57 protein-coding genes, 1 tRNA gene and 1 pseudogene are annotated in these 56,380 nt (G+C 64.4%); 35 read left to right on the forward strand and 24 right to left on the reverse strand.

The features are described 5' to 3' along the window. Positions 1–307: 307 nt before the first annotated feature. A pseudogene (locus ACOQFP_RS10350) lies at positions 308–454 on the reverse strand (CGNR zinc finger domain-containing protein); the annotation flags it as partial. 212 nt (positions 455–666) lie between these two features. Here ACOQFP_RS10350 and ACOQFP_RS10355 point away from each other — a divergent pair. The 19 genes from ACOQFP_RS10355 to ACOQFP_RS10445 all read left to right on the forward strand — a co-directional run bounded on the left by ACOQFP_RS10355 (position 667) and on the right by ACOQFP_RS10445 (position 17,342). Beyond that, positions 667–1,245: a TetR/AcrR family transcriptional regulator gene (locus ACOQFP_RS10355; RefSeq protein WP_206491408.1), complete on the forward strand. Its 579-nt coding sequence runs from the start codon at positions 667–669 to the stop codon at positions 1,243–1,245. Beyond that, positions 1,242–2,759, forward strand: a complete 1,518-nt coding sequence (locus tag ACOQFP_RS10360; RefSeq protein WP_421584266.1) for a flavin-containing monooxygenase — start codon at positions 1,242–1,244, stop codon at positions 2,757–2,759. Before ACOQFP_RS10355 ends, ACOQFP_RS10360 begins: the two co-directional genes overlap by 4 nt. Further along, the gene (locus ACOQFP_RS10365; RefSeq protein WP_421584267.1) at positions 2,756–4,447 is read left to right on the forward strand and encodes a GMC oxidoreductase; all 1,692 of its coding nucleotides are present in this window, start codon (positions 2,756–2,758) and stop codon (positions 4,445–4,447) included. The genes ACOQFP_RS10360 and ACOQFP_RS10365 overlap by 4 nt, the downstream gene beginning before the upstream one ends. Next, complete coding sequence (locus ACOQFP_RS10370; RefSeq protein WP_421584268.1) at positions 4,447–5,082, forward strand: hypothetical protein; 636 nt, start codon at positions 4,447–4,449, stop codon at positions 5,080–5,082. The genes ACOQFP_RS10365 and ACOQFP_RS10370 overlap by 1 nt, the downstream gene beginning before the upstream one ends. Positions 5,083–5,250: 168 nt before the next feature. Then, entirely contained in the window at positions 5,251–6,768 is a 1,518-nt protein-coding gene (locus ACOQFP_RS10375; protein WP_206490921.1) for a catalase, read from the forward strand. A 146-nt stretch (positions 6,769–6,914) separates the two neighbouring features. Then, complete coding sequence (locus ACOQFP_RS10380; RefSeq protein ID WP_206490920.1) at positions 6,915–7,388, forward strand: Dps family protein; 474 nt, start codon at positions 6,915–6,917, stop codon at positions 7,386–7,388. 131 nt (positions 7,389–7,519) lie between these two features. Next, a complete protein-coding gene (locus ACOQFP_RS10385; RefSeq protein WP_421584269.1) occupies positions 7,520–8,209 on the forward strand; it encodes an HAD family hydrolase in 690 nt (229 codons plus the stop codon). Further along, a complete protein-coding gene (locus ACOQFP_RS10390; RefSeq protein WP_421584270.1) occupies positions 8,206–10,005 on the forward strand; it encodes a glycoside hydrolase family 15 protein in 1,800 nt (599 codons plus the stop codon). Before ACOQFP_RS10385 ends, ACOQFP_RS10390 begins: the two co-directional genes overlap by 4 nt. A gap of 29 nt (positions 10,006–10,034) precedes the next feature. Next, positions 10,035–10,835 (forward strand): SDR family NAD(P)-dependent oxidoreductase, encoded by an 801-nt coding sequence (locus tag ACOQFP_RS10395; RefSeq protein WP_421584271.1) that lies wholly within the window; start codon positions 10,035–10,037, stop codon positions 10,833–10,835. Positions 10,836–10,844: 9 nt separating this feature from the next. Then, the gene (locus tag ACOQFP_RS10400) at positions 10,845–11,816 is read left to right on the forward strand and encodes an LLM class F420-dependent oxidoreductase (protein WP_421584272.1); all 972 of its coding nucleotides are present in this window, start codon (positions 10,845–10,847) and stop codon (positions 11,814–11,816) included. 197 nt (positions 11,817–12,013) lie between these two features. After that, the gene (locus tag ACOQFP_RS10405) at positions 12,014–13,858 is read left to right on the forward strand and encodes an asparagine synthase-related protein (RefSeq protein WP_421584273.1); all 1,845 of its coding nucleotides are present in this window, start codon (positions 12,014–12,016) and stop codon (positions 13,856–13,858) included. A 37-nt stretch (positions 13,859–13,895) separates the two neighbouring features. After that, a complete protein-coding gene (locus ACOQFP_RS10410) occupies positions 13,896–14,189 on the forward strand; it encodes a lasso peptide biosynthesis PqqD family chaperone (RefSeq protein ID WP_080730710.1) in 294 nt (97 codons plus the stop codon). Further along, a complete protein-coding gene (locus tag ACOQFP_RS10415; RefSeq protein ID WP_421584274.1) occupies positions 14,186–14,623 on the forward strand; it encodes a lasso peptide biosynthesis B2 protein in 438 nt (145 codons plus the stop codon). The genes ACOQFP_RS10410 and ACOQFP_RS10415 overlap by 4 nt, the downstream gene beginning before the upstream one ends. Before the next feature lie 146 nt (positions 14,624–14,769). Next, positions 14,770–14,889, forward strand: a complete 120-nt coding sequence (locus ACOQFP_RS10420; protein ID WP_141216059.1) for a keywimysin-related RiPP — start codon at positions 14,770–14,772, stop codon at positions 14,887–14,889. Between the two features lie 49 nt (positions 14,890–14,938). Next, entirely contained in the window at positions 14,939–15,058 is a 120-nt protein-coding gene (locus ACOQFP_RS10425) for a lasso RiPP family leader peptide-containing protein (protein ID WP_121872028.1), read from the forward strand. A gap of 57 nt (positions 15,059–15,115) precedes the next feature. Further along, on the forward strand, positions 15,116–15,238 hold the full coding sequence (locus ACOQFP_RS10430) for a hypothetical protein (RefSeq protein ID WP_254925626.1): 123 nt from the start codon (positions 15,116–15,118) through the stop codon (positions 15,236–15,238). Positions 15,239–15,297: 59 nt separating this feature from the next. After that, positions 15,298–15,420 (forward strand): hypothetical protein, encoded by a 123-nt coding sequence (locus ACOQFP_RS10435; protein WP_274610978.1) that lies wholly within the window; start codon positions 15,298–15,300, stop codon positions 15,418–15,420. Positions 15,421–15,529: 109 nt separating this feature from the next. Beyond that, positions 15,530–16,525 carry an ABC transporter ATP-binding protein gene (locus ACOQFP_RS10440; RefSeq protein ID WP_421584275.1) on the forward strand — a complete coding sequence of 332 codons (996 nt, stop codon included), beginning with the start codon at positions 15,530–15,532 and terminating at the stop codon, positions 16,523–16,525. Then, a complete protein-coding gene (locus ACOQFP_RS10445; protein WP_032380017.1) occupies positions 16,515–17,342 on the forward strand; it encodes an ABC transporter permease in 828 nt (275 codons plus the stop codon). Before ACOQFP_RS10440 ends, ACOQFP_RS10445 begins: the two co-directional genes overlap by 11 nt. 10 nt (positions 17,343–17,352) lie before the next feature. Here ACOQFP_RS10445 and ACOQFP_RS10450 read toward each other — a convergent pair whose 3' ends face one another. The 11 genes from ACOQFP_RS10450 to ACOQFP_RS10500 all read right to left on the reverse strand — a co-directional run bounded on the left by ACOQFP_RS10450 (position 17,353) and on the right by ACOQFP_RS10500 (position 25,760). Then, positions 17,353–18,018, reverse strand: coding sequence for a response regulator (locus tag ACOQFP_RS10450; protein WP_421584276.1), 666 nt, complete (start codon positions 18,016–18,018; stop codon positions 17,353–17,355). A 34-nt stretch (positions 18,019–18,052) separates the two neighbouring features. Continuing rightward, a complete protein-coding gene (locus ACOQFP_RS10455) occupies positions 18,053–19,273 on the reverse strand; it encodes a sensor histidine kinase (protein WP_421584277.1) in 1,221 nt (406 codons plus the stop codon). 75 nt (positions 19,274–19,348) lie between these two features. Beyond that, complete coding sequence (locus ACOQFP_RS10460) at positions 19,349–19,717, reverse strand: hypothetical protein (RefSeq protein WP_421584278.1); 369 nt, start codon at positions 19,715–19,717, stop codon at positions 19,349–19,351. A 25-nt stretch (positions 19,718–19,742) separates the two neighbouring features. After that, positions 19,743–20,498, reverse strand: a complete 756-nt coding sequence (locus tag ACOQFP_RS10465; protein WP_206490904.1) for an ABC transporter permease — start codon at positions 20,496–20,498, stop codon at positions 19,743–19,745. Then, complete coding sequence (locus ACOQFP_RS10470) at positions 20,495–21,241, reverse strand: ABC transporter permease (RefSeq protein WP_206490902.1); 747 nt, start codon at positions 21,239–21,241, stop codon at positions 20,495–20,497. The genes ACOQFP_RS10465 and ACOQFP_RS10470 overlap by 4 nt, the downstream gene beginning before the upstream one ends. Then, positions 21,238–22,140 (reverse strand): ABC transporter ATP-binding protein, encoded by a 903-nt coding sequence (locus ACOQFP_RS10475; RefSeq protein WP_421584279.1) that lies wholly within the window; start codon positions 22,138–22,140, stop codon positions 21,238–21,240. Before ACOQFP_RS10475 ends, ACOQFP_RS10470 begins: the two co-directional genes overlap by 4 nt. An 82-nt stretch (positions 22,141–22,222) precedes the next feature. Beyond that, positions 22,223–22,897: a response regulator gene (locus tag ACOQFP_RS10480; protein ID WP_421584280.1), complete on the reverse strand. Its 675-nt coding sequence runs from the start codon at positions 22,895–22,897 to the stop codon at positions 22,223–22,225. Beyond that, positions 22,894–24,036 carry a sensor histidine kinase gene (locus tag ACOQFP_RS10485; RefSeq protein ID WP_206490897.1) on the reverse strand — a complete coding sequence of 381 codons (1,143 nt, stop codon included), beginning with the start codon at positions 24,034–24,036 and terminating at the stop codon, positions 22,894–22,896. Before ACOQFP_RS10485 ends, ACOQFP_RS10480 begins: the two co-directional genes overlap by 4 nt. A 150-nt stretch (positions 24,037–24,186) precedes the next feature. After that, the gene (locus tag ACOQFP_RS10490; protein ID WP_421584281.1) at positions 24,187–24,612 is read right to left on the reverse strand and encodes an SRPBCC family protein; all 426 of its coding nucleotides are present in this window, start codon (positions 24,610–24,612) and stop codon (positions 24,187–24,189) included. A gap of 118 nt (positions 24,613–24,730) precedes the next feature. Further along, positions 24,731–24,804: transfer RNA gene (locus ACOQFP_RS10495), tRNA-Pro, on the reverse strand. A 17-nt stretch (positions 24,805–24,821) separates the two neighbouring features. Further along, positions 24,822–25,760 carry a metallophosphoesterase gene (locus ACOQFP_RS10500; RefSeq protein WP_421584347.1) on the reverse strand — a complete coding sequence of 313 codons (939 nt, stop codon included), beginning with the start codon at positions 25,758–25,760 and terminating at the stop codon, positions 24,822–24,824. 185 nt (positions 25,761–25,945) lie between these two features. On the opposite strand from ACOQFP_RS10500, the gene ACOQFP_RS10505 reads away from it, so the two are divergent. Beyond that, the gene (locus tag ACOQFP_RS10505) at positions 25,946–26,410 is read left to right on the forward strand and encodes a GatB/YqeY domain-containing protein (protein WP_206490894.1); all 465 of its coding nucleotides are present in this window, start codon (positions 25,946–25,948) and stop codon (positions 26,408–26,410) included. Positions 26,411–26,474: 64 nt separating this feature from the next. Here ACOQFP_RS10505 and ACOQFP_RS10510 read toward each other — a convergent pair whose 3' ends face one another. Beyond that, positions 26,475–28,823: a penicillin-binding protein gene (locus tag ACOQFP_RS10510; RefSeq protein WP_206491404.1), complete on the reverse strand. Its 2,349-nt coding sequence runs from the start codon at positions 28,821–28,823 to the stop codon at positions 26,475–26,477. A gap of 295 nt (positions 28,824–29,118) precedes the next feature. Between ACOQFP_RS10510 and ACOQFP_RS10515 the strand changes: the two genes are divergently transcribed. Next, positions 29,119–29,442, forward strand: coding sequence for a WhiB family transcriptional regulator (locus ACOQFP_RS10515; protein ID WP_206490893.1), 324 nt, complete (start codon positions 29,119–29,121; stop codon positions 29,440–29,442). Between the two features lie 25 nt (positions 29,443–29,467). Here ACOQFP_RS10515 and ACOQFP_RS10520 read toward each other — a convergent pair whose 3' ends face one another. The 3 genes from ACOQFP_RS10520 to ACOQFP_RS10530 are packed head-to-tail and all read right to left on the reverse strand — an operon-like array spanning position 29,468 to position 33,003. Next, positions 29,468–30,598 carry an ArsA family ATPase gene (locus ACOQFP_RS10520; RefSeq protein WP_421584282.1) on the reverse strand — a complete coding sequence of 377 codons (1,131 nt, stop codon included), beginning with the start codon at positions 30,596–30,598 and terminating at the stop codon, positions 29,468–29,470. After that, entirely contained in the window at positions 30,595–31,602 is a 1,008-nt protein-coding gene (locus ACOQFP_RS10525) for an ArsA family ATPase (RefSeq protein ID WP_421584283.1), read from the reverse strand. The genes ACOQFP_RS10520 and ACOQFP_RS10525 overlap by 4 nt, the downstream gene beginning before the upstream one ends. Positions 31,603–31,647: 45 nt before the next feature. Next, complete coding sequence (locus ACOQFP_RS10530) at positions 31,648–33,003, reverse strand: wax ester/triacylglycerol synthase domain-containing protein (RefSeq protein WP_421584284.1); 1,356 nt, start codon at positions 33,001–33,003, stop codon at positions 31,648–31,650. A gap of 75 nt (positions 33,004–33,078) precedes the next feature. On the opposite strand from ACOQFP_RS10530, the gene ACOQFP_RS10535 reads away from it, so the two are divergent. Beyond that, a complete protein-coding gene (locus tag ACOQFP_RS10535; RefSeq protein WP_094609297.1) occupies positions 33,079–33,246 on the forward strand; it encodes a DUF4177 domain-containing protein in 168 nt (55 codons plus the stop codon). 4 nt (positions 33,247–33,250) lie between these two features. Then, complete coding sequence (locus ACOQFP_RS10540; protein WP_206490887.1) at positions 33,251–33,709, forward strand: RidA family protein; 459 nt, start codon at positions 33,251–33,253, stop codon at positions 33,707–33,709. Here the strand turns inward: ACOQFP_RS10540 and ACOQFP_RS10545 are convergent. Further along, a complete protein-coding gene (locus ACOQFP_RS10545; RefSeq protein ID WP_421584285.1) occupies positions 33,690–35,078 on the reverse strand; it encodes a wax ester/triacylglycerol synthase domain-containing protein in 1,389 nt (462 codons plus the stop codon). The two genes, ACOQFP_RS10540 and ACOQFP_RS10545, sit on opposite strands and share 20 nt — an antisense overlap. A gap of 12 nt (positions 35,079–35,090) precedes the next feature. Then, positions 35,091–35,951, reverse strand: coding sequence for a Gfo/Idh/MocA family protein (locus ACOQFP_RS10550; protein WP_421584286.1), 861 nt, complete (start codon positions 35,949–35,951; stop codon positions 35,091–35,093). Between the two features lie 30 nt (positions 35,952–35,981). Between ACOQFP_RS10550 and ACOQFP_RS10555 the strand changes: the two genes are divergently transcribed. Next, entirely contained in the window at positions 35,982–36,776 is a 795-nt protein-coding gene (locus tag ACOQFP_RS10555; protein ID WP_421584287.1) for an MBL fold metallo-hydrolase, read from the forward strand. Here ACOQFP_RS10555 and ACOQFP_RS10560 read toward each other — a convergent pair. Together ACOQFP_RS10560 and ACOQFP_RS10565 are read right to left on the reverse strand one after the other, a co-directional pair. After that, entirely contained in the window at positions 36,773–37,447 is a 675-nt protein-coding gene (locus ACOQFP_RS10560; protein WP_027494494.1) for a Crp/Fnr family transcriptional regulator, read from the reverse strand. The two genes, ACOQFP_RS10555 and ACOQFP_RS10560, sit on opposite strands and share 4 nt — an antisense overlap. A 270-nt stretch (positions 37,448–37,717) precedes the next feature. Continuing rightward, positions 37,718–37,987, reverse strand: coding sequence for a hypothetical protein (locus ACOQFP_RS10565; protein WP_206490879.1), 270 nt, complete (start codon positions 37,985–37,987; stop codon positions 37,718–37,720). Between the two features lie 173 nt (positions 37,988–38,160). On the opposite strand from ACOQFP_RS10565, the gene nth reads away from it, so the two are divergent. Genes nth through marP form a run of 4 tightly spaced genes read left to right on the forward strand, consistent with a single transcriptional unit; the run spans position 38,161 to position 41,403 of the window. Then, complete coding sequence (gene nth / locus ACOQFP_RS10570; RefSeq protein WP_241257196.1) at positions 38,161–38,847, forward strand: endonuclease III; 687 nt, start codon at positions 38,161–38,163, stop codon at positions 38,845–38,847. Between the two features lie 50 nt (positions 38,848–38,897). Continuing rightward, positions 38,898–39,506 carry a TlpA family protein disulfide reductase gene (locus tag ACOQFP_RS10575; protein ID WP_206491403.1) on the forward strand — a complete coding sequence of 203 codons (609 nt, stop codon included), beginning with the start codon at positions 38,898–38,900 and terminating at the stop codon, positions 39,504–39,506. 23 nt (positions 39,507–39,529) lie between these two features. After that, positions 39,530–40,216, forward strand: a complete 687-nt coding sequence (locus ACOQFP_RS10580; RefSeq protein WP_206491402.1) for an NUDIX hydrolase — start codon at positions 39,530–39,532, stop codon at positions 40,214–40,216. Beyond that, entirely contained in the window at positions 40,213–41,403 is a 1,191-nt protein-coding gene (gene marP / locus ACOQFP_RS10585; protein ID WP_206490876.1) for an acid resistance serine protease MarP, read from the forward strand. Before ACOQFP_RS10580 ends, marP begins: the two co-directional genes overlap by 4 nt. Here marP and ACOQFP_RS10590 read toward each other — a convergent pair whose 3' ends face one another. Together ACOQFP_RS10590 and ACOQFP_RS10595 are read right to left on the reverse strand one after the other, a co-directional pair. Beyond that, the gene (locus tag ACOQFP_RS10590; protein ID WP_206490875.1) at positions 41,404–42,336 is read right to left on the reverse strand and encodes an alpha/beta fold hydrolase; all 933 of its coding nucleotides are present in this window, start codon (positions 42,334–42,336) and stop codon (positions 41,404–41,406) included. 21 nt (positions 42,337–42,357) lie between these two features. Then, the gene (locus tag ACOQFP_RS10595) at positions 42,358–42,852 is read right to left on the reverse strand and encodes a phage holin family protein (protein ID WP_206490874.1); all 495 of its coding nucleotides are present in this window, start codon (positions 42,850–42,852) and stop codon (positions 42,358–42,360) included. 243 nt (positions 42,853–43,095) lie between these two features. Between ACOQFP_RS10595 and ACOQFP_RS10600 the strand changes: the two genes are divergently transcribed. Together ACOQFP_RS10600 and ACOQFP_RS10605 are read left to right on the forward strand one after the other, a co-directional pair. Then, entirely contained in the window at positions 43,096–44,466 is a 1,371-nt protein-coding gene (locus ACOQFP_RS10600) for an MFS transporter (protein WP_206490873.1), read from the forward strand. An 81-nt stretch (positions 44,467–44,547) separates the two neighbouring features. Then, complete coding sequence (locus ACOQFP_RS10605) at positions 44,548–46,398, forward strand: glycosyltransferase family 39 protein (protein WP_421584288.1); 1,851 nt, start codon at positions 44,548–44,550, stop codon at positions 46,396–46,398. 43 nt (positions 46,399–46,441) lie between these two features. Here the strand turns inward: ACOQFP_RS10605 and acs are convergent, their stop codons facing one another. Beyond that, positions 46,442–48,385 (reverse strand): acetate--CoA ligase, encoded by a 1,944-nt coding sequence (acs, locus tag ACOQFP_RS10610; RefSeq protein ID WP_421584289.1) that lies wholly within the window; start codon positions 48,383–48,385, stop codon positions 46,442–46,444. Between the two features lie 447 nt (positions 48,386–48,832). Here acs and ACOQFP_RS10615 point away from each other — a divergent pair, with 447 nt between their 5' ends. The 5 genes from ACOQFP_RS10615 (at position 48,833) to ACOQFP_RS10635 (ending at position 54,920) form a co-directional block, all read left to right on the forward strand. Continuing rightward, on the forward strand, positions 48,833–50,455 hold the full coding sequence (locus ACOQFP_RS10615) for a peptide ABC transporter substrate-binding protein (RefSeq protein ID WP_421584290.1): 1,623 nt from the start codon (positions 48,833–48,835) through the stop codon (positions 50,453–50,455). 145 nt (positions 50,456–50,600) lie between these two features. Beyond that, positions 50,601–51,524: an ABC transporter permease gene (locus ACOQFP_RS10620; protein WP_206490870.1), complete on the forward strand. Its 924-nt coding sequence runs from the start codon at positions 50,601–50,603 to the stop codon at positions 51,522–51,524. Further along, positions 51,517–52,455: an ABC transporter permease gene (locus tag ACOQFP_RS10625; protein WP_241257122.1), complete on the forward strand. Its 939-nt coding sequence runs from the start codon at positions 51,517–51,519 to the stop codon at positions 52,453–52,455. The genes ACOQFP_RS10620 and ACOQFP_RS10625 overlap by 8 nt, the downstream gene beginning before the upstream one ends. A 1-nt stretch (position 52,456) precedes the next feature. After that, positions 52,457–54,130 (forward strand): ABC transporter ATP-binding protein, encoded by a 1,674-nt coding sequence (locus ACOQFP_RS10630; RefSeq protein WP_421584291.1) that lies wholly within the window; start codon positions 52,457–52,459, stop codon positions 54,128–54,130. A gap of 40 nt (positions 54,131–54,170) precedes the next feature. Further along, positions 54,171–54,920, forward strand: coding sequence for an oxidoreductase (locus ACOQFP_RS10635; protein WP_421584292.1), 750 nt, complete (start codon positions 54,171–54,173; stop codon positions 54,918–54,920). Between the two features lie 356 nt (positions 54,921–55,276). Here ACOQFP_RS10635 and ACOQFP_RS10640 read toward each other — a convergent pair whose 3' ends face one another. Beyond that, positions 55,277–56,122, reverse strand: a complete 846-nt coding sequence (locus ACOQFP_RS10640; RefSeq protein WP_241257120.1) for an HAD family hydrolase — start codon at positions 56,120–56,122, stop codon at positions 55,277–55,279. Positions 56,123–56,380 lie beyond the last annotated feature (258 nt).

Below are 56,380 nucleotides of genomic sequence, written 5' to 3' on the forward strand. Positions count from 1 at the left end.
TGCCACCGCCTCGTCCACCACGGTCACTGGCAACTGGCCATGGGCACCGACGGCCACCCCTACGCCATCCCACCCGACACCGTCGACCCCACACGACAACCCATCCCCAGCTACCACCGCCGAAAACAACGAGCCGCCTGATACCCCGACCGGCACGGGTCGAGCGGTAAGCCGGCGACCCTCGATACCGGGTTCGGTGTCGTCGAGCGCTCGGCCTTCGGTGTCAATGCTGCGAGCGGTTCCATCGCCACGTGAATTGCGGGAGGCGGAGCTCGAGGCGTCCTGAGCTTCCGGTCTGAGGCCTGGTTCAGGAGGGCTCTGTTGTTCGACGGCCGGCGGCCATGCGTGCCTTCTTCTGGCGGTTTCCACAGGTGTTCATATCGCACCACTTGCGGCTGCGACTCTGGCTGACATCGAAGAATGCGGCGCGGCAGGTCGATGATGCGCACAGAGTGGTAGGGCGGCCTCGCTGAGGTCCTCGCGAAGGCGAGCGAACGCTGAATGCCGGGTTCGGGGCGCAGTGGCCGCGTTGTCGCCGGGTGAGTTGCCTGCACACGGGACGCAGTGTCAGCGCCTGAGTCTTCCTCGGGCGCCGCGAACTTAAAGTCAGGCTGGACTGTTTGTAAATTCAGCGCTACGGTGCTTGGTGTGACTACCGACACAGGGATGACGGATTCGGGCTCGACCGAGCGTCGAACGCAGGCCGAGCGCACCGCGGGGACCAGGGCGAAGCTGCTCGATGCCGCGATCGACTGCCTCGTCGAGCTCGGTTTCGCGAAGACCAGCACGCAGGAGATCGCGCGCCGCGCCGGCGTGTCCAGGGGCGCGCAGCTGCATCACTTCCCGACCAAGGAGTCACTGGTGATCGCGGCAGTCGAGCACTTGGTCGACCGTCGGCTCTCGGAAATTCTCGAGGCCGAACCCGACGCCGAGCGAGGTCCCGAGATTCTCCTCGACGCGTTCTCCGGACCCCTGTTCTACGCCGCACTCGAGCTGTGGGTGGCCGCCCGCACCGACCCCGCTCTGTACGAAGCGATGATCCCCCTGGAACGGCGCGTCGCCGAAGCAATCGAGAGCGGTGCCCAGATCGTCATGGGTAGCCGGATGACGCCAGAATCCATCGAGCTCAGTGTCGAACTCGCCCGCGGCCTGGCCGTCTCGGCGTTGTTTCGTACCCCCGAGGCCGACGCGCGACTTCGCGAACGGCTCCTTCCCGTCTGGTCCGACAAGGTGATGACTTCATGAAACTTCAAGAGCGCGTAGATGTCCTGGTGGTCGGGGCTGGTTTCGCCGGCCTGGCTGCGGTTGCGAAAATCCTCGCCGACGACCCAAGAGCCGATGTGGTGGTCATCGAGCGTGCAAGCGATGTCGGCGGAACCTGGCGCGACAACACCTACCCCGGATGCGCGTGCGACGTTCCGACCTCGCTGTACTCGTTCTCGTTCGCACCGAGCCCCGAGTGGAGTCACACTTTTGCGCGCCAACCGGAGTTGTTCGCCTATCTGCGTTCGGTCGTCGAGCGCCTCCACCTGAAGGACCGCATCGTCACGAACTGCGAACTGCAGTCCGCCATCTGGGACGAGTCGACGAAGCGGTGGACGGTGCAGACGACGAACGGCGCGACGAGCGCCCGGGTGTTGATCGCAGCTACCGGCGCGCTCTCGACGCCGAAGATCCCGGACGTCCCTGGCATCGATACCTTCGAGGGCACGGTGTTCCATTCCGCCACTTGGGACCACGAGCACGACCTCACCGATGAGCGGGTCGCCGTCATCGGGACCGGGGCCTCTGCGGTGCAGTTCGTCCCCGAGATCGTCGACAGAGCCCAGCGGCTCACCGTCTTCCAACGCACCCCGGCGTGGGTCATCCCGCGCCTGGACCGCACCATCGGCAGGCTCGAGCGCGCGCTCTACGAGCGTATTCCGGCGACGCACCGCGCAGTTCGCGCCGTCATCTACGGCTACCGCGAGGCCTATGTGACCGTCCTGGCCGACAACCCATGGATGCTGCCTGCGGTGAAGGCCTTCGCCAAGCTGAATCTGAGACGGCAGGTCAAGAACCCCGCGACGCGGGCAGCGTTGACCCCGGACTACGCACCTGGCTGCAAAAGGCTTCTGCTGTCCAATGATTGGCTACCGACGCTGGACCGTCCGGATGTGGATCTGGTGACGTCCGGCCTGGCATCGGTGACCGAGAACGGCGTGGTCGACGCCTCGGGCCGACACCACCAGGTGGATACGATCATTTTTGCGACGGGGTTCACCCCGACCGAGCCGCCGGTGTCGCATCTACTGCGGGGCAACGACGGCCGTACACTCGCGCAGCATTGGGGCGGCAGCCCGCAGGCCCATCGGGGGACGACCGTCGCCGGCTTCCCGAATCTGTTTCTGATGTACGGGCCCAACACCAATCTCGGGCACAGCTCCATCGTGTACATGCTCGAATCCCAGGCCAACTACCTCGTATCCGCATTGAACGCGATGAAGCGTCGCGGCATCGCAGCTGTGGAGGTCGTCGAATCTGCTCAACGGCAACATAATTCGTGGGTCGACGCCGAGTTGGAGGGCACGGTGTGGAATGCCGGTGGCTGCTCGAGTTGGTATCTGGACGCCAACGGCCGCAACTCCACGATGTGGCCCACCTATACCTTTCGATTCCGCAGCATGACGCGCGAGTTCGATCTCGCGAACTATCGGATCGTCTCCGACGCTCCCGATTCAGACACTCTCGATTCCGACAACGAGGTGGTATCCGCATGAGCGACTACGACGTGGTGATCATCGGCTCCGGATTCGGCGGCAGCGTTGCCGCCCTGCGGGCCGTCGAAAAAGGCTACCGGGTGGCGGTGCTCGAATCCGGCCGACGGTTCGAGGACGACGAACTACCCGAGACCAGCTGGCGATTGCGCAAGTATCTGTGGGCTCCGGCGTTGGGTTGCTATGGGGTGCAACGCATTCACCTGCTTCCCGATGTTCTGGTGATGGCGGGCGCAGGTGTGGGCGGCGGTTCGCTGAACTATGCGAACACGTTGTATCAGCCGCCGGCGAAGTTCTTCGAGGACCCGCAGTGGGGCTCGATCACCGATTGGCAGCGCGAATTGAGTCCGTACTACGACCAGGCGCGCCGGATGCTCGGCGTCGAGACCAATCCCACCATCACCGCCTCGGACAAGGTCATGAGGGAGGTGGCGGAGGACATGGGCGTCGGCGACACGTTCACCTCCACGCCGGTGGGGGTCTACTTCGGGGACCGTGGCAAGACCGCACCGGACCCGTTCTTCGGCGGTGCCGGGCCCGAGCGCACCGGGTGCACCGAATGTGGATCCTGTATGACGGGGTGCCGCGTCGGAGCGAAGAACACCCTCGTGAAGAATTACCTGTATCTCGCCGAACATGCTGGTGCGCAGGTTCTTCCATTGACCACTGTGGTGGATGTGCGCCCGAACGGCGACGGCTACGACGTGGTGACACGCCGGACCGGCGGCAAGCTGCGCCGCAGCGAGAGGACGATCACCGCCGATCAGGTGATCTTCTCGGCCGGTACGTACGGCACGCAGAAGTTGATGCTCGCGGCCAAGGAGATGGGGTCGTTGCCGCGGCTGTCGAGCAGGATCGGCTCGCTGGTGCGCACCAATTCAGAGGCCGTGTTGGCCGCCACCGCACGCGGGCGTGAGGTCGACTACCACGAGGGTGTGGCGATCACGTCCTCGTTCCACCCGGACGATCACACCCACATCGAGCCGGTGCGATACGGCAAGGGCAGCAACGCGATCGGGTTGTTGCAGACCGTGCTCAGCGACGGTGGTGGCAAGGTGCCACGCGTCCTCAAGACCCTCGGTGTCGCTCTGCGCCATCCGGGCGCTGCTGTGCGGAGCCTGTCGGTACGCCGGTGGTCGGAGCGAACCGTCATCGCGTTGGTGATGCAGACCGACGACAATTCGCTCGAGCTCGGATCGAAGAATGGCCCGTTCGGTCGTCGGCTCACAAGTAGGCCCGGCGCGGGCGACCCGCCGCCTCAGTGGATTCCGCAGGGACATACGGCCATCAGGTTGCTTGCGGACAAGATCGGCGGCGATCCGGGCGGATCGATCGCGGAGATCGTCAACATTCCGATGACGGCACATTTTCTCGGCGGTTGCGCAATCGGTGACTCGCCCGAGACCGGTGTCGTCGACGGCTACCAGCGGGTCTACGGCTACGACGGACTGCACGTGCTCGACGGTTCCGCGGTCAGCGCCAACCTGGGCGTCAATCCGTCTCTGACGATCACCGCGCAGGCCGAGCGAGCAATGGCGTTGTGGCCCAACAAGGGTGAGGTCGATCGGCGGCCGGCGGTGGGTTCCGAATATCAGGAAATCGCACCCACGCAGCCTGCGCACCCCGTGGTACCGGTGTCTGCGCCGGGCGCGTTGCGGCTTCCGCTCACTGTCGTCGGGAGGGAGTCCTGATGTGGAGTGTTGCCGAATCCGAGACCGAGCGCACCGATTGGCCGGCGAGTCCGGCCGCTCCGTGGCCGGCCAACGTGCGGGCCACGATCTGGTGGCACCGAGCTCGGTCGTCGGACTTCGCGCCTGCCGGTGCCAAAACCCTGCCGATCACGATGTGCATGGTGGTCGATTACACGACGTCACCGGTGGGCCCGTACCGCGAGATCTTGGCGAGCCCGGTTCTACGCCGGGACGTGGGCAAGATTCCGCGGATGGCGGTCCCCTTTATCGCCGTCGACTCCGCGACGTCGGTGCACGGCGGTAGGACCAACTGGCATCTGCCGAAGGTGCTGGCCGAATTCGACGGCGATGTGTTGGGGGAGGCCGGGGTGAGCGGTGGTGAGTGGTCGGTGCGGACGAGGTCCCGCGGGTTCGGGCCGCAGTTCCCGATGCGCGGGTCCATCGGGTTCGCGCAGCCGGTGGCGGGCGGATCGGCGGTCGGTGTCGCCGGCCTGAGGGGTAAGGCGAGGGTGGCCCGGGTGCAGGTGGATGCGGTCGGCCCGACGTTGAGTCGTTGGATGCCCTCGGGCACGTATTTCGGGTTGCAGATCCTGTCGGGTTCGATGCGGACGGGTGAGGCGCACGTGGTTGCCTGAAGGCTCGGCTTTCTTGACTCAGTCCAGATTTGTGGGCAGGCTGGAAATCAGCAGGGTTTATGCCGGTGGCGCGCGAGGCATTCCTGCAGACATGACGGTCGATTGCGCGGCCGCTCACTTTCGTCCGGGGCAGCCCCCGGACTCGATATCGCCAGCAGGAGGCCTTGTATGACCAAGCCGACCACCAGCAACTCGGGCATCCCCGTAGCCAGTGACGACCAGTCGCTCACCGCAGGTACGCAGGGACCGATTCTGCTGCACGATCACTACCTGATCGAGAAGATGGCGCAGTTCAACCGTGAGCGCGTCCCGGAGCGCGTCGTCCACGCCAAGGGCTCCGGCGCGTTCGGCCAGCTCGAGATCACCGGCGATATCAGTAAGTACACCAAGGCCAAGGTCCTGCAGCCCGGCACCAAGACCGAGATGCTCGCACGCTTCTCGACCGTCGCGGGCGAGCAGGGTAGCCCTGACACCTGGCGCGACCCCCGCGGGTTTGCGCTGAAGTTCTACACCGACGAGGGCAACTGGGACCTCGTGGGCAACAACACTCCGATCTTCTTCGTCAAGGATCCGATCAAGTTCCAGGACTTCATTCGAAGCCAGAAGCGGCTGCCCGATTCCGGCCTGCGTGACAACAACATGCAGTGGGACTTCTGGACGCTCTCGCCCGAGACCGCCCACCAGGTGACCTGGCTGATGGGGGACCGCGGCATTCCGAAGTCCTTCCGTCACATGGACGGGTTCGGCTCGCACACTTACCAGCTGATCGCCGAGGATGGTACGAGGACCTGGGTGAAGTTCCACTTCAAGACCGATCAGGGCGTCGAGTACCTGACTCAGGACAAGGCCGACGAGGTCGCAGGCACATCGCCGGACCACCACCGTCAGGACCTCTTCGGTTCCATCGAGAACGGCGATTTCCCCAGCTGGACCTTGAAGGTGCAGCTCATGCCGTACGACGATGCGGAGAACTACAAGTTCAATCCGTTCGACCTCACCAAGGTCTGGTCGCAGAAGGACTACCCGTTGATCGAGGTCGGCAAGATGACCTTGAACCGGAACCCGGAGAACTTCTTCGCTCAGATCGAGCAGAGTTCGTTCGAGCCGTCCAACACCGTGCCGGGCATCGGATTCAGCCCGGACAAGATGCTGCTCGGCCGCGTCTTCTCCTATGCCGATGCCCACCGGTACCGGATCGGGGCCAACTACGCGCAGCTCCCGGTCAACGCTCCGAAGTCCGAGGTCAACTCGTACGCCAAGGACGGCAGCATGCGGTACTCGTTCAATTCCCCGGACACACCCGTGTACGCACCCAACTCGTTCGGCGGCCCGTCTGCGGACACGAACAAGTACGGCGACGACGGATCGTGGGACTTCGAGCCACGGTTCATCCGCACCGGCTACATCGAGCACCCGGAGGACGGCGACTTCGTTCAGGCCGGTGCCCTGGTGCGCGAGGTCATGGACGACGCCCAGCGGGATCGTCTCGTCGGCAACATCGTCGGGCACGTCCTCAACGGCGTGAAGGAGCCGGTCCTGAGCCGGGTGTTCGAGTACTGGACCAACGTCGATGCCGATCTCGGCAAGAGAGTCGAGGACGGTGTGCGGTCGCAGCAGGACGAGACCGCACCCACCACCGGTGCCGGTGCCATCGACGACCCTGCCGACGAGGCCGCCAAGGTCTGACCGAAGGACAGTTCTGGGATCGGCGTCACAGATTTGGTGGCGCCGATCCGGAACACAGCGCGGTGACCTGCTGTTGTGTAGTACAGACGAAAGCACAATAATGATGTGCGATGCATACCGTCGTCCAACGGCAGGGAGGCCACCTCATGACTAGCCCCATCACCAGCACGCTCGACGCAGGTCAGCAGAAGATCGCAGGCGATGCTCTTCAGGGAACAGTGGTAGATCTGATCGACCTCTCGCTCATCGCGAAGCAGGCCCACTGGAACGTGATCGGAAAGAACTTCCGCTCCGTGCATCTCGAGCTCGACGAGTTGGTCACGGCTACACGTGATTTCACCGATCAGGCCGCCGAGCGAGCAACCGCCATCGGTGTCAGCCCCGATGGCCGCGCAGCGACGGTCTCGGCCACAGCGGGGACCAAGGGCTTCGGAGCCGGGTGGACCGAGGACAGCGAGGTCGTAGCGGCAATCGTCGACAACATCGCTGCCGTCGTCGAGCGACTGCGCGGACGGATCGCGGATACGGCAGAAGCCGATCCTGTCACCCAGGACCTGCTCATCGCCGTTACCGCGCGACTCGAGCAGTTGCACTGGATGTGGCAGGCGCAGGCCAGGTAGCACCTTCGATTGTCCCGGGCCCCTCGCATGATGCGAGGGGCCCGTTGTTTTCGAAAGCGGACTGTTGTCGAGTGCGGACTGTTGTCGAGTGCCCACTGTTTGCGGGCATCGACCCTGGGTATCCGATGTCCATGCCTGTGAGTGTTCCCAGCGTCGACGCTGTTCTGTTCGACATCGACGGCACGCTCGTCGATTCCAATTTCGTCCACGTGTCCGCGTGGTCACGCGCATTTCGTGAAGCGGGCCGAGAAGTTTCGGCCTGGCGCATCCATCGTTGCATCGGGATGGACGGGTCGAAGCTGCTCGAGTCTCTCGTCGGTTCCTCCGACAGCGCATTGGCCGCCGAAGCGAAGAAGCTGCACGGTGAGTACTACGCGGCGGCCTCTGCCGATCTCGAGGTTCTGCCCGGCGCGCGGGAATTGCTGGAAGACATGAAGTCTCGTGGTCTCACCGTCGTTCTGGCGACATCCGCGCCCGAAGGCGAACTGTCGACGCTGCGGGATCTGCTCGACGTGGAGGATTCGGTGGCGGTCGTGACCTCCGGCGAGGACGCCGACGTCGCGAAGCCCGAACCGGACCTCGTCGCGGTCGCGCTGGAGCGGGCCGAGGTCGATTCGACGCGTGCGGTGATGGTCGGTGACAGTGTGTGGGACATCGAGGCCGCCGGGCGTGCAGGCGTACGCGCCATCGGCGTGTTGAGCGGAGGTATCTCGCGCGCAGAGCTGCTCGATGCAGGAGCGGTGGCGGTGTTCGACGACCCGGCCGATCTCCTCGAGCATGTCGAGAGCAGCCCGATCTTCTCCGGAAAGGCACGCGCTTGAGTGAGTTTCGAGACCCGCACCGCAGGGTCGACGGTTACGTTCCCATCGAGAGCTACGGAGCGATCGGCGACGGGAGAACCGTGGCAATGATCGCCGACGACGGTCGCATCGACTGGCTTCCGGTCCCGAACCTGGATTCTCCGCCGCCGTTCGCTGCGCTGTTGGATTACGAGCATGGTGGATGGATCGAGCTGGCCCCGGTTGCCGAGTTCACCGTCCAGCGTGAATTCGTCTCGGATACAAATGTTCTCGCCACCGTCTTCAAGACTGCCGACGGAACGGTGCGAGTGACCGATTCGCTCAACACCGGCGTGGCCGGGCGACTGCCGTGGATGGAACTGGCCCGCCGAATCGACGGCATCGACGGGAGCGTCGAGATGGCGTGGAAGGTGGCACCGGGAACCATGCTCGGTAAGGCCTCACCCTGGGCCTATGCCACCGAGCACGGCACCGTCCTCCGGGTGGACGGGCTGACCCTCGCCGTACGAACCCTCGGCATCGACGATCCTCGGGTCGAGACGCAGAACATTCATGGGGTGTTCTCCACCGAGCCCGGTTCCAGGCACGCTCTCGGAGTCGTCGGCACCGAGAACGAACCACTGCATCTGCCCGATCCGCAGACATTGGACGAGGGGATCGACCGGACCATTCTCAACTGGCGGATGTGGTCGGAGGAGTTCGCGTACGAGGGACCGTGGGCGGAGCACGTAGCGCGCAGTGCTCTTGCCCTGAAGTTGCTGTTGCACAGTCCTTCCGGTGCCATCGCTGCTGCAGCGACGACGTCGCTGCCGGAGAACCGGACCGGCGGGAAGAACTGGGACTACCGATACGCCTGGGTGCGAGATGCCGCGTACACGATCAGGGCGATGCAACGCTTCGGGCTTCGTGAGGAGGTGCACGCGGCCGTCGCCTGGCTGCTGAAGGTCATCAGGTCCAACGATCCGCTGGTCAATGTGTTCTACACGCTTCAGGGACAGTTGCCAGGGGGAACCGAGCAGCCGGATGTGCCCGGCTGGCGAGGCATCGGCCCGGTCGTCAACGGGAACGCAGCGGCAGATCAGCTGCAGCTCATGATCTTCGGAGACCTGTTCTCCATCATTCGGCAGTACGTGGACGCCGGGAACATTCTCGACGCGCAGACCGGTCGCCTGTTGGCCGCCATCGCCGACGAGGCCTGTGACTCATGGCAGCGCAAGGATGCGGGCATCTGGGAACTCGAGGACGAGCGTCACTACACCAGTTCGAAGCTCGGGTGCTGGCAAGCGCTGGACTGCGCTGTTCATTTGGCCGAGGCCGGCGAGATTCCCGGAATTCCGGACCGGTGGAAGGCGGAAAAGGGCCGCATCAGGCACTACATCGAAACGCACTGTTGGTCCGAGGAGCGGCAGGCCTATCTGGCGTACCCGGGTGCCGACGGCCTCGACGCGTCGGTGCTGTTGGCTGCCGAGATGAACTACGACCGCGGGGAACGGCTTTCGTCCACCATTGATGCGCTGAGCGAGGAACTCGGTGCTGGTCCGTTGCTGTATCGCTACAGCGGCGTGCACAAGGAAGAGGTCACGTTCGTGGCCTGCGCGTTCTGGCGAGTGTCGGCACTGTCGTGCGTCGGACGCGACGACGAAGCCACCGCCCTGATGGACCAGTTGGTGGAGCTGTCCAACGACGTCGGTCTGTACAGCGAGATGATCGATGCTTCGGATGGATCGTTCCTGGGTAACTTCCCGCAGGGCTTGAGCCACCTGGCCCTGGTGAATGCGGCGCTGACGATCGCGCGCCCGCACGACGCCACAGCCTGACATCGACTCCGAGCGCAAAGTGGGATCACATGGATTTGGGAATCGACGGTAGAACAGCGTTGGTGACAGGGGCCGACTCCGGAATCGGCTGGCACACAGCGAAAATGCTGTTGGCCGAGGGTGTTCGAGTCGTGATCAGCGACAAGGATCAGCGCTCCCTCGACGAGGCCGCAGCGCAACTCGAAGCACCCGAGGGGCAACTGTTCGCATTCGCTGCCGACGTCACCGACACCGAGGCCGTCGAGAACTTGGCGGTGCGGACACAACAAGCCGTGGGGGACATCGACATTCTCGTCCAGTCCTCGGGCGTGACCGGAGCACAAGGGCTGTTCCACGAGATCGACGAGGACGGGTGGAACTCCACCCTCGACGTCGACCTGATGGGCCCGGTTCGGTTGCTGCGGGCGTTCGTGCCCGCGCTTCGCCGCGGTGGGTGGGGCCGTATCGTGCTACTCACGTCCGAGGATGCAGTGCAGCCGTACGACGACGAATTGCCTTACTGCGCAGCCAAAGCCGGTGTGCTTGCCCTCGCCAAGGGACTCTCTCGTAGTTATGCGTCGGAGGGGTTGTTGGTCAACGCCGTCTCTCCGGCATTCATTCACACCCCGATGACGGACGCGATGATGGACAAGCGGGCCGAAGAGAAGGACACCGACCGAGACGGTGCCATCGAGAGCTTCCTGAGCGAGCAGCGTCCGCACATGGAGCTCGGACGCCGGGGCGAACCCGAGGAAGTGGCCGCAGTGATCACGTTCCTGTGCTCGGAAAGGGCCAGCTTCGTCAACGGATCGAACTACCGCGTCGACGCCGGTTCCGTCGCAACAATTTAGGAGACACACATGACCAATTTCGGATACACGTTGATGACCGAGCAGAGCGGCCCGAAAGAGCTGGTGCAGTATGCCGTCGGAGCCGAGAAGGTCGGCTTCGATTTCGAGGTCAGCAGTGACCACTACTCGCCGTGGCTTTCCGCGATGGGACATTCGCCTTACGCCTGGACGACGTTGGGCGCGGTGGCTCAGGCCACCGAACGGGTCGAACTGATGACGTACGTGACGTGCCCGATCATCCGGTACCACCCTGCCGTCGTCGCTCAGAAGGCCGCGACCATGCAGATCCTGGCCGACGGGCGCTTCACCCTCGGCCTGGGCAGCGGCGAGAACCTCAACGAGCACGTCGTCGGCGAGGGCTGGCCGTCCATCGACAAGCGGCAGGACATGTTCGTCGAGGCGCTCGAGATCATCAGGGAACTGCATTCCGGTGGCCTGGTGACATACGAGGGCAAGCACTTTCGCGTCGACTCCGCTCGGATCTGGGACCTGCCCGAAGGCGGCGTGCCGATCGGTATCGCAGCAGGCGGAGAGAAGGCAGTGGCGCGGTTCGCCGAGTACGGCGATCATCTCATCGCTACCGAACCCGACGCCGATCTCGTGAAGGCGTGGTCCGACAACCACGACGGACCGGCGCGATCGATCGGACAGATCCCCATCTCCTGGGACCCCGACAAGGACACCGCGGTCGATCGCGCACATGACAGCTTCCGCTGGTTCGCCGGCGGCTGGGCCGTCAACGCCGATCTGCCGACGACGGCAGGTTTCGCCGGAGCGACCAAATTCGTGCGCAAAGAGGATGTGGCCGACACCATCCCGTGTGGACCGGACCTGGACGCCATCGTCGAGGCGGTCAAGCCGTACTGGGAGGCCGGTTACACCGACATCGCACTGGTGCAGGTGGGCGACGAGACTCAGGAACGCTTCCTCGCCGAGGCCGCGGGTCCGCTGTTGGAGAAACTACGGGCTGCGTCCAGCTGAGCTACTCCGGTAGCTGAACAACCCCGACCGATTCAATCGGCCGGGGTTGTTCGCGTCGGGCGGTCCTCCCACGGTATGACTCCGCGTCCGTCCGTCGCAGGACTGAAATCGTCGGCAGGCAGGACGCCACGAAAGTTCCCACGCGGCAGAGTGGTTCACATCGAACGAGCCGAACACTCACCGCAGGGAGGCGGACGATGAACACGCGAGATGCTGTCGAGGCGGGTGGCCGCTCATTTTTCGTGGCGCTACCCGATACGGCCCGCGCAGGCGCGTTGGCGGCCCGGTTGGCGCAGGTGTCGACCACTCGGATCAATCACGACTCGGGGCGTCCATGGCTTCTCGGGCATCTCACAACCGACCGACTCGTCACCGCACAGGTTGGACGTACGACGGTCGCAGTCGTCGGCAGGTCAGATGCGACGGAGTCCCGGCTGCGGAGACTTGCCGAGAACATTTCGTTACCGGCACAGGCGGCAACGGCAGCGTCGAACTTCAACGGGAGTTACACGACGGTCGTGTCGGTAGATGGACAGATCTATGCCAGCGCCGCGGCAATGGAGACCCGCAGAATCTGGTCTGCGCGGATCGACGGTGTGCTGGTACTGAGCGACCGCGCCGATGTGCTGGCCGATCTGGGCGAGTTCGACGTCGACCCAGCGGCCGTCACCATACGACTACTCGGCGCCATGCCGCACCCGCTCGATCGCGTCCCGTTGTGGACGGAGGTCGAACCACTTGCCGGAGATCGATACATCACCGTCGACAGAAACGGCGAGCGAAGCCGGACCGGAACGTGGTGGTACGCGCCGCAGGCCGACACCTCGAGGTCCGATGGTGCCGTTCTGTTCAGATCGGCGGTGGAGGGTTCGGTTCGAGCTCGCACCGCGCCCGGAGATCCGGTGGCCTGCGACCTTTCCGGGGGGCTGGATTCCACTCCGCTGTGCTATTTCGCAGCACAAGCGCAGCAGGGTGTGCTCGCTCGCACTCTCTTCAACGACGACCCGGGTGGACGCGAGGATCTCCACTGGGCTCGCCGGGCGATCAAGAGCATGCCCGGAGTGCACACCCATGAGGTCACCTCCACGGACGACATGCAGGATTTCTACGAGGGTGTCGACAGCCTGGATGTTCGACTCGACGAGCCGACGCAGGCCGCGACCGCCGGGCCGCGGATCGTACGAATGTTGGCCGACGATCGCCGCAAGGGAATCAGGACGCACATCACCGGTCTCGGAGGGGACCACATTTTGCGCGGCGTCAATGCGTGGGAGCACACGATCGTACGGGCACGTCCGTGGGTCGGGTGGAACAGAGCCAGGGCGCAGCACATTCCAGCGGGAATCGGAGTGCTGACGACCTTGCGAGAGTTGGCCGATCGGCGCACGTACCGACAATGGTTCGCCGACACGATGCGTGCAGCACTGGCCGGAGCTCCTCACCCGGAGATACCACGGATGAACGATTGGTCCAGTCCGCCCGCTGTGCCACCCTGGCTTACGCCGCATGCTCGCGAATTGCTTCGGAGCAAGATCGATTCCGTGCTCGAGGCAGCAGAGCCACTGGACCGAACCGTTGCCGGGCACATCGATCTGTATTTCGCTCGCGATGCTGCCCGACTGATCCGCGGCACAGCACAACTGGGACAGCCGTTCGGAGTGTCCTACGACTCGCCTCTGCTCGACGATCGAGTGGTGGAAGCTGCCCTTGCAGTTCGACGCGACGAACGCGATACCCCACTCGAATGGAAGCCCCTCATGAAGGACGCGATGCGCGGATTGCTGCCGAACGACTATCTGATGCGAACGAACAAGATCGGCGGCGGACCGCAGTCCGTACGCGGGTACGCCCGCCACTACGGACGACTGCTGGAGCTGATGGACAACGCACGACTGTTCGATACCGGACTGGTCGACCGAACAGAATTTGTTGCATCGACATCGCCTCGAGCTCGTGAGGTACCGGTCGGACATGTTCACCAGGCCATCAATGCCTCGGTATTCCTTGCGGCTCAGCGAAATCGGACCGACGTAACAGTGTGATCGATCCATCCCGGCTCTATCGACAAAGGAGAAACCTATGTTCTGGAGGACCAAGGACACTGCTGCGCAGCGAAACTCGGGTCGTTCCAGCAGGACGAGGCACCTCGACACGGTGGCAACCGAGTACGGTCACGTCGTTCTCGACGGTGCAGCCGGCCGGTACTGGCACCTCAACGACAGTGCGCTGATCGTGTCACGTTGCCTGCGTGAGGGTGGCAGTCGCGAGGACGCGGCCGCGGCGTTGGTCGACACGTTCGCCATCGACCCGGCACTGGCGAGACGCGACGTCGACGCTGCCTACCGTCAACTCGAAGGGGTCGGTCTGCTGTGAGTGACGTACTGCCACACATTCCTTCGACCCTCGGTCCGCTCCCCACTCTCGGCATCAAGGCGAGCGTCGGAATCGCCAAGGGCCTGAGTCGAATGCCTCCGGATGTCCTGCGTTCGTTCCTCGAACGGATCGCAACCGGCGCTCGGCCGGCGACCTACGAGGAGGCTCGTCTGGCTCGCGATGCAGTCCTGACCGCCAGCCCCTACAGCAGAGGTGGATCGGCTTGTCTGCCTCGCTCCCTTGCGACGGTGTTGGTGTGCCGTGCACGAGGCACGTGGCCACAATGGTGCGTGGGCGTGCTCTCGTCGCCGCCGTTCACCGCCCATGCGTGGATCGAGGTCGACGGAGTGATAGTCGATGAACCGATGGCCAAGTCCGACTTCTCGACATTCTTCTCCGTCTCCTCGAAATCGATGCTGCCGCAGTCTGTGTGAGCTGGACTCCAGGCTGCGCCTCATGAACTCGGGACGTCGGACGTCGACCGCGCCGTCGACCGCCGTCGATCCCGTACCGGAGGACTCGATACGGGCCCCGGAGTGAATCGACCGATCCCCTGAGTATGCGAAAGGAGGTGTGACACATGACCGAGGATTACCAAGCCCCGACCATCGTCGACCTGGGTAGCTTCCAGGACGAGACAGGTTTCGGCATCGGTGGCCAGGCCGAGGGCTGGAACCCGATCGCCGATCGCAAGAACTGACACCGGATCACAGAAGCTCGACCGGACAGAATCGAAAGGAAATACCGCCATGATCAAGGATTACGAATCTCCCGCTGTCGTCGACCTGGGTAGCTTCCAGGACGAGACAGGTTTCGGCATCGGTGGCCAGGCCGAGGGCTGGAACCCGATCGCGGATCGCAAGAACTGATCGTCGACGCCGCGAACATCGCGGCCTGATCAACCTCGGAAAGGAGGTGTAACGCGCATGTCGAAGCCATACGAAACACCTGCTGTTGCAGATCTGGGCCGTTTCCAGGACGAGACCGGAGAGTTCATCGGTCCGCACACCGAAGCGATCCTGCCGTTCGAGGATCACTCCAAGGAGTGAATCCGTCAGTCACATAGAACAATTCGAAACATCTCTACAATTCAGCGAGGAGTTCCATCGTGAACAAGCCATACGAAACACCTGCTGTTGCGGATCTGGGCCGTTTCCAGGACGAGACCGGAGAGTTCATCGGTCCGCACACCGAAGCGATCCTGCCGTTCGAGGATCACTCCAAGGAGTGACACTGCACCCGGTACGGCGACCCGGCACGATCATGTGCCGGGTCGCCGGTCCGGGATCCGATTCCGAGTCGTACCCAACTGTTGTGGCAACAACGTAGAAGGAGCGTCGATGACGATGGCACTGCACGGGCAGTCGAGCGATTCCGTTGGCACATCCGTATACCCGAACCGATCCGACGTACCGGCCCTCGAGGCCAGGGACGTTCGGATGCGCTACGGGTCGATCGATGTGTTGACCGGGGTCGATCTTCGTGTCGAGGCGGGCGAAGTGGTTGCATTGCTCGGGCCGAACGGCGCGGGTAAGACGACCACCATCGAGATTCTCGAGGGAATTCGCCGCCGGTCGAGTGGGTACGTGCGTGTGTTGGGAGTCGATCCCGCCCACGGCGACGAAGAATGGCAGTCGCGCATCGGTGTCGTGTTGCAGTCATGGCGTGATCATCGTCGATGGAAAGTTCGAGAGTTGTTGCTGCACTTGGCACAGCATTATCGGGTACTCGGGCCGTCGGGTGGCCGACTGCCATACGACACGGACGAGTTACTGGATGCTGTCGGTCTGACCGACCGAGCACAGACCAAGGTCGGTCGACTCTCCGGAGGCCAACGGCGTCGTCTCGACGTCGCGATCGGACTCGTCGGAAATCCCGAACTGTTGTTCTTGGACGAACCGACAGTCGGGTTCGATCCCGAAGCGCGCCAGGACTTTCACGAACTCATCGGGTCGATCACCCGCACGCGGCGAACGGCCGTCGTACTGACCACCCACGATCTGGTCGAGGCCGAGCTTCTCGCAGATTCGGTGGCGATTCTGGTAGATGGACGTGTCGTCGCGCGTGGAACCACCGAGCAGCTCGCCCGCCGGTACGCCTGGGGTACCGCGGTGTCGTACCGGCTCCGTGGACGTTCGCAGACGGCGACGGTCGACAACGCCACCGAGTTCGTGCGTGAACTGTTGGCCTCGGGGGGCTCCCAGGTGACCGATCTCGTCGTCCGGCCACTGAATTTGCAGGACGCCTACCTGCACATGATTCGAAGTGCCGATCCCGTTGCCGCGGAGCTCGATCCGAGTCCAGATGAAGGAAAGGTGCTCTTCCATGCTCATTGATACCGTCCGTCTCGGTCTCGGCCGCGGGCTGATCGAATTCAGACAGAGCCTTACCCTCGTCCTCAACTACATCTTCTTTCCGTGCATCGCTCTGATCGTCATGTATTTCCTTCGAGGAGTGGAGGTGTCGGGCTCCGGAACCTCGCTCGGTAGTTTCGCCATCCCCGGAGTGCTCGCGATCAACGTGCTGTTCAGCGGACTGATGGGGTTGGCCACCAACCTCATCGCCGAGCGGGAGGACGGAAGTCTGCTGCGCGTGAAATCTTTGCCCTACGGTATTCACACCTATCTCGTCGGCAAGATCAGCAGCCAGGTGGCCCTCACGTTCATCACCTTCTGCGTCGTACTGATCGGAGCGAGTGTGCTGTTCGGGCAGTTCGTCTCGGCCGATCCGATCGAACTAGCAAACCTTGTGTGGATTCTGCCCCTCGGCATGACGGCTACTCTGCCGTTCGGAGCGATCCTGGGTTCGCTCGTCAAGAACCCGCGGAACCTGAGTTTCGTATCGCTTCTGCTCATGGCGCTGGTGAGCGTGTCCGGCGTGTTGTACCCGCTGGCGAACCAGGCGTCCTGGATGCAGGCGATCGGACAGGCGACTCCGCTCTACTGGCTGGGCCAGGCCCTGCGCGCTGCTCTCCTCGGTGATGCCGCAGCCGCTTCGGAGATCGGTGGGCGGTGGCACCTGGCCGAGACCGCATTGGTTCTCGGTGCTTGGAGCGTCGTCGGATGCATCGCGGCGGTGTTCGTGCTCCGGCGCGCGGCACGGCGCGATGCGGGTGCCAAGATATCCGGAGCCGTCTCCTCGCGTGCCGAGTGATCACACTCCGTCAGTCCGAGACCAAACCCGCAGTGTGGGCGAACACCACGCATTGAATTCGGTCGCGAACATCGAGTTTGCGCAGTACCCGCCCAACGTGTGTCTTGACGGTAACCTCCGCGATGAACAGCTTGTCCGCGATTTCGGAATTGTTCAGTCCCTGTGCGATTGCCTCGAGTACGTCACGTTCGCGGTCCGTCAGCGACTCCCAGCGACGCCGAACGGAATCGTCGGCGGGAATACCGGCACGTTGCGGGGATACCGAGCACAGCAGTTGCCGAGTCATTTGCGGCGAGACGACCGCAGTGCCGCGGTGAGTGGTCTCGATGGCGGACAGAAGTGCGTCGGGCGGAGTGTCCTTGAGCAAGAATCCGCTCGCCCCCGCCATGATGGCGTTGTACGCCAGGTTGTCCACCGCGTATGTCGTGACAATGAGGATCTTGGGAGGCGCGTCGAGGTCGAGGATCCGCGCAGTGGCGTCCACTCCGTTCAGTCCGGGCATGTCGATGTCCATCAAGACCACGTCGATCTCACCCGGCAAGCTCTCGACCAGGGAAACTGCGTCGATCCCGTTCGTTGCTTCGCCGACGACGGTCGTTCCGCTGCCGGACTCGACGATCATTCGCAGCCCAGCTCGGAACAGTTCACTGTCGTCGACGATGACAGTGCGAATCATTGTCCCCCCGAAGGATCGAGTCAGCTGATGGCGATCAGTTGTTTCTGGTGCGAACATACCGGTTGTTCGAGCTGCGATCGTCGGAGCTGAGAGGAATCGTGGCCCGAACGACGAATCCACCGTCGGGCGGCGACCCGGCGAACAGTGTTCCGCGCAGGGAATCGACGCGCTCGCGCATACCGAGTAGCCCGAAGCCGTCCGTAGTGCACTCTGCGGCACCCACTTCGGCAGCCGACCCGTCACCGTCGTCACTGACTTCGACTTTCACGTTCTCCGCGGTGACGTCGACCGATGCAGTCACCTTGGTCACCGAGGTACCGGCATGTTTGCGAACGTTGGTCAACGACTCCTGCACGATTCTGTAGACGGCTTCCTGCACCGTTGGTGGCAGCTCGCAATGACGGCCCTCCACAGTCAAATCCGTGGCGACGGTATCGGACGCGGCCGATTCGACCAGGAACTCGAGATTCGAAACGACGGGCGAGGTGCGCGTCATGTCCGCTGGTTCGTCTCGGAGCAGCTTGAGCAACTTTCGGAACTCGGAAAGCGAATCACGACAATGGGTGTTGATCATGCGGAGCGAATTCTTGTGTTCTTCCGCCAGTTCGGGGGATGACCGCAACGTTCCCTCGGACATGGTGAGGATGCCGGCCAGACTGTGTGAGATCACGTCATGAAGGTCGCGCGCGATGCGGGCACGTTCTTCTGCTGCGGCTATCTGCGCCAAATGGTCCTGCTCGCGTTCGAGTTGGTCGGCACGGGTACGCAGAGTTTCGTCGTGCACACGACGTAAGGCGGTATGGGTGCCCCACAGCCACACCGCGACGGTCGTCGTCCCGATGGCCGAGAGTGGCACTGCAGATGCCGCGAACGTCTCACCCCACCGGATCGCGGCAATTACCGCGCCCGCCACGACGGCTGCCGCACACAGCAGTGCCGCACGGCGTGGGGCGTGTGCTGCCACCGCGTACACCCCGGCCAGCAACATGAGATTCGCCGGGATCGGGCCGAAACCTTCGATCAACTGGACGGTGCCGGCAGCCGACATCACGGCGAAGGACCGCAGCGGATGGCGATGCGCGAACAACCATGGCAGACACAGGCCCAGTGCAATGGCCATCAAGAGAACTGTCGTCGTACCGCGCCAGTACACGCCTACCGAGACCGCTCCCGTATAGGAAAGGATGCCGAAGCAGAGAACACCGCGTCCGATGGCTCGGACGCGGTGTTGCTCGGATCCAGTGGTGAGCATCATGCGGCGATGATAACGGGACCAGGTGGTCCGTAGTGTTTTCGAGCAGGCCCCGCGAATCGCCGAGACGTTGTCGGATCAACTGGAGAAGATGTTGCTCACCGCGTCGTGCAGCTCACCGTACTGAGCGATCGACGGATTGACCACGAAGAAGATCCACAGGGCGGCCGACGCCACGGATACGCACAACACGATCATCGACAGGACGAATCCCGTGCGCGCGACCCCGGTTGCAGTGCGCCGCGTCGCCCGCCACCCCAGAACGACGCCGGTTGCGGCGAGCGCGACCGGGACGAAGCCGGCGAACGGAAAGATCACCAGCACGGGTGTGAGAACGAAGGCGAGCAGTGCTGCGGTGAGCGAAGCGGCACCGCGCCCGTCGGGGCGCTGATGCGTACGCCCCGGTTCGGTGTACTCCGTGCGAGTGATAGTTCGATTGTCGGTCATGGTCGATTCTCCTTTCGCTGCGATATCACTGAACGTGAATGTCCTTGCGGTCGAGTGCCCTGCCGGTCATTGCGACGACTACGGCAGTGAGCAGTGCCGCGGCCGTCAGGACCGACAGTGCGGCTCCGGTGGTCAGCGAACCCGAGTCACCGAAAGTTCCGGAGGCCAGTTGGGTTGCGCGAGTTGCCAGGGCGTAGGGCAACACGAAGATTGCCTCGGTCACCTCGGCGGTGAGGAAGAACACCGATATCCCGGCCCCGACGAGAGCGATGGCAATCGGCACAGCAAACGACCTGATCGCCATCGACAGACCGGATTGCAAAGCCGCCACCGGTAGCGACCCCACCACAACGAGTGCACTGGTCGCGAAGAGCTCGGAAGGAAGCATCCCCTCGAGCGAGAAGACCACCTTGCCGAGAACGACGACAGCTGCCAGCATGACGATGTTCATGATCGCGGTCAGCGTTGCCACCGCAGCCGCCTTTGCGATGGCGATGCGCGTCGACGGAACCGGCCCACTCATCAGGGCATTCCAATTTCCTCCTCGGTGTTCTGATTTCCACGCCAGCGAGGCCAGTACGGCAACGCCGAGTGCGAGTGGGAACAGGCCGTAGAACACGACTGTGCGCAACCACAATGTGCGCCATCCCTCGGCCAGTTCTGCGCCCGACGCGATCGTGTTGAACGTTCCTACCCCCGCGATGATCAGAGGGAGCAGGACGACGACCGCCCATGCCTGCGAGCGCCTGAGTTTGATCATTTCCGCCGAGAACGCGTTCATGCCCGTACCTCCTGTCGATCGAGTCGAACGGTCGTGAACCAGAACAACACTGCCCCGACAACTCCGAGGGCGATGATGCTGGCGTAGGACGGGTTCAGCGTCACCACCTGCTCGCCTCGGTAGTCGGCGGCAGAGGCCAAGGAGTAGTACCCCCACGGCGTCAGGTGTGCTGCCCATGACGGGAATCCTGAGGCGCAGATCGCGATGACGGTACCCACGATGCCTACTCCGAGCGCGACCAGTTGGTTGTCCACTCGCGCCGAGATCAGCAGATGCAGACCGAGTATTACCAGGTTGGCCGTCACCGCCGCCGCCGTGTAGCCCAACCACAGACCGGCAGGCAACGGTTGGTCCACTCCGATGGCGGTCCCCAGAAATACACCTGCAGCACTGGCCGCAACCGTCGCGCCACCGACAACGAGGCCCGTGGAGACGAGCTTCGCGCGAACGAGCGCTCCGCGGTCGGCTCCCTGGGTCTGGTTCGACAACCAGCCGTTGGACTGGTGCTCGACTTCCACTGTGCGGCTGGCCATCACTGCAATCAGCAGCGGCGACGCGATGGGGACGGCAAGGGACAGACCGGCCAGTGGCAGTGCCCAGGAGACCACAGTCGAATCGTTCGACGTTGCCGCGGTGAGAGCGCCGACGAAGGTCAACCCTACGATCGCGGCGACCAACAATGCGGCGATCGCGCCGATGTGCAGGTGCCTGAGTTTGGCGAATTCGTTGCGTACGGTCGTCACAACCGGCCACCCTTCGTCAGATTCATGAATACGTCTTCGAGGGACTGATCCTCGCGCCGAACGCCGTAGACGCCTGCGTTTGCGCCGACGAGTTCCGTTACCACCTGTGCGGTACCGCGATCATCGATGCCGGACAACCGCAACGTGTGATCGTCGATCTGCACCGGGATCTTCTGTTGCAGCACCGAACTCGCGCGAAGAGGGTCGATCGCGTCGATGAGCACGTCCGGAGTGGATGCGGCGAACAGCTCGTCGCGGGTGCCTTGGAAAATCAGACGGCCCTGGCTCAGGATTCCGAGCATGTTCGCCGTCTTGTCGATCTCGCCGAGCAAATGGCTGGAGACCATCACTGTCACACCGTGTTCGGCGAGATGGCGGAGCAAGCCGCGGATCTCTTCGATGCCGGCCGGGTCCAAGCCGTTGGTGGGCTCGTCCAGGATCAGAAGTCGTGGTTCGCGCGCGAGTGCCATCGCGATGCCCAGGCGCTGTTTCATTCCCAGTGAGTAGTTCTTCACCCTCTTGTCGAGGTGTTCCTGCAAACGGACAGTGGCCACAGCCCGCTCGATCTGTGCGGCGTGCAGCCCGAGCGAGCGTTGCACGATCCGAAGGTTCTCCGCACCCGTGAGATGTCCGTATCCGGGTGGAGATTCGATGAGTGATCCGATGTGTGAGAGCAATTCGCGGCGGGTGTCGTGATTCATCGACATACCCAGGATCTCCACCTCACCCGAGGTCGGTCGAATCAGGGACAGCAGCATCTTCATGGTCGTCGATTTGCCCGATCCGTTCGGACCGAGAAAGCCGTAGACGCAGCCCTCAGGAATGCGAAGGTTCACGTCGTCGACGACGGTGTGCGTGTCGTAGCGCTTGCCGAGGCTGTGAGTTCTGACGATGTCCATACCCCGACTGTTCCGCATTCGGCCTGGAGAATCGTCCGCCTGCAGGAGTATTTCGGAGGGTATACCCAGGTATACCCTCCCGTCAGCCGCCGGTACCCGGACCGACCAGTCCCGACTCGTAAGCGGCGATCACTGCCTGGGTGCGATCACGTACCCCCAGCTTGGACAATATGCGCCCCACGTGGGCTTTCACGGTTACTTCCGACACCGTGATCGCAGCGCCAATCTCCGCGTTGGACAGCCCGCTCGAGAGGTGGACAAGGACTTCACGTTCACGTGGAGTCAAATCGGCGAGTTGTTCGGTAGAGGTGGAGACCGGTCGCGCTCGGGGCGCGGAAGCGGAAGTGAAATGCTCGATCAAGCGCCGCGTGGTACTCGGGGCGACCACCGAATCTCCCTCGTGCACATGCTGAATAGCCGATATCAGCTCGTCGACCGGAGCGTCCTTGACGAGAAAACCGTCGGCACCTGCTCGAAGCGCGTCGAACACGTACTCGTCGAGGTCGAAGGTGGTCAGTATCAGTATTTTCGAGTTCGTCGTCTGCACGATGTCACGGGTTGCTTCGATGCCGTCCATCACCGGCATTCTGACGTCCATGAGAACGACGTCGGGGGTGGTCGCCCGAACTACGTCGATGCCTTCGCGTCCGTCGGCAGCTTCGCCGACTATCTGCACCTCGGGGCGCGAGCCGAGCACCAGTTTCAGTCCGGCTCGCACGAGGTTCTGATCATCCACCAGCACAACCGATATCGTCACCGTGCCGCCTCGGCAGGCAGTGAGACCGCGACGTGGAATCCGTCCGCGGTGGGGCCTGCGTCGAAGGTGCCGCCCTGCGCGAGAACTCGCTCCCGCATACCCATCAGCCCCCATCCGGACGCAGACGACGAATGGGCTCCGCGTCCATCGTCCGCTACGGTCAATTCGATCGTCGCCGGTCCGTAGTTCAGATGCACTCGCACGGCTCGAACCTCCGGTCCCGCGTGTTTGCGCACGTTGGTCAACGACTCCTGAATCACACGGTAGATCACCAGCTGCAGACCGGGCGGCAACTCGACGGGCTCGCCGGTCACGCGATAGTCGATCGGAATGCCCACCGCCCGCGATCGCTCGACGAGCCCGTCGAGCTGGGCGATACCCGGTGCAGGGACCCGGTCGACCGGATCGTCGGAATGCAGAACGGTGAGCATCGACCGCATCTCGGTCATTGCTTCTCGACCGGTGTCTCGAACGGTCTCCATTGCCGCGGCGGCCGCATCGGGATCCTGCCGGACGGTGCCGGCGGCACCCTCCGACAGCAACACGATCGCACTCAGGCTGTGGGACACGATGTCGTGTATCTCGCGGGCAATTCGGGTTCGTTCGGCCGCGGCAGCGTCCCGTTCCATCTGCTCGGCGCGGAGCTGCAGGCTGTGGACGTACTCGTTGCGTACGCGCGCCAGCATTCCGGTCAGCCACGCGATCGCCACGATCAGCACCAGCAGCCCCACGTCACCGAAGGACATGCTGTACCGCTCCATCGACGGCATCGTCATGGTGATCGTCCACGCGGCCACCGCGAGGGCCGCAGGAACCGAGTTCGACTGCGGCCGACTCCGAGCGACGGCGTGCAGAGCGGGAACCAGCATCACATCTGCGACCAGCAGCTCCACCCCGAGTGCGAGTTGCAGATAGGCGGTCGCCACGATCACCGAGAACATCGACAAAGGGCGACGGCGATGGAAGACGTACGGCAGACACAGTCCGACAGGGAGGGCATATGCCATCCAGGAGACCGCGTCGACGGGTGACGCGAAGCCCTGCACGGGCAGGTTGTAAGCAAAGACCGCAGCCGCGACAACGCAGTCGAGCAACCTGTGATTGCGCAGGCTCGATCGGACACCATCGATCACGGTCATCGCCCGATACCGTACTGGACAAGCGCAGTGGGGTCACGTCTCAGCGAGTGGGAAACGACGACACCTCCCGTCGACGCGGCTCTTCGCGCGCCCAATCGCTACGTTCCCGGCACTGACGGGTCTTGCGGTTCGGGCAGGGTGAAGAACTGGCTACGGAGCCAGCGTCGGCAAGTTCTTCGAGATGCTCGACGTCAATGCTTTACCGACGATCGCAGCGAGCCCGGGGATCGGCGCGTCGAATCCGATCGTGTAATCGAGTTCGGTGCCGCCGTCCGGGGTCGGAGTCAATCTCTGCGTACCCCAATGACCGCGTAGCGGACCGCCTTTGGTGATGCGGTACTCGATGAGCGAGTTGGGCTCCGAGGTGGTGGTGGTTTCCTCGAACGCGGGCAGCGGTCCGAGCTTCAGGCTGCGAGTCGAACCGACTCCGTTGCGTGTGGTGTCGCCGTCTCGCACGCGATCGATCTTCGCCATGAACAGCGGCCCGAGATTTTCGTGCTCGGCCAGTACGGCGAACACGACCTCGGGCGGAGAAACGAACCGGTGGGTGACGTGGACGCGGGTCGGGGTCGGCATGGTTGGGAGATCCGTTCGCTCGGGGTCGTGCAGAGTCGACTCACAGTAGCGTCGATCACGGAAAGAAAAAGGGACCCACTCGATCGAATCGAGTGGGTCCCTTCTCGTGGTCCAACTGTCGGGGTGGCGGGATTCGAACCCACGACCTCTTCGTCCCGAACGAAGCGCGCTACCAAGCTGCGCCACACCCCGTGTACCGCTGGAGAAGTCTAACTCACGACTGCCTCGGAACGCGAAACGCCCTCGTCGGAGGAGTTTTTCGGACCCATTCTGGGAGCCGGGGTGAGCGTGATCAGTGTTGCCTCGGGCCTGCAGCAGAACCGTGCAGGCGCGTAGGGCGAGGTGCCGATGCCCGCCGAGACGTGCAGCTGGGTGTGCGCGCCCCACTTCGACGGACCCTTGACCCGCGAGCGGTCGATCTCGCAGTTGGTCACCAGTGCGCCGTAGAACGGCAGGCACAGCTGCCCGCCGTGGGTGTGTCCGGCGAGGACCAGGTCATAACCGTCGGCGGCGAACTTGTCCAACACGCGCGGCTCCGGCGAGTGGGTGATGCCCAGGCGGAGGTCGGCCAACGGATTCGGCTGTCCGGCGATGGTGTCGTATCGGTCTCGCTTCAGGTGCGGATCGTCGACGCCCGCCGCGGCGATGCGTACTCCTGCGATCTCGAGCTCGCGACGGACATGCGTGACATCGAGCCAACCGCGCTCGGAGAATGCGGCCCGCAGATCTCGCCAGGGCAACGAGTCGCCGGTGGTGCGCTTGTGGTTCTTGTCGAAGTACTTGAACGGGTTCTTCGGTGTGGGCGCGAAGTAGTCGTTGCTGCCGAACACGAACAGGCCGGGCCGCGCCAGCATCGGCCCCAATGCCTGCACGACGCTGGGAACAGCACGCTGGTGGGAGAGATTGTCTCCGGTGTTGACCACCAGATCGGGCTCGAGCCGGTCCAGTTCACGTAGCCAGTTCTGCTTCATCCGCTGGCCGGGCATCATGTGCAGGTCGCTGATATGGAGCACGCGCAGAGTCGCAGATCCCGGCTCCAGTATGGCCATCGACGTCTCGCGAAGGGTGAATGCATTGCGCTCGATGAGCGTGGCATACCCGAGACCCAACGCCGCGGCACCGGCCGTCCCGATCACGGAACTTCTCAGCGGCGAGGCCCGGACCGCGTCCCGCGCGTGCTCTGCAGCGGAGCGAAGTTGCGTGGAGGCACTGCGCAGTTGCGTCGAAGTACGGAGAATCGAGGGACTCAATTGGGCGGACACCTCGTCCACGATACGGCAGCGACGGGATATGGACGTGCGAGCTGCAGGCCGGGCCGCGTAGCGTTTCGACCATGTCCGAACTCAAGGCTCGACTCCGTACCGACCTCACCGCAGCGATGAAAGCGAAGGACAAACTTCGCCTGGCGACGCTGCGCATGCTGCTCGCCGCCATCCAGACCGAGGAGGTCTCCGGCAAGGAGGCCCACGATCTGACCGATGACGACGTCCTGAAGGTGCTGGCCAAGGAAGCGAAGAAGCGCGGCGAGTCGGCCGAGATCTATACCCAGAACGGCCGCGGGGAACTCGCAGCGAACGAGCGTGCCGAGGCGCAGATCATCGACGAGTACCTGCCCACTCCGCTCACCGACGAGGAGTTGGCCAACATCGTCGACACCGCCATCGCGCAGGTTGCCGAGGACATCGGGGAGCGGCCGGCGATGAAGCAGATGGGTCAGGTCATGAAGGTCGCCTCGGGCCTTGCTGCAGGCAAGGCCGATGGATCGCGCCTGTCGAAGGCCGTCAAAGATCGCTTGTAGTACCTGCTGCGGTGGTGCGGATCAGTACCCTCTGGGCACATGAACCGCACCACCGCCTCGGGCGTCAGCGCGGGGCCGTGAGGCCGGGGATGCCCGGAATCTGAATCCCCGGCGGCAGGTCCGGTATCTGAATGTTCGGCAAGGTCGGCGTCGGAGGCGGCGGCGGTCGAACCGAACCGTCACTGACGTAGAGCGTGATGTTGGATCCGGGTACCGCAGACCCCGACGGCGACGTCGACAACACTGTGCCGCGAGCAGCCTGGCCGGCCGTCGTCACGACGGTCACCTGGAAGCCTGCACCCTGCAGGGTGGATGTCGCCGAAGACTGGCTCTGGCCGGTCACATCGGGGACCTGACCGTTTGCAGAGCCTCGGACGTATTTCTGGTCGACGGGTGGCAACGCGATGGGGCCGAAGTCCGTCGCGATCGGGGCCATCGCGTCGAACCAGGTTCGGGCGGGCTCGTTGCCGCCGTAGAGGTTGCCGGAGCTGCAGGGCCGTAGCGGGAACGAGCAGATCTCGCTCGGCGTCGGAGAGTCACCGTAGGTGTACACGGCGGCGGCGTAGTGGTTGGTGAATCCGAGGAATCCGGAGGAGCGGTTGGACTCGGTGGTACCGGTCTTACCGGACATCGGCAGGCTCCAGCCGGCCGAGTTCGCGGCCGAGGCGGATGTACCGCCTGCTTGATCGTCCTTGCTCATGGCATTGGCCAGGGTGTTCGCCAAACCGGGCTCGACGACCTGCTCGCACGCCTGGTGCGCGACCGGTACGGGCTTGCCATTGCGATCGAAGATCGAATCGATGGGGGTGGGCGGGCACCACTTGCCGCCGGAGGCCAACGTGGCGGCCACGTTGGACAGCTCCAGGGGATTGACCCAGGTGGGTCCGAGGGTGAACGAGCCGAGGTTCTGGCTCTTCTGGAAGTCGGCCATCGACTGATCGGTGCCCGAGGAACCCGGGTCGGTGTACGAGCGCAGGCCCAGGCGCACGGCCATGTCGACCGTCGGCGTGACACCGACGGATTCGATCAGCTTGACGAACGCGGTGTTGGGAGACTGCGCGAGCGCGTCGGTGATCGACAGTGCAGGCGGGTAGTTGCCGGCGTTCTCCACGCAGTAGGTGGCAGCGGGGCAGTTCCGCGCACCACCGTTGCCCACGCCTTTGACCTCGACGCGCTTGGGTACCTGCAGTATCGCGCTGGTGCCGAGTCCGCGTTCCATGGCCGCCGCTGTGGTGAACACCTTGAAGATGGAGCCCGCTCCGTTGCCGACCAGCGAGTGCGGTTGTGGCTGCACGGTTTCGTCGGCGTCTGCGTTGAGGCCGTAGGTACGGCTGCTGCCCATCGCGAGCACGCGGTGTTGATCCTGGCCCGGCGCGACGACGTTCATGACGGTGGCGACCCCGTCGAGTGACGGGCTGGTGTTCTGAACGAGAGCGGCCTTGGTGGAGTTCTGCACCTTGGGGTCGAGCGTGGTGCGGATGAGGTATCCGCCCTTGTCGATCTGTTCCTGGCTGATTCCGGCCTCGGCGAGGTATTGCAGTGCGTAGTCGCAGAAGAAGCCGCGGTCACCCGCCGCGATGCAGCCGCGGGGGAGTGTTTGGGGCACCGGCAGGACGCCGAGCGGCTCGGCCTTGAGCGCACGGAGTTCGTCTGCGCGCTCGGGAAGGTTCTGGATCATCGTGTCGAGCACGGTGTTCCGTCGTTCGAGTACGCCCTCTTCGTTGGTGTACGGGTTCAGGGCCGAACTGGACTGCACCATGCCTGCGAGCATCGCGGCCTGGACGGCGCTGAGCTGGCTGGCATCGATGCCGAAGTAGGTCCGGGCGGCGTCTTGGATGCCGAAGGACGAATTACCGAACGGAACCAGGTTGAGGTACCGGGTGAGGATCTCGTCCTTGGTCAGTTCCTTGTCGAGCGTCAGCGCCATCCGGATCTCGCGGATCTTGCGAGCGGGCGTGGTCTCGATGGCCGCGCGGCGTTCGGCGTCGGTCTTGGCGACCACGAGCAGCTGATAGTTCTTCACGTACTGCTGATCGATGGTGGACGCGCCCTGCTCCACCTGGCCGCTGGTGGTGTTGGTCAGGAATGCGCGCAGCGTGCCCTGCCAGTCCACCCCTCGATGTTCGGCGAAGCGACGGTCCTCGATCGAGACGATGGCGAGCTTCATCTCGTTGGAGATCTTGTCGCTCGGTACCTCGAAACGGCGCTGCTCGTACAGCCAGGCGATGGGGTTGCCGTCGATGTCGGTCATCGTCGAGACGGCAGGCACGTCGCCCTCGACCAGCTCCGCCGAGACGTTGTCGACGGTATCGGCGGCACGGTTGGAGGCATATCCGAAGCCACCGGCCAAGGGGAACATCACGCCGGCGAGCAAGGCACCGGCGAGTGCAGAACATCCGGCGAGCTTCGCCACGGTTTTTCCAACAGACACAGGGCACAGCGTACGTGGGTACAGCTCGAACCGGCATCAGGCCTGGATGCTCTGTGCCCTGCGGCCCTGCTCGGGACGGCCGTACCAGAAATGTGACCTCACCGTCTTGCATTCACGGCTCACGTTACCTAAATTGTGAACACGGTGTGATTCACGTAACACTTGATAATGATTGTGGGGCAGCTCTTAGAATTTGTGCTTCGCCAGCGAGGTACAAACTGCTTCGAGCCTCCGGGGTCGTCCACCTAGGACGTCCGACACGCAAAGGGGTATCCGCATGCATACGACAACCGCGCCGACGCGACTCGATGTAGAAGAAGCAGAGGCACGCATCGCCTGGGTGTCCCACGCCCGCTGCAAGGGCACGGACCCGGACCAGCTCTTCGTTCGCGGTGCAGCGCAGCGCAAGGCTGCGACCATCTGTCGGCATTGCCCGGTGTTGATGCAGTGCGGCGCGGATGCGCTCGACAATCGAGTCGAGTTCGGCGTGTGGGGCGGCATGACCGAGCGGCAGCGCAGGGCCCTGCTCAAGCAGCACCCCGAGGTCGATTCCTGGTCCGAGTTCTTCGAGGCCCAGCGTCAGCAACAGGCCGCCATCTGACCCCTACCGGCGAGCCGATCGCAGCTCACCCCTGCCGGGTCAGCTGATCGGCGACGGCACGAAGCGCGGCGAGGTCGGACACCTCGAACGGCAACGACGGAACACCGACGATGGGCACGCGGGGGTGCGCACCGGTGAAGCGTCGCAGCAACCGAACCTCGCGCGCTGCCGTCACGGCACGTTGAGCGTGGATACGAAGAACGGCGGCGGTCAGTTCAGCGCCGGGCTCCTCGATCCGATCCAGCAGATCGGCGGCCGTGGCGGCATGATCGGCCGGCACCGACGACAGCGTCGGGTGCGTCCGGTTCACCACGAGGCCGGCCAACGGCATCTGCTCCTCCGACAGCCGCTCGACGAAGAACGCGGCCTCGCGCAACGCATCGGGTTCTGCAGCCGCGACGACGAGGAAGCTGGTTCCGTCCTCGCGCAACAACTGGTACGTACGCGTGGCACGCTCGCGGAAGCCGCCGAACATCGAATCCAGTGACTGAACGAAAGCCGATGCGTCAGAGAGCATTTGGCTACCGATCACCGTGGAGACGCCGCGCATCGCCAGGCTCATCGCGCTGGTGACCACACGGGTGATGCCGCGTCCGGGGGCGGTGAGCAGCCGGATCAAACGACCGTCGAGAAACGACCCGAGTCGCTGCGGCGCGTCGAGGAAATCGAGTGCGTTGCGCGAGGGCGGAGTGTCCACCACGATCAGATCCCACGAGGCGTCCAAGGACAACTGCCCCAGCTTCTCCATCGCCATGTACTCCTGTGTGCCCGAAAAGGACGACGCCACAGTCTGATAGAACGGATTGGCGAGGACCTGCTGCGCCTTCTCCGGCGTCGAATGTTCGATCACCATCTCGTCGAACGTGCGCCGCATGTTCAACATCATCGCGTGCAGTTCGCCCTTGGCACCTGCAGGCAACTTCACCGGCTGCGGGCTGTTGTCGAGATCGCCGAGGCCGAGTGCCTGAGCCAGTCGCCGGGCCGGATCGATCGTCAGCACCACCACGCGCCTGCCCTGTTCGGCTGCGCGCAAGGCCATCGCCGCGGCGGTCGTGGTCTTGCCGACCCCGCCTGCCCCGCAGACGACGACGATCCGCGAGGCGGGGTCGGTCAGAATGCGGTCGACGTCGAGGTCGGTAGCTCCTGGTCGAGTCATCGGACACCCTGTTCTGCCAGTGTGGCGGCGAGTTCGTACAAACCACCGAGATCGACACCGTCGGCCAACATCGGTAGCGACATGCGGGCGACATCGAGTTCGTCGAGCGTGGTTGCGCTCTCCACCTGAGCGGACAGCGTGGACGCATGCTCGATCGATTCGGTGAGCAGACCCGCGAAATCGTCCTCGGAGAGCGTGATTCCGGTCTTGGCGAGACCGTCGTGGATTGCCGCGGCGTCGATCTCGCCCTCGGCGATGGCCTCGAGCGATTCGGCAGGCAGGTACGTCGGTTCGGTGCGGTTGACGATGACCGTGCCCAACCGCAGATCTGCTGCCGCGAGTTCACGCACCGCGTCGGCGGTTTCCTGTACCGGCAGAGCCTCGAGCAGCGTCACCAGGTGCACGACGGTGTCGCTCGAGTGCAGCAGCCGAACCACGCCCTCGCTCTGGGACCGCACCGGGCCGCCCTTGGCCAGATCCGCCATGGCCTTGGTGACATCGAGGAAGTTTCCGATGCGACCTGTCGGCGGTGAGTCCACGACGACCTCGTCGTAGGCGCGGTCACCCTTCTTGTCGGTCCGCACCACGCATTCTTTGATCTTGCCGGTCAGCAGGACGTCGCGCAGGCCCGGTGCGATGGTGGTGGCGAATTCGATGGCACCGATCTTGCGCATGGCGCGGCCCGCGAAACCGAGGTTGTAGAACATATCGAGGTATTCGAGGAACGCGGTTTCGATGTCGATGGCCAGGGCGTAGACCTCGCCGCCGCCGTCCGCTGCGGCGACGCGAGTCTCCACCGGCGGCAACTGCGGTACGTCGAACAGTTGCGCGATGCCCTGCCTGCCCTCGACCTCCACCAGTAGCACCCGTCGACCGCCCGCTGCCAGCGCCAGCGCCAACGCCGCGGCGACCGTCGACTTTCCAGTGCCGCCCTTGCCTGACACGAAATGCAGCCGCGCGGCATCGGCTTTCGCCGACCATCCCTCTTCGTTCGCTGTTCCCACGCCTCGACCATATAGAGGTATCCCCCGGACGTCCGGCGGACATGGCTAACCGACGTTCGATGGTCCGCGAAGCTCGTTCACCAGATCCTCGGTGTGCGCTCGAAGCGACGGCAGCGCCGTGGGGCAGGTGACAAGGGAGACGGTGACGGTCTCACCGAGTCCGAAGAAGCCGTGGGTCACGGCGCGCCCGTCTTCGAGAAACGGAAACCCGGCGGTGAATCGGGCTCTCGCACCGCACAATCGGAGATCGGCCGCGCCTCTGTTCACGCTGACGACCGTTGTCTGGCCTGCGACGCGGTCGGGGTTTCGGATTCGATGGCGAAACCGACGACCCTGGACGTATCTGACGATCGGTGCTGGTACTCGGTCGTCGGCTCGGGCAAGCCGCAGCACCGGCTCGGTGGTCGCTCGTACCCGTTCCTGCTCCAGTGATCGGGCGATCTGCTTTCGCCTGTCGTGCGGGTCCTCGATGTCGGCATGGAGATCGACCGTGCCCATCAACACGCGGTTCGCCGCTGCCCACGCGAAACGCGGCGGAAGTGCAATCGGCACCATGGCAGCAACGTCGAGATCGCCCTCTCGGCCGTCCACATCGCGCAGGTATCTGCTCAGGCAGGTTCCGACCGCTGCCAACGCCGACACGGTGATCGTCGAGCTGCCCGCACGACACTGCTCGGCGGGCATCGGCACGATCCGAACCGTCCTGGCCGAACTGACGGCGCAGTTGAGCGAACTGGCTGGAAGCGAACTCGGGAGCGGGGTCGCGAGCACTGCGCGCAGCGCCCTGCTCGCTGTCCAGCGTGAAATCGCGAGGTCGACGGGGGCGCAGAGCAGGGCACGTGCCGTGTTCACCCAGGTGCGGATCGTCGTCTCCTGCGCCGGGGGGCCGGGCAGCGGGATGCCGACCGTGCGGTCCTCGGGCGCCGCGAAGAGCGCTCGCAGCAGTCGAGTCACTCCGAGGCCGTCGGTCAACGCGTGCCCCACCTGCAGGATGATCACGGTGGCGGCACCCTGGACCCGCGGGACACCGTGGACGCCGCGAACGAGGTGTAGCCGCCAGGATTGTGCGCGCATGTCCAGGCGCGTGCCCAGCAGCTCGCCGACGAATTCCTCGAATCGGTCCCAGTTCTGTCCGGCGAGATCATGATCGACCAGGTGCTCGCGAGGCGCAGAATCGTCGCGTACCCAACGCGGGTAGTCCAGTCCCCACAGTGTTTCCTTCAACCGAAGCCTCAGCCCGGGGATACCGGGGGCCCGAGCCTCCACATGTGCTCGGACGTCGGCGAAGGTGGGCGCGGGGCCGTCGACGGAATCGAACGCCAGCAGCGCGAACTGATCGCTCGAACCTCCGTGATCGCGGCCGAAATGGTAAACGGCATCCTTCATCTCGAGTCGGGCCATCACCCGACCCTAGTTCGAGGAGATCGAGCAGATCGGACGTACCGGGGGCGTCGGCGAACGATAGGCTCTGAACTCATGAGCGAAAAGATCATCTGGGAGTACTTCACCGCGCCGGTGCTGATTCATGCCACCAAGCAGATTCTCGACAACTACGGCTCCGAGGGCTGGGAACTCGTGACGATCATGGCAGGACCCAACGGCGGCGACACGTTGGTCGCGTACTTCAAGCGTCCGAAGGCCTGAGCACGTGACGAACTGGAGTGAGCGCCTGGTCGAGCTGGGCATCGAACTGCCCGAGGTGGTCCCGCCGCTGGCGGCGTACGTCCCGGCAGTGCAGGTGGGTTCGATGGTCTACACCTCCGGTCAGCTACCGATCGTCGACGGCAACCTGACCTCCGTCGGCAAGGTCGGCTCCGAGGTCTCGGCCGAGGACGCCACCGCAGCGGCGCGCGTCTGTGCATTGAACGCACTCGCTGCCGTGCATGCCCTCGTCGGCATCGACTCGGTCGCCCGCGTGGTCAAGGCCGTCGGCTTCGTCGCATCGGCCTCCGGCTTCACCGGTCAGCCCGGAGTGGTCAACGGAGCGTCGAACGTCATCGGAGAGATCTTCGGCGACGCAGGAAAGCACGCGCGTTCGGCCGTCGGGGTTGCCGAACTACCTCTCGGTGCCTCGGTGGAAGTGGAGCTCATCGTCGAGCTGCGGTAGGCGTCGTCCCGTGCAGGGCAGCGCAGGTCTCGTTGATCGATGCGCGCAGGATGTCCGCGTATTCGGAGTGGTCCGGGACGGTCGTCGGGCACACGGACACGCACACTGCGATGACCTCGCCGTACCCGTAGACGGCGTGGGTGAGGCTGCATCCCGGACCCAGCGCGGCGACGCCCGCGCACAACCGAGCTCGGCCCGACCCCAGCACGAGGTCCAATCCGGTTCGGTCGACGCTGGTCACGACCGTGTGGGTCACTGCCCGATCCGGCCTACCGGTGCGGCGAACGATGCTGCTCGCGTGGCGTCCGAAACCGTGCAGTAGGGCGGCCGGATAGTTCTCGGCAGCGAGAGTGGCCTCGACGTGCCGGTGATCGGTCACGTGATCGCGTTGCAGCGACAGCGCCGCCGCGACGGCCGACGCTCGCTCGGCCGCCCCGGTGAGCTGTGAGTGCAGTGAGACCGCGGCAGGCAGGGTGCGGTTGATGGCCGGCCACGGCACCGACGGAGCGAGCGCAATGGGCACCAGCGCCCGGATATCATCATGATCGGGCTCACCGTGGGCGGCGAAGAACGTCGACAGCGCAGCTCCTACTGCGGTGAGGGCGGTGACCGTCACGGTGTGCTGCCCGCCCCGGAACTGCGCTTTCGGAAACTGCAGCACGTGTACGGTCCTCGTCCCGTCGGGATGGATATTCGATGACGTGGAGCCGACCGAACGCGGTGCCACCAGTTCCCCGGTTCGCACCGCGGCCACGTACTTTCGCTGGGTTCGCACCATGGCGAACTGGGATCGCACCCAACGGATCGGCAGCAGTACCGCAGCTTTCGCCGCGTCGTACAGAGGGTGCGCCCGGGAGGTCTCGGGATCATCGGTGAACCCGAGGTTCTCGGTGATCTCATCTCGACCGAAGAGGGCACGAGCGATACGCGTACCGACGGAGCCGTCCGCGAGCGCGTGACTGATCTGAACCACGACGACGGTGGCTGCACCCTGCACGCCGTCGACCGCGGTCAGACCCCGGCCGACATGCACCGTCCAGGCTCGATCCGTCGCGTCGATCGCACGGCTCGACAGTTCCGCCAGGAACGACGCCGCCGTGTGTCGTCCGTCGGAGAGATCGTGATCGATCAGGTGGTCGCGAACAGGGAGCCGATCATGGACCCATCGTGGAAGATCCAGCTGACCGGGTACCTCGCAGATGCGAATTCGCAGCCTCCGAACATGTTCGGCGCGCCGCTCGACGTGCCGTGCCACCTCGTCGAAGGTCGGTGGCTGCGCGTCGCCGGAATCGAACACGATCATCGTGTACTGGTCCGTCGAGCGATGTGGGGCAGAGGCGAAATGGAACTCCGCATCCTTGATATTCATCCTGGTCACACTTCAGGGTGCCCACGACCTCGCTCGATCAATCACCTCCTGCAGGTGCACTCCTCGATGAACGGAGCATTCGTGATCGACACCGGACTCGACGGACTCGAGGAATTCGTCCAGCAGGACCGCGAAGCAGTCGGTCGACGAGGTGGATCGATCGGTGAGGGTCTCGACGCCATCGGTGCCGCTCAGTTCGATACGCATCAGCGAGGGCATGATCGGCGTCCGCAGCGACAACTGGACGGTGCTGCGGGCACCACCTTCGTGTTCGAGCAGAACCGTCCAACTGTCCGACGCCACCTCGCGGTGCGAATAGGCAACGCGTGCAATGGTTCCCAGCGCGGTGTCGAGTAGATCGAACACGTGGGGCCCGATGTCGAGGATCGCCCCGTCGTCATGACGCCACTGCGAGCGGGCGTACGCACCGCCGAGGGTGGCACCGGAGAACCAGGTTCCCGAGCCCGCCGCCCAGGAACGTCCGGCGACCGCATCGAGGAATTGTCTTGTCTCAGGGGCAAATCGGAGAGTGAGCGTCACCATCGAGCGGACGCCTGCCGCTGTGACTGCCGTGGCCAGTTCCTCGGCCTCGGCCACCGTTGCGGCAACGGGCTTGTCCAGCAGCACGTGTTTGCCTGCCTGCGCTGCGCGCAGTGCATAACCGGCCTGCACTGCCGGTGGTACTGCGAACGCCACCGCGTCGACGGCGTCGAGCAGGGCCTCGAACGACTCGAAGACCGGCGCACCGAGGTCGGCCGCGGCCTCGGGTCGTCGGGCCCACACGCCGGAGAAGTCGACGCCGGGATGGGCGAGGAGCGAGGGGGCTTGAGTCTTACGAGCCCAGGGGCCCGCTCCGACGAGTCCGACCTTCATGTGAGTCAACGGTAGTCCTACAGTAATTCCATGGCCGTCTCGAACCCTCAGCATCCCGCATACGGACTTCTCCGGACAGTGACGCCTACCGCGTCGGTTCTGCTCGCCGACAATCCGGGCAACATGACCCTCGACGGAACGAACACGTGGATTCTGCGGGCACCGGGGTCCGAGGAGTGCATCGTCGTCGATCCGGGGCCGAAGGATCGGGGCCATCTCGACGCCGTCGCCGCGTCGGGCAGGGTTGTTCTCACGCTCGTGACCCATCGCCACGCAGATCACACCGCCGGGCTGCGGCGGTTCCACCGAAAGACAGCGGCTCCGGTGCGGGCTTTCGGGGAGAAGTTCCTCCACGGCACCGGCACTGCGCTGATCGACGGGGAGGTGATCGAGGCCGCCGGGCTGCGGATCGAGGTGCTGCACACGCCCGGTCACACGGCGGATTCGGTCAGCTTCGTCCTCGACGACGCGATCCTGACGGGCGACACCGTTCTCGGCCGCGGTACCACGGTGCTCGACCCGAAAGACGGCTCACTCGCGGACTATCTGGGCTCACTGGACCGGTTGGAAGGTGCGGGAGCAGGCAAGACGGTGCTCCCCGGGCACGGTCCGGAGCTCGCCGATGCCGCCGAGGTGGCGCGAGGCTATCGCGCCCACCGTCAGCAGCGTTTGGACCAGGTCCGTTCGGCGTTGGCCGAGATCGGCGAGAACGCGAAACCGATGCAGGTCGTGCGGCACGTCTATTCGGACGTGGACAAGAAGTTGTGGCCCGCTGCGCGGATGTCGGTCAAAACGCAGCTGGCCTACCTTCGAGAAGGCAACTAGCGAGCTCGGCGGGCCAGACGCTCGGAGTCCGAGATCAACACCGACTTGCCTTCGAGCCGCAGCCAGCCGCGGTGCGCGAAGTCTGCCAGCGCCTTGTTGACGGTTTCGCGAGAGGCACCGACGAGCTGAGCGATCTCTTCCTGCGTCAGGTCGTGGGTCACGCGCAGCGATCCCGCTTCCTGGGTGCCGAAGCGCTGTGCGAGCTGCAGCAGCGCCTTGGCGACACGTCCGGGAACGTCGGTGAAGATGAGGTCGGCAAGGTTGTTGTTGGTACGACGCAACCGGCGAGCCAGCACGCGCAGCAACTGCTCGGCGATCTCGGGTCGCTGGTCGATCCAGTCCTTGAGCGCGGCGCGGTCCATGCTGACCGCGCGCACCTCGGTGACGGTGGTGGCCGAGGAGGTGCGGGGGCCGGGATCGAAGATCGACAGTTCGCCGAACATGTCCGACGGTCCCATGATCGTCAGCAGGTTCTCGCGCCCGTCGGGGGAGCGTCGTCCGAGTTTGATCTTGCCGGAAACGATGATGTAGAGCCGGTCTCCGGGCTCACCCTCGTTAAACACGACGTGTCCACGAGGGAAATCGACAGGCTGCAGCTGCTTCGTCAGCGCCGCAACCGCAGAGGGCTCGACTCCTTGGAAGATGCCGGCCCGTGCCAGGACGTCGTCCACTTGCGCTCCTTTTGGGATGTCGGTGACGCGGCAACCCGCACCACCGAAAGCGTTTGTACACAGTTCGTGCCACTCACCGAACTGCGGGTGCAATTCAGGCGTCGACGCCGATCCGATGATCAAACACAACAATTACCTCAGGAGAGTCTACTTCGAGTCGGTGGAAACCGAGTGATCGACGCCACCACAGGTTGCCAGAGCCCTCGCGCGTACGTTCGCGTTCACCCGAAATTCATGGAAATCACGACCGATACAGACACAACGTCCTGATCAGCTGGCGCGTTGGTCGACCATGCCGTCGCGGGTGTCGATCGTCCGCGGCGGGGTCTGACGTCGCTTGCGGGTGTTGAAGCGAGCAAGAGCGTGCGGGAAGCCTTCGTTCGCCAGAGTGGCCACCTCGGAGTTGCTCGCCTTGTCGAGGAATTCCTGAACTTCCTGCTCCCGGACGCCGAGCTTGCTGAGCCGGAACTCGACCCGCTCCATAGCGAGTGCGAAGAGCATGAGTAGTACCGGAAAGAGCACCACGGCGAGTCCTTGCATACCCAGCAGTAAACACCGAAATGGTCTCGATACAAACACAGCACGATGTGCCTGCATCGTTCGTTACGCATTCTTGTCCGTACAGTGTTGGAGTGGAATCGACAGCTCCGAAACGCCCCGACGTGCGCAAACGCGAGGAGACTCACCTCGGCCTCGTACGCCGAGCGCGGCGGATGAATCGGAAGCTCGAGACAGCCTTCCCCCATGTGTACTGCGAACTCGACTTCACCACACCCCTCGAACTCGCCGTTGCGACCATCCTGTCCGCGCAGTGCACCGACAAGCGCGTGAACATGGTGACCCCTGCACTGTTCGTGAGATATCGCACGGCCCGCGACTACGCGGAAGCAGATCGAACCGAACTCGAAGAGTTCATCCGCACCACGGGGTTCTATCGCAACAAGGCCACATCGCTGATCGGCCTCGGGCAGAAACTGCTGGAGAATTTCGACGGTGAGGTACCTGCGACGCTGAAGGACCTCGTCACCCTTCCCGGCATCGGCCGCAAGACCGCCAACGTGGTGCTCGGCAATGCGTTCGACGTACCCGGCATCACCGTCGACACACACTTCGGCCGGCTCGTGCGGCGCTGGCGATGGACCGAGGAGGAGGACCCGGTCAAGGTCGAGCACGCCGTCGGCGCACTCATCGAACGCAAGGAATGGACCTTGCTTTCCCATCGAGTGATCTTTCACGGGCGACGCGTCTGCCATGCTCGGACGCCCGCCTGCGGAGTGTGTGTCCTCGCCAAGGACTGCCCGTCGTTCGGAACCGGCCCGACCGATCCGGCCACCGCTGCCGCACTGGTCAAGGGCCCGGAAACCGATCACCTGCTCGCCCTCGCCGGAATCGTGTCGTGAACAAAGCCGCGCTGCGCTGGTCTCTCGTCGCTCTGATCCTGGTCGTCGGGATGGTCTATGCGCTCTGGCCCCGCCACGACGCTCCCACTGCCGCACCGTCGGACGCGCCCGGTCTCGGGCAGCGTGCGCCCGGTACCGACGCGCGCCGCGCAGCCGATACCCCGGAGGCTCTCGCGCCGCTGCGACAGGAGGCCGGCCTCTCGGCATGTCCTACGTCACAGGGCAACGACGCGGGCCCGCTGACCGGCATCACGCTCGAGTGCATCGGCGACGGCTCGTACATCGATCTGGGGCAGGCGCTCGCGGGGCGTCCCGCATTGCTCAACATCTGGGCCTACTGGTGCGGACCCTGCGCAGAAGAGCTGCCGTACCTGCAGCAGTACGCCGAACGAGCAGGCGACGCAGTGACCGTGATGACGGTGCACAACGACGCCAACGAGACCAACGCACTGGCTCGGCTCACCGACTACGGCGTCACCCTGCCCGGAGTTCAGGACGGCGGTGGCCGCGTCGCCGCGGCCGTGGGGGCACCGAACGTGCTGCCCGTTTCCGTTTTGATATCTGCGGATGGCACTGTCGCCAAGGTGTTGCCTCAACCTTTCCGTAGCGTCGACGACATCGCCGACGCCGTGCGCGTGAATCTGGGAGTCGAGTCGTGAGCGCTCCCGAATGGCTCGTAACCATGCGTGACGTCGCAGGCGGGGCCCGCGGGCTTTCCGACACCATCGGTGCCAACCCAGTTCTGCAGCGTCAGGCCCCGCCGTCCGGCCGCTCACGAACTGCGGCGGTCCTGGTGCTGTTCGGCGGACCGGCAGACGCCGATCCCACCTCGCCCGGCGGGCTGCCCGCCGAGGCCGATGTGTTGCTGACCCAGCGCGCATCGACGCTGCGTGATCACAGCGGACAGATTGCGTTCCCCGGTGGTGCCACCGATCCGGGTGACGACGGCCCGATCGGAACGGCGCTGCGTGAAGCCGAGGAAGAGACAGGACTGGATCCGGCCGGTGTGGTTCCGCTGGCGACGATGCCCGGGATCTACATCCCGCCCTCGCGCTTCGATGTGGTTCCGGTGCTCTCGTACTGGGAGCGGCCGAGCCCGGTGCGCGTCATCGATGCGGGTGAGACCGAGCGGGTCGTGCGAGTTCCGTTGCGCGAGTTGCTCGATCCCGACAATCGATTCCAGGTTCGACATCCCTCGGGTTACCAGGGCCCGGCCTTCTCGGCGCAGGGAATGCTCGTGTGGGGATTCACGGGCGGTATTCTGGCGGGCCTACTGGCTGTTTCTGGCTGGGAGCCCGAGTGGGACACGGGTGACGTACGCGATCTGGAGGCCAGCTTGACTGCGGTAGGAGCGAGGCTCGATCGGTGACCGGTTCAGGATGGGTCGATATCGCGGTGATCGCCATCGCACTGCTGGCGGCAACGTCGGGATGGCGGCAGGGTGCGGTGGCGTCGGCGCTGGCGTTCCTCGGCGTCGTGCTCGGTGCCGTCGCCGGAATTCTGGTGGCCCCACACGTACTGGAGCACGTCGATGGTTCGCGAACGAGGGTGTTCGTCGGCATCGCGTTGATCGTGGTGCTGGTGATCGTCGGTGAAGTCGCCGGAATGGTTCTCGGACGCGCACTGCGCAGCGGAATCCATTCGCGCGCAGCCAGATCCGTCGACAGCACGATCGGAGCCGGACTGCAGGCGGTAGCAGTTCTCGCCGCTGCCTGGCTGCTCGCCATTCCGCTGACCTCCTCCTCGCAGCCCGAGGTCGCCAGTGCGGTACGCGGATCCACGGTGCTGGGCCAGGTCGACGAAGTGGCACCCGATTGGCTGCGGCAGGTGCCGAAGGAGTTCTCGGCTCTGCTCGACACCTCGGGGTTGCCGGAGGTCATCGGGCCATTCGGTCGCACCCCGGTCGCCGAGGTCGCGGCTCCCGATTCCGGGATCGCCGCAGGCCCCATTCCACTTCAGCTGCAGTCCAGCGTCATCAAGATCAACGGCATCGCTCCCAGCTGCCAGAAGGCGCTCGAAGGTTCGGGCTTCGTCGTCGGACCGAATCTGGTGATGACCAACGCGCACGTCGTCGCCGGAACGTCCGAGGTGACCGTCGATTCACCCAACGGACCGCTCGACGCCGAGGTAGTACTGTTCGATCCCGAGGAAGACATTGCTGTGCTTCGGGTTTCGCAGTTGCAGGCACCGGTGTTGTCGTTCGCCCCGACTCCGGCCGATTCCGGAACCGATGCCATCGTGCTCGGCTACCCCGGCGGCGGGCCGTACACCGCGAGCCCGGCACGTATCCGCGAGGTCATCAATCTCAGCGGCCCCGATATCTACCGCACCGGAACCGTCCAACGCGAGGTCTACACGGTGCGCGGATCGGTGCGGCAGGGCAACTCCGGTGGACCACTGGTCAACTCGTCCGGCGAGGTGCTCGGTGTCGTCTTCGGTGCGGCCGTCGACGACCCCGATACCGGATTCGTGTTGACCGCATCGGAGATCTCGCAAGAACTGGCACAGAGTTTCGATGCGCCGGTCGCGGTGACCACCGGCGACTGCATCGTCTAGCTAGCTCTCCCGGACAACCCGCAGGATCTCCTCGGACACCACCTCGGGCGCTTCCTGGTGCGGGTAGTGCCCCACGTCCGGCACTGTTCGACGCGTCAGCCCCGGTGCCCAGTGCCGATCCCGATCGAGGGTGGTCGGCAGCACGTACGGGTCCAGGTCGCCGCTGATCTGAGCGACCGGAATCGTGGTGCGGACGTCGACGGCGTCCATGAAGCGGCGTCCGTCGGAACGGAATTGGCTGCGGAACGCCCACCGCTGATATTCGAGCGCGCAGTGCGCGGCACCGGGAATGCGGATGGCCGAGCTCATCTTCGCGGCGGTGTCCGAGAAGTCGTCGGTACTCATCCACGCCGCCCCGGCGCGGCTGCTCATCAGCTCTGTCACTGCGGCACCGCCGTTGCGCGTCAACTGCCGCTCGGGCCGTAGCGGAATCTGGTATCGCACGAAGTGCGGGAGCAGCGCGGCGCGCTGGGCGGGGTCTTTCAGTACTGCGCGCCGCAGGGAAATGGGGTGCGGGGCGTTGATCAGCACCATCGAGCGCACGAGACGCGGGTGCAGCGCGGCACTGGCCCAGCAGACCAGTCCGCCGTCTGCGTGCCCGACGAACGTGGCGTGCGGATAGCCGAGAGCACGGACGAGTCCGACGATGTCGCCGGCAAGGGTCCACCCGTCGTAACCGCGTGGGGGCTTGTCGGAATCGCCGTATCCGCGCAGGTCCACCGCGATCGCCCGGACACCCGAGCCGGCGAGTGCCTGGATTTGGTGCCGCCAGGAGTACCAGAAGTCGGCGAAACCGTGCAACAGGATCACCAGAGGTGCGTCAGGAGCGTGCTCGCCGACCTCCACCGTGTGAAAGCGGATTCCGTTGGCGTGGATGTCGCGATGGATCCACTGTCCCGGATAGCGGACCGTGGACGGATCGGGCTGATTCATGCTGCTCGATTCGCCGGGTGGCTACTTCTTGTAGCCGGGAACCCCTGGGATGGAATCGTGCTGGTTCGGCAGCACCGTCGACGCCTGCTTGAGCGAATCGATGGTCTTCTCGGGCTTGCGCAGCTTCTTGACCCTGCGATAACCGAGGAAGCCGAACAGAGCGGCGGCCAACACCATGAACGCGAACACGATCAGGAAGGCTGCCCACCGGTAGAGCCACACGTCGAGCAGTTCGGCGGCGAAGAAGAAAAAGAAGAAGGTACTGAACAACAGGACCGTCAGTGCCGCGATGAAGAAGACGCTGCCCTGCAGTCCCTTCTTGACCTCTCCGGTGACCTCCGCTTTGGCGAGGGCGACCTCGGCTCGCACCAGCGTCGACACCTGTGTGGTGGCGTCCTTGACGAGGTTCCCGATGCTGGCGCTACCAGGGGTGCGGGCATCGACATCGGTCAGAGGTATCGACGAAATCGTGTTCGGGACGCCGTTTCCGTATCCCTTGTCATTGCTGACGCTCAACTCTCGGCCCCTTGTAATCGCTCTGCTCGGTGTTGATCGGATCGTATCGACAGTAGTGCCTACGTAGCAGGTTAACTGCTCCGCGATGGGCGAGCGACGCTCGGCCCCAGAGCCGCGTACCACCGCGCCGCACCGGGCAAACAGCGAGAATCGGGTACGACCGGCGACAAACGAAACCGGGCCGTGAAATTCTCAGGTGTTCATCAGGTAATTTGCAGGGAACTTCCCCCTTCAGGAGCATCCGTGAGTTCAGCACACGCCGTCACCGCCGATGGCGCAATTCCCGCACCGCAGGTGCCGCGTTCACGCATCGTGATCGCGTCGATGGTCGGCACGTCCATCGAGTTCTTCGACTTCTACATCTACGCCACCGCCGCAGTGCTCGTCTTCCCGCGCCTGTTCTTTCCGGCAGGAAACGACACCACCGCGCTGCTGGCCTCGTTCGCGACGTTCGGTCTGGCCTTCATCGCCCGCCCCATCGGGTCGGTTCTCTTCGGGCACTTCGGCGATCGCATCGGACGCAAGGCGACCCTCGTCGGGTCGCTGTTGACGATGGGCGTCGCGACGTTCGCGATCGGCCTGTTGCCGACGTACGCCGCGGTGGGTCTGTGGGCCCCGGCGCTGTTGGCGATCATGCGCTTCACCCAGGGTGTCGGCCTCGGCGGCGAGTGGAGTGGTGCGGCATTGCTGGCCACCGAAACCGCCAAACCCGGAAAGCGCGCCTGGGCGGCGATGTACCCGCAGCTGGGCGCACCCATCGGCTTCTTCTTCGCCAACGGCATCTTCCTGTTGATCGTCATCGCCACCGGATACGACTCGGCCAACTCCGGAACCGATCACGCGTTCCTCACGTGGGGCTGGCGAATTCCCTTCCTGCTCAGCGCGATCATGGTGATCATCGGGCTCTACGTCCGGCTCAAGCTGGAGGAGACGCCGGTGTTCAAGCTGGCCGTCGAGCGCGGGCAGAAGGTCAAGGCTCCGCTGGCCCAGGTGTTCAAGTCCAGCTGGCGTCAGCTGATCATCGGTACGTTCGTCATGCTCGCCACGTACACACTCTTCTACATCATGACCACGTGGGTGGTCAGCTACGGCACCGGCAAGGTCTCCGATGTCAACGGCCCCAAGCTGGCCATCGCGTACACCGACTTCCTGGAGCTGCAGCTGATCGCGGTGCTGTTCTTCGCAGCGTTGATCCCGGTCGCCGGGCTGCTCGCGGACAAGTACGGACGCCGCCCCACGCTCATCGTCATCACCGCGGTGATCGTGCTGTTCGGCCTGTCGTTCCATTGGTTCGCCGATCCGGCGTCCGCGTCCGCAGGCAAGATGTTGGTCTTCATGTGCGTCGGCCTCGGTTTGATGGGCCTGACCTTCGGTCCGATGAGTGCCGTTCTGCCCGAACTGTTTCCGACGAACGTTCGCTACACCGGCTCGGGAATCTCGTACAACACCGCCTCGATCCTCGGTGCCGCAGTGGCCCCGTTCATCGCCACCTGGCTGGTGAGCAGCTACGGCGTCGGCTGGGTGGGTGTCTATCTGGCCATCGCGGCCTCGTTGACCTTGATCTCGCTCATCATCATGAGGGAAACCCGCGACCAGTCGCTCGACAACGTGTAGAGCGGCCGGCGGGGACATTGACGGGCGATTGCCAGGAAGCCCGGAGCGAACCCTCAGCGTCGAGGGCCACAGTGATCGCTTGTGACCGTCCTCGAACACGACATCGCCCGCCCGCGGTGGGCAATGCCCACTCTGGTCGCCCTACTCGTCGGAACAGCAGCGGCCTACGCCGTGGACCTCAGCCGCGAGCACTGGGGTAATTCCTTCTACGCAGCGGCCGTCCAGGCCGGCTCGGTCAGCTGGAAGGCGTTCGTCTTCGGTTCGTCCGACGCCGGAAACTCGATCACCGTGGACAAGCCCCCAGCGTCGTTGTGGGTGATGGAACTCTCGGTCCGGGCCTTCGGTCTGAACTCGTGGTCGCTGCTGCTACCGCAGGTGCTGATGGCCGTGTTGAGCGTGGGCATCATGTACGCGATCGTCGCGCGCCGATTCGGATACGGGGCCGGGCTGATCGCAGGCCTCGTCCTGGCGACGACGCCGACCTTCGCGCTGATGTTTCGCTACGACAATCCCGACGCGTTGCTCACCCTCGCGCTGTTGGGTGCGGCCTGGGCACTACTGCGGGGTCTCGAAGACGGTCGCACTCGCTGGCTGGTGCTGACCGGGGTGGTGATCGGGCTCGGGTTCCTGACCAAGCAGCTGCAGGCGTTCCTCGTCGTTCCCGCGCTGGCTGTGGCCTACGGGGCATTCGGGCCGCCGAAACTCGGAATTCGACTACTGCAGCTGCTGGCTGCCGGCGGTGCCGTACTCGTATCCGCCGGGTGGTGGGTGGCGCTCGTGCAGCTCGTTCCCGCGGCAGATCGACCCTGGGTCGGCGGATCGAAGACCGACAGCATTCTCGACCTGACGTTCGGCTACAACGGCCTGGGCAGGTTGACCGGGAACGAGCACCCGAGCAGCACCGCCGCGGCCCAGACGGGCGGTTTCGGCGGGGTCGGGCACGCCCCGCAAACCGGCATCACCCGGTTGTTCGCCGCTGCCCAGGGCGGTCAGATCTCCTGGCTGATTCCCGCCGCGCTGGTACTCCTCGTTGCGGGAATCGTGTTGCGGGGCAGAGCGCCTCGACGGGACTTTCGACGGGCGTGGTACGTGATGTGGGCCGTCTGGCTCATCGGATGTTCGGTGGTGTTCAGCTTCATGTCCGGCACCTTCCACCCGTATTACACGATCGTCCTTGCTCCGCCGATCGCCGCTGTCCTCGGGTCCGCGGGCAGCGAGCTGTGGAGGCGCGAAAAGTTCTCCTGGCGTGCGGTTCTGGTGCTGTCCTCGGTGGTCACCACGGCAACGTCGTTCGTCTTTCTCGCCCGTACCCCCGAGTTCCTGCCGTGGCTTCGGTGGGTGGTGCTGGGCGGCGGGATCGCGGTGGCACTCGCTCTGCTGTTCTTTCGTTCCCGAACCGTCTCGATTGCACTGGGGGCTGCGGCAATCGCGGTTGCATTGGCCGGGCCAGTGGCTTATGTCGCCGATACCGTCGTCACGCCGCACACCGGCGGTGGTCCGTCCGCGGGCCCTGCCATTGCATCCGATCACTCCGCGTATCGAACTGGACGAGGCGATGAAAGTGCCGGTCGATCGCCGCAATTCGGCTCTCAGTCGCCGCCCGATGCCGCGCTGATCGGCATGCTGGAGGCCGATGCACCCCACTACACCTGGGTGGCGGCGACGATCGGCTCCAACGCCGCTGCGGGCCTACAACTCGCCACCGAGGACCCGGTGATGCCGGTGGGCGGATTCTCCGGAACCGATCCGTCACCCACCCTCGATCAATTCGAGGCCGATGTGGCAGCCGGGAAGATCCACTACTTCGTCGCAGGCGCGGGCAGGACCCGGTCTTCGTCGATCGGCGACTGGGTGACCGCGAGGTTCACGCCGCAGACCGTCGGCGATTACACGGTCTTCGATCTGACCGAAGCACCTGCGCTCACCGCGTGACGATATCGAGCCGCTCCGCCGACGGCGGAGCGGCTGCGAGCGTCTACCGGCCCTTTGCGATTGCCTCGAACACCTTCGGATCGACGAGGGTGGAGGTGTCACCCAGATCGCGACCCTCGGCCACGTCACGGAGCAGGCGTCGCATGATCTTGCCGGACCGCGTTTTCGGAAGCTCGGGCACGATGGAAATCTCGCGAGGACGGGCGATCGGTGAAATCTCCTTCGACACCTGAGCTTTGAGCTCCTTGATCAGGTCGTCGCCGGTGTTCTCCACGCCGGCGCGCAGGATGACGAACGCCACGATGCCCTGTCCGGTGGTCTCGTCGGTCGCACCGACGACGGCGGCTTCGGCGACGCCGTTGTGACCCACCAGCGCCGACTCCACCTCGGAGGTCGAGATGCGGTGGCCCGAGACGTTCATGACGTCGTCGACGCGGCCGAGCACCCACAGTGCACCGTCCTCGTCGTACTTGGCACCGTCGCCGGCGAAGTACCAGCCCTCTTCGGGGTACCGCGACCAGTACGTGTCCTTGTACCGGTCCATGTCGCCCCAGATGCCGCGCAACATCGACGGCCAGGGCTCGTCGAGGACGAGGTAGCCGTTGCCGCCGTTGCCCAGTGGCTTGGCATCGTCGTCGACGATCTTGGCGCAGATACCGGGCAGTGGACTCATGGCCGAGCCCGGTTTGGTGGCGGTGACGCCGGGCAGTGGGGAGATCATGATCGCACCGGTCTCGGTCTGCCACCAGGTGTCGACGATCGGTGCGGTGCCGCCGCCGACGACATCGCGGAACCAGCGCCACGCCTCCGGGTTGATCGGCTCCCCGACGCTGCCGAGCAGGCGAATCGAGGTCAGATCGTGTGCCTCGGGGATCTCTTTGCCCCACTTCATGAACGTGCGCACGAGGGTGGGCGAGGTGTAGTAGATCGAGACCTTGTACTTCTCGATGACGTTCCAGTGCCGATGCTCGTCGGGCGAGTTGGGGGTGCCCTCGTAGACGACCTGGGTGGCGCGGTTCGAGAGCGGCCCGTACACGATGTAGGAGTGTCCGGTGACCCAGCCGATATCGGCGGTGCACCAGTAGACGTCGGTGCCTGCCTTGTGGTCGAAGACGTTGTGATGGGTGTAGGAGGTCTGCGTCAGGTAGCCGCCGGAGGTGTGGATGATGCCCTTCGGCTTACCCGTCGTACCGGAGGTGTAGAGGATGAACAGCGGGTGCTCGGCCGGGAAGGGTTGCGCTTGGTGCTCTGTCGATGCCTTCGCGACGGTCTCGTGCCACCACAGGTCGCGTCCGTCGGTCCAGGCCACATCGGAGTCGGTGCGTTTGACGACGAGGACGTGTTCGATCGAGGCGGCACCGTCGACGGCCTCGTCGACGGTGTCCTTGATGGGAGCGGGCTTGCCGCGTCGCCACTGGCCGTCGGTGGTGATGACGAGCTTGGCTTCGGCGTCGTCGATCCGTGAGCGCAGCGCGGTGGCCGAGAAGCCGGCGAAGACGACCGAGTGGGTCAGGCCGAGGCGAGCGCAGGCGAGCATCGAGACGATGGCCTCGGGGATCATCGGCATGTAGATCGCGACCCGGTCGCCGGAGACGAGGCCGAGTTCGGTCAGGGTGTTCGCGGCCTGGCTGACCTCGGCGAGCAGATCGGAGTAGGTGACGTCGCGGCTGTCGCCGGGCTCGCCCTCCCAGTGAATGGCCACCTGGTCGCCGTGTCCGTCGAGCACGTGGCGGTCGACGCAGTTGTAGGCGACGTTGAGCTCACCGTCGCCGAACCACTTGGCGACGGGGGCCTCGGACCAGTCGAGAACCTCGGTGAACGGGGTGTGCCAGTGGAGACGGCGTGCTTGCTCGGCCCAGAAGCCGAGTCGGTCGTTCTCCGCGGCGGCGTAGAGTTCGGCTCCGGCGTTGGCCTGTGCCGAGAACTCGGCCGAGGGTGCGTAGGAGGCAACCGCGGTCTCGTCTGTTCCGGAGGTACTGGTCGTCATCTCGAATAGCTCTCTTTCGTCCGATGCGTTTGACCCGTGAAACGACGCTTCGATGCCGCTTTCGAGCCATGGGTGAGGGTAGTCACATGTGATCGCGATCGCACCGTTGCACTCGGCTGCAACCCCCTGATCTGCGGTGATCGGTCGTTTCTGCGCGATGGACGGTAAATCGTGCGGCCGGTGAGCGGGGTCGGTCGCGTCCGAGTCCGAACTGTGAGAAATCGACTTGCCGAAACGTTTCGAACGTGTGTCGTAGCCACCCGCCGATCAGGCAAATCTGGGGGAGTTCACATGTTCGTATCAGGATGTGTCTAAAGTCCTCTTCTATTGGATCGTTCCCACGGCATACCTGCGTCGTGGTTTGCGGTCGCCCATGAATCCCCGGGCGTCGCGCCCGAGGGACTGAGCACGGATGACCCCGTGTTCACATCTGGATGGAGGATTTTCTTGCGTATCAAACGTGCCGCGGTCGTCACCACGGCTGTGCTGATGAGTGCGAGCCTGCTCGCCGCCTGTGGCGGTGGGGGCTCGGGCTCCGGCGGCAGTGCCGACGGGATCTACAGCATTTACATCGGCGAGCCCGAGAACCCGCTGGTTCCCGGAAACACCACCGAGAGCGAAGGCAGTCAGGTCCTCGAGGCCCTCTTCACTCCGCTGGTCACGTTCAACGACGATGACAACAGTGTCGAGTACAACGGCGTCGCCGAGTCAGTCGAATCCGACGACAACACCATGTGGACCATCAAGCTCAAGGACGGCTGGACGTTCCACGACGGCACTCCGGTCACGGCCGAGTCCTACACCAAGGCGTGGAGCTACAATGCGTTGAGCACCAACGCATTTGGTGCGTCCTACTTCTTCGAGAACATCGAAGGCTATGCAGATCTGCAGGGCAGCGACACCGCCGAGCCCGTCGCAACCGAACTGAGCGGTCTCAACGTCGTCGACGACACGACCTTCACCGTCAAGCTCACCGGACCGTTCGCGATCTTCCCGCTGACGCTCGGTTACACCGCGTTCGACCCGCTGCCGGAGGCGTTCTACAACGACCCGACGGGCTTCGGTGCCCGCCCGATCGGTAACGGCCCGTTCAAGGCCGACTCGGACTTCGTTCCGGGGCAGGGCTTCACCGTCACCAAGTACGACGACTACGCAGGTGACAATCCCGCCCAGTCCGCAGGCGTCAACTTCAAGGTCTACACCGAGGTGAGCACCGGCTACAACGATGTTCAGGGCGGCGGACTCGACGTCATGCTCGATCTGCCCGAGGATGCATGGGCCACCGCACGCAGTACGTTCGGTGACCGTTACGGCGAGCGTGCTCGCCCCGACATCACCTCGCTCGGCTTCCCCACCTACGATCCGCGTTTCCAGGATCCGAACGTGCGCAAGGCATTCTCGATGGCCATCGACCGCCAGGCCATCGCGACCGCGATCTTCACCGATACCCGCACCCCCGCCGACTCGTTCGCATCTCCCGTCGTCGACGGTTACCGCGCGAACGCGTGCGGTGCCAACTGCGAGCTCAACCCCGACGAGGCCAACCGCCTGCTCGACGAGGCCGGATTCGATCGCAGCCAGCCGGTCGATCTGTGGTTCAACGCCGGAGCCGGCCACGATTCGTGGATGACCGCTGTGGGCAACCAGATTCGTGAGAACCTGGGTGTGAACTACGCACTGCGCGGCGACCTCCAGTTCGCGCAGTACCTACCGCTGCAGGACGCCAAGGGTATGACCGGCCCGTTCCGCTCGGGTTGGATCATGGACTACCCGTCGATCTACAACTTCCTCAGCCCGCTGTACTCGACCTCGGCCCTGCCGCCGGCAGGCAGCAACGCCACCTTCTTCAGTGACCCGGCGTTCGACAACGCGCTGACCGAGGGCAACAACGCCGAGGACATCGACGGTGCCACCGAGGACTACCAGCGTGCGGAGGACATCCTGATCGACCAGATGCCCGCCACCCCGCTGTTCTACGGTCTGAATCAGGCCGTGTGGTCCGACCGCGTCTCCGACGTCAAGATCGACAACCGAGGAAACATCATCCTCGAGGATGTCGTAGTCAACTGACGACACACCCAGTGGGTGGCAGCCGAGCAGATCGGTTGCCACCCGCCGGGTCTCGTTCAACCGTGGGTCGAATCGGTCCCACACCGACCTGCGCCGGCAAGACCCGGGGTGCAGGTTCGTCCCTTGTTCAAGGAGAAGACACACCGTGGGTCGCTACATCACTCGCCGATTACTGCTGACGATTCCCGTCCTGATCGGCTCCTCGTTCTTGATCTTCGCGATGGTCTACGCGCTACCGGGTGATCCCATCCGCGCCCTCGCCGGAGATCGCCCCCTCGCACCAGGTGTCGTCGCCCAGCTGCGAGCCGAGTTCAACCTCGACGACAATCTGTTCGTTCAGTACTTCAAATACATCGCCGGTTTCTTCCAAGGCAACTTCGGAACCGACTTCTCGGGGCGGCCCGTCCTGGACACCATCGAGCGGACGCTCCCGGTGACCGTGCGGTTGACCATCGTGGCCGTCGTCATCGAGACCGTCATCGGCATCGCCGCAGGCGTGCTCGCTGCGCTCAAGCGGGGATCGTTCTTCGACAACCTGGTGCTGATCTCCACCACGCTCCTGGTCTCGGTGCCCGTCTTCGTGCTCGGTTTCCTCGCGCAGTTCACTCTCGGGCTCAAGCTCGGCATCTTCCCGATCTCGGGCATCAACAACGGGTGGTCGAGTTACCTGCTTCCCGGCCTGGTGCTCGCGTCGCTGTCGATGGCATACGTCGCTCGTCTGACGCGTACCTCGGTGGCCGAATCGATGGCCGCGGACTACATCCGCACAGCGAAGTCGAAGGGAATCAGCAACAGGCGCATCATCGTTCGGCATGCATTGCGCAATTCACTGATTCCCGTCGTCACCTTCATCGGTGCCGACGTCGGCGGACTTCTGGGCGGCGCAATCGTGACCGAAACGGTGTTCAACCTGCCCGGGCTCGGCCGCGCCATCTACGACGGTCTCGCTCGTCAGGAGGGTGCCGTCGTGGTCGGCATCGTGACGCTCTTCGTGTTCTTCTATATCTTCTTCAACCTCGTGGTGGACGTTCTCTACGCGGTTCTCGATCCAAGGATTCGCTATGAATAAAGAAGATTCGAGTGCAGCTCAGCACGCCATCGAAGAGGGCGAGCCCGGGGAGGTCGTCACCGGCGAGTCCGGCGATCTGGTCGGCCAGGCCAGCCTCTGGGGCAACGCGTGGAAGTTCCTGCGCAAGAGCCCGTTCTTCATCATCGGAACCTTCCTGTTGACGGTGCTGTTGGTCATGGCCGTATTCCCACAGCTGTTCGCCCGCGGGATAGATCCTCGAGTGTGCTCGCTGTCGGATTCGCGGCTGAGCCCCAGCGCACAACACTGGTTCGGTACGGACGTCCAGGGCTGCGACTACTACGCCAACGTCATCTACGGAGCGCGCATCTCGTTGTCGATCGGCGTGCTGTCGGTGATCGGCGTGCTGATCATCGGCGTCCTGATCGGCGCTCTGGCAGGCTATTTCGGTGGAATCATCGACAGCTTCCTGGCTCGGTTCACCGACGTGTTCTTCGGAATTCCGCTACTGCTCGGTGCCCTGATCCTGCTCACCGTCACCGCCCAGCGCACCATCTTCACCGTGTCGCTGGCCCTGGTCGCCTTCGGCTGGATGACGGCGATGCGTCTGGTGCGATCGAGTGTCATCGCGATCAAGAACAGCGAGTACGTCCAGGCTGCACAGGCACTGGGGGCGTCGACCTACCGAATTCTGGTGCGACACATCCTGCCCAATGCCCTGGCTCCGGTGGTCATCTACGCCACCATCTCGGTGGGAACGTTCATCGCCGCCGAGGCGACGCTGACGTTCCTCGGAATCGGACTGCAAGCCCCCGAGATCTCATGGGGTCTGCAGATCAACCTCGGCCAGAACGTGTTCCTGACATCGCCGCACCTGGTGCTGTTCCCGGCTGCGTTCCTCTCCGTCACGGTGCTCGCGTTCATCATGCTCGGCGACGCACTCCGTGACGCACTCGATCCGAAACGGAACTGACATGGCTATCGATAAGGACGCCGTTCTGCGCGTCACGGACCTGACGGTCGAGTTCGAGGTCGAGAAGGTATGGCGCAAGGCCGTCGACACCGTCTCGTTCACGGTCGGCTCCGGCGAGGTGCTGGCGGTCGTCGGCGAGTCCGGATCGGGCAAGTCGACGACGGCCATGGCCATCCCGGGCCTGCTCGCCGATAATTCGCGAGTGTCGGGCAGCATCATGCTCGGGGAGAAAGAACTGGTCGGGTTGCCCGAGAAGCAGCTCGCACCCATCCGCGGCAAGAACGTCGCGGTGATCTTCCAGGAGCCCATGACGGCGCTCAACCCGGTGTACTCGATCGGATGGCAGATCACCGAGGCCATCCGGGCGCACACCTCGCTGTCGAAGAAGGAAGCAAAAGCCCGAGCGGTCGAGCTTCTCAAGCTCGTCGAGATGCCGGATCCGCAGACTCGGGTGAACTTCTACCCTCACCAGCTCTCCGGTGGTCAGCGTCAGCGCGCCATGATCGCGCAGGCGCTGTCCTCGGATCCGGCGCTGCTCATCGCGGACGAGCCGACCACAGCGTTGGACGTGACGGTGCAGGCCGAGATTCTCGACCTGATGCGCGACCTGCGCAACAGGATCGACGCCTCGATCGTGCTGATCACCCACGACATGGGTGTGGTGGCCGACATGGCCGATCGCATCGCGGTGATGAAGGACGGCGTCATAGTCGAAACCGACGCCGCACCCACCATCTTCAAGAACGCGTCGCATCCGTACACGCAGCAGTTGCTCTCGTCGGTTCCGCACCTGGGCAGCAGCATCGAGGCCGTGGCCGCCGGAGAGATCGCCGAGCCGAGTGCCGTCGAGGAAACTCGCGCACTGAGCATCGTCGACGGTGTCATCGAGTACCCGGGTCGCACCGTGTTCCGGGCCGTCGACGGGGTCAGCCTCGATATCGAGATGGGTGAGGTGGTCGGGCTCGTCGGTGAGTCCGGCTCGGGTAAGTCCACGATCGGCAAGGCGGTGGTGGGGTTGAACAAGCTCACCGGCGGATCGTTGTCGATCGCAGGCGTCGACATCACGAACATGTCCAATCGCGAACTGCGTTCGGTGCGAAGCAAGGTCGGCATCGTGTTCCAGGATCCGGGCTCGTCGCTGAATCCGCGTTGGCCGATCGGACAGTCGATTGCCGAGCCGATGCTGCTGCACACCGAGCACAATGCTGCCGAACGGAATCGAAAGGTCGAGGAACTGCTCGACCGCGTTCACCTGTCGCGGACCATGCGTAATCGTTATCCCCATCAGCTCTCCGGTGGACAGCGTCAGCGCGTCGGTATCGCCCGGGCTCTGGCTCTGGAGCCGACGCTGCTGGTGGCCGACGAGCCGACGTCCGCGCTGGATGTGTCGGTGCAGGCGAAGGTGCTCGACCTGTTCAAGGAACTCCAGCACGAGTACGGGTTCGCATGCCTGTTCATCAGTCACGACCTCGCGGTGGTGGAAGTACTGGCCAAGCGCATCGCGGTGCTGAACAAGGGCAAGTTGGCGGAGTTCGGTACGACGGATCAGATTCTCCGTCGTCCGACCAACGAGTACACCAAGCGGTTGCTCGCGGCTGTCCCGGTGCCCGATCCCGCCGAACAGGCCAAGCGTCGTCAGGCGCGCGCCGAGCTGTTGGCGGCCGGATCGAAGTAGGCGGGAACGCCGAGTAGGGGAGGGGGTACCGTCGTCTGTCGTGACGGACCCCCTCGCCCCGCTGCTGGACCTGCCTGGAGTTCTCGATGCCGCCGAACGGGCGCGCGACGCTCTGGGCGCGGTACACCGACACAAGGCCAATCGGCGTGGTTGGCCGGCCACTGCTGCCGAGGCCGCGGTCCGCGCTGCTCGATCGTCCTCTGCGCTCGAAGGCGGTTCGATGGACTTTCCGCGCGAGGACGAGGACGGTGATCCCGTTCTCGCCGGCGCGCTCCGGGTCGCGGCCGCATTGGACGGTGATGCGCTGCAGAACACCATCTCCACGTGGAAGCGGGCACCGCTGCAAACCCTCGCGCGGCTTCATCTGTTGGCCGCGGCCGATCTCGTCGACGAAAATGCCGCCGCGCTCGGCCGTCCCCGCGCCGAAGCCGGTGTGAGCGAGCGACTGGACCTGCTCGCTCAACTGGTGACGGGCGGGACCTCAGCGCCTGCCCCGGTGCTTGCGGCCGTGGTGCACGGCGAACTGCTGACGCTCCGGGCTTTCGGATCGGCCGACGGCATCGTGGCGCGGGCCGCGTCGAGGTTGGTTGCAGCATCCTCGGGATTCGATCCGCACAACCTCGGGGTACCGGAGGTGAGCTGGATGCGCCGGGCGAATGCGTACCGCGATGGTGCGGCGGGATTCGCCGAGGGCACTGCGACGGGTGTCGGGAGTTGGGTGATCCTGTGCTGCGGGGCGTTCGAAGCGGGTGCGGCAGAAGCACATTCGATTGCCGAAGCAGCGCAATAGCACGTAAAAAGGGCGGCGATACCGACGTGTGTCGGCTTCGCCGCCCTCGAGCACGGAGCGCCTGGTTACCAAGCGTGCATAAGTGGGCTGTGATGGCGTACCACGTGGCCTCGGCGAGAATGCGGCAGTGATGAGGTCATCCCTGCAACCGGTGCAGGGTTCTTGCTGATCGCTGGCGAATTCCGCAGGCCCACAGCGCTTCTGCCATTGGGTGGCAAGCTCCGCGTGGGTACCGGTGTCCGTGCTGGGAATCCGGGTCGGGAGAGCGAATCTTCTCTTCCGATTCGTTCTTGGCCTTCCGTTCTTCCGTACGTCATTTCTACCCCGCGGCGCGCCTCACTTCAAGAGGTACGGGCTCATCTCTTTCTGCGAAGTAGTCCGTAGGTGATCACGCCTGCAGCAAGCGCACTGAAACTTGCTGCGGCACTGACCGCTACGGTCTTGCCGGATGGTGCCTGAATTCGAGAGCGCAGCGACACCGGGTTGGAGAAGGTCAGGATCGGCCAGCCGTTGGCTGCGGCTTCCTTGCGCAGCGCGCGATCGGGGTTGACGGCCGTAGGGTGCCCGACGGCGCGCAGCATCGGCACGTCGGTGATCGAATCCGAATAGGCGTAGCTCGAAGCCAGGTCGTAATCATGTTGTGCGGCCAGGGAGTTCATGGCGTCGACCTTGCCCTCGCCGTAGCAGTAGAACTCGACCTCGCCGATGTACTTGCCGTCCACGGTCACCATCGTGGTAGCCATGCTGTGATCGGCTCCCAGTAACTCCGCGATGGGGTGCACGATCTCGTCGCCGGACGCCGAGACGATCACGACGTCGTGGCCTCGGAGCTTGTGATCGGCAATGAGATCGGCGGCCTCGGCGAACACGAGGGGGTCCACGATGTCGTGCAGAGTTTCGGCAACGACTGCTCGAACCTGCTCGACGTCCCAGCCCGCGGTCATGCTCGCGATGTGCGCTCGCATCCGCTCCATCTGGTCGTGGTCGGCACCGGAGAGCAGAAACAGGAACTGCGCGTAGCTGCTCTTGAGCACCGCGCGTCGATTGATGAGACCTTGGTCGAAGAACGGCTTGCTGAAGGCCAGCGTGCTGGACTTGGCGATGATCGTTTTGTCGAGGTCGAAGAATGCCGCGACGCGCGTTGCGCGTCGGCCGGCCGGGGCATCGTCATTGCTCGCGCTCTGGGTCACATTTGTCACCATAGTGGCCGGTGGTGACTGGTGGATGTCCTGTGGCGGCACTGCCGGACTCGGCCGAACTCGGCCGAGAAACTCCGACGGTTGAACTTGCAAACAAGGACGTCCACGGGTGTAGTATTTTCCATGAGCCCGGTTCATTCCGGGCGGTGTTCAGCCCGACCCCCCGGGGCTGAACCAGACGACCCTCGCCTCCTCCCCCCCTGGCGAGGGTCGTCCTCATTTCTGGAGTCGGTCGAAAAATGGTACTTCGGTACCGTTATT

It is taken from the genome of Rhodococcus sp. MALMAid1271 (genome assembly GCF_049195265.1).
Classification (GTDB): domain Bacteria; phylum Actinomycetota; class Actinomycetes; order Mycobacteriales; family Mycobacteriaceae; genus Rhodococcoides.

What these genes read in the sequence shown, in the direction of transcription:
- ACOQFP_RS10375 (WP_206490921.1), top strand. Translation starts at nt 5,251, where the DNA reads ATGACCAAGCCGACCACCAGCAACTCGGGCATCCCCGTAGCCAGTGAC.
- ACOQFP_RS10515 (WP_206490893.1), top strand. Translation starts at nt 29,119, where the DNA reads ATGCATACGACAACCGCGCCGACGCGACTCGATGTAGAAGAAGCAGAG.
- ACOQFP_RS10445 (WP_032380017.1), top strand. Translation starts at nt 16,515, where the DNA reads ATGCTCATTGATACCGTCCGTCTCGGTCTCGGCCGCGGGCTGATCGAA.
- ACOQFP_RS10425 (WP_121872028.1), top strand. Translation starts at nt 14,939, where the DNA reads ATGATCAAGGATTACGAATCTCCCGCTGTCGTCGACCTGGGTAGCTTC.
- ACOQFP_RS10355 (WP_206491408.1), top strand. Translation starts at nt 667, where the DNA reads ATGACGGATTCGGGCTCGACCGAGCGTCGAACGCAGGCCGAGCGCACC.
- ACOQFP_RS10555 (WP_421584287.1), top strand. Translation starts at nt 35,982, where the DNA reads ATGGCCGTCTCGAACCCTCAGCATCCCGCATACGGACTTCTCCGGACA.
- ACOQFP_RS10360 (WP_421584266.1), top strand. Translation starts at nt 1,242, where the DNA reads ATGAAACTTCAAGAGCGCGTAGATGTCCTGGTGGTCGGGGCTGGTTTC.
- nth (WP_241257196.1), top strand. Translation starts at nt 38,161, where the DNA reads ATGAATCGGAAGCTCGAGACAGCCTTCCCCCATGTGTACTGCGAACTC.
- ACOQFP_RS10395 (WP_421584271.1), top strand. Translation starts at nt 10,035, where the DNA reads ATGGATTTGGGAATCGACGGTAGAACAGCGTTGGTGACAGGGGCCGAC.
- ACOQFP_RS10640 (WP_241257120.1), bottom strand. Translation starts at nt 56,122, where the DNA reads ATGGTGACAAATGTGACCCAGAGCGCGAGCAATGACGATGCCCCGGCC.
- ACOQFP_RS10465 (WP_206490904.1), bottom strand. Translation starts at nt 20,498, where the DNA reads ATGAACGCGTTCTCGGCGGAAATGATCAAACTCAGGCGCTCGCAGGCA.
- ACOQFP_RS10520 (WP_421584282.1), bottom strand. Translation starts at nt 30,598, where the DNA reads ATGACTCGACCAGGAGCTACCGACCTCGACGTCGACCGCATTCTGACC.
- ACOQFP_RS10530 (WP_421584284.1), bottom strand. Translation starts at nt 33,003, where the DNA reads ATGGCCCGACTCGAGATGAAGGATGCCGTTTACCATTTCGGCCGCGAT.
- ACOQFP_RS10400 (WP_421584272.1), top strand. Translation starts at nt 10,845, where the DNA reads ATGACCAATTTCGGATACACGTTGATGACCGAGCAGAGCGGCCCGAAA.
- ACOQFP_RS10370 (WP_421584268.1), top strand. Translation starts at nt 4,447, where the DNA reads ATGTGGAGTGTTGCCGAATCCGAGACCGAGCGCACCGATTGGCCGGCG.
- ACOQFP_RS10380 (WP_206490920.1), top strand. Translation starts at nt 6,915, where the DNA reads ATGACTAGCCCCATCACCAGCACGCTCGACGCAGGTCAGCAGAAGATC.
- ACOQFP_RS10420 (WP_141216059.1), top strand. Translation starts at nt 14,770, where the DNA reads ATGACCGAGGATTACCAAGCCCCGACCATCGTCGACCTGGGTAGCTTC.
- ACOQFP_RS10405 (WP_421584273.1), top strand. Translation starts at nt 12,014, where the DNA reads ATGAACACGCGAGATGCTGTCGAGGCGGGTGGCCGCTCATTTTTCGTG.
- ACOQFP_RS10545 (WP_421584285.1), bottom strand. Translation starts at nt 35,078, where the DNA reads ATGAATATCAAGGATGCGGAGTTCCATTTCGCCTCTGCCCCACATCGC.
- ACOQFP_RS10550 (WP_421584286.1), bottom strand. Translation starts at nt 35,951, where the DNA reads ATGAAGGTCGGACTCGTCGGAGCGGGCCCCTGGGCTCGTAAGACTCAA.
- ACOQFP_RS10440 (WP_421584275.1), top strand. Translation starts at nt 15,530, where the DNA reads ATGACGATGGCACTGCACGGGCAGTCGAGCGATTCCGTTGGCACATCC.
- ACOQFP_RS10575 (WP_206491403.1), top strand. Translation starts at nt 38,898, where the DNA reads ATGGTCTATGCGCTCTGGCCCCGCCACGACGCTCCCACTGCCGCACCG.
- ACOQFP_RS10590 (WP_206490875.1), bottom strand. Translation starts at nt 42,336, where the DNA reads ATGAATCAGCCCGATCCGTCCACGGTCCGCTATCCGGGACAGTGGATC.
- ACOQFP_RS10475 (WP_421584279.1), bottom strand. Translation starts at nt 22,140, where the DNA reads ATGGACATCGTCAGAACTCACAGCCTCGGCAAGCGCTACGACACGCAC.
- ACOQFP_RS10460 (WP_421584278.1), bottom strand. Translation starts at nt 19,717, where the DNA reads ATGACCGACAATCGAACTATCACTCGCACGGAGTACACCGAACCGGGG.
- ACOQFP_RS10485 (WP_206490897.1), bottom strand. Translation starts at nt 24,036, where the DNA reads ATGACCGTGATCGATGGTGTCCGATCGAGCCTGCGCAATCACAGGTTG.
- ACOQFP_RS10385 (WP_421584269.1), top strand. Translation starts at nt 7,520, where the DNA reads ATGCCTGTGAGTGTTCCCAGCGTCGACGCTGTTCTGTTCGACATCGAC.
- ACOQFP_RS10580 (WP_206491402.1), top strand. Translation starts at nt 39,530, where the DNA reads ATGCGTGACGTCGCAGGCGGGGCCCGCGGGCTTTCCGACACCATCGGT.
- ACOQFP_RS10505 (WP_206490894.1), top strand. Translation starts at nt 25,946, where the DNA reads ATGTCCGAACTCAAGGCTCGACTCCGTACCGACCTCACCGCAGCGATG.
- ACOQFP_RS10625 (WP_241257122.1), top strand. Translation starts at nt 51,517, where the DNA reads ATGAATAAAGAAGATTCGAGTGCAGCTCAGCACGCCATCGAAGAGGGC.
- ACOQFP_RS10565 (WP_206490879.1), bottom strand. Translation starts at nt 37,987, where the DNA reads ATGCAAGGACTCGCCGTGGTGCTCTTTCCGGTACTACTCATGCTCTTC.
- ACOQFP_RS10630 (WP_421584291.1), top strand. Translation starts at nt 52,457, where the DNA reads ATGGCTATCGATAAGGACGCCGTTCTGCGCGTCACGGACCTGACGGTC.
- ACOQFP_RS10430 (WP_254925626.1), top strand. Translation starts at nt 15,116, where the DNA reads ATGTCGAAGCCATACGAAACACCTGCTGTTGCAGATCTGGGCCGTTTC.
- ACOQFP_RS10450 (WP_421584276.1), bottom strand. Translation starts at nt 18,018, where the DNA reads ATGATTCGCACTGTCATCGTCGACGACAGTGAACTGTTCCGAGCTGGG.
- acs (WP_421584289.1), bottom strand. Translation starts at nt 48,385, where the DNA reads ATGACGACCAGTACCTCCGGAACAGACGAGACCGCGGTTGCCTCCTAC.
- ACOQFP_RS10410 (WP_080730710.1), top strand. Translation starts at nt 13,896, where the DNA reads ATGTTCTGGAGGACCAAGGACACTGCTGCGCAGCGAAACTCGGGTCGT.
- ACOQFP_RS10490 (WP_421584281.1), bottom strand. Translation starts at nt 24,612, where the DNA reads ATGCCGACCCCGACCCGCGTCCACGTCACCCACCGGTTCGTTTCTCCG.
- ACOQFP_RS10535 (WP_094609297.1), top strand. Translation starts at nt 33,079, where the DNA reads ATGAGCGAAAAGATCATCTGGGAGTACTTCACCGCGCCGGTGCTGATT.
- ACOQFP_RS10365 (WP_421584267.1), top strand. Translation starts at nt 2,756, where the DNA reads ATGAGCGACTACGACGTGGTGATCATCGGCTCCGGATTCGGCGGCAGC.
- ACOQFP_RS10455 (WP_421584277.1), bottom strand. Translation starts at nt 19,273, where the DNA reads ATGATGCTCACCACTGGATCCGAGCAACACCGCGTCCGAGCCATCGGA.